Source organism: Pseudomonas sp. TWI628 (assembly GCF_039673865.1).
Lineage (GTDB): Bacteria > Pseudomonadota > Gammaproteobacteria > Pseudomonadales > Pseudomonadaceae > Aquipseudomonas.
In genome coordinates this window covers 113,817-171,487 of the sequence record NZ_JBDJMM010000009.1, presented here as the reverse complement: position 1 = coordinate 171,487, position 57,671 = coordinate 113,817, and the positions used below count along the sequence as shown (strand labels likewise).

The following is a 57,671-nucleotide window of genomic DNA, read 5'->3' as shown; positions in this document are numbered from 1 at the left end:
CACACTGAACATCGGCTGCCAATAGCCCCCCTGACGCACCATCGCAGCACTGTCAGCGGTCACCGCCAGCTGCCGAAGGGCGTCGATCAACGCCTGGTCAACCAACGGCGCATCGCAGGCCAGCAGCACCACCCACTCATGCCTGGCCGCCTGCAGCCCGGCAATTACCCCGGCCAGCGGCCCAGGGAAGTCCGCCTCGGCGTCGCCCACCAGGTGGTCGGCATAAGCCGCATACGCTTGCTGGTTGCGGTTACAGGAAATCACCAGATCATCGCTGAGCGGCCGCACGGTACGCTGGATATGCGCAACCAACGGCTCGCCGCGCCATTCCAGCAGGCCTTTGTCGCGGCCACCCATGCGCTGGCCGCGGCCACCGGCGAGGATCAGGACAGAGCAGGGGGGCAAGGCATCAGGCATGAAAAAGGGTTCCGGGCAGTCAATGCCCGGAACCCTCTCATTCAACGCCCGGCTTGTCCAGTCAGGCTTCGCGGGTCTGCGTCTGCTCTGTCTTGGTACGGCCGCGTCCGCTCAGGCGCATCACCACCACGAAGAACACTGGCACGAACACCACCGCCAACGTGGCGCTGAGCATCCCGCCGATCACTCCGGTGCCGATCGCCTGCTGGCTCGCGGAGCTTGCGCCGGTGGCAATGGCCAATGGCACCACGCCAAGGATGAACGCCAGCGACGTCATGACGATCGGCCGCAGGCGCAGGCGGGCGGCCTGTAAGGCGGCGTCGGCGGCGTCCACGCCCTGGTCGACCAGGTGCTTGGCGAACTCGATGATGAGGATGGCGTTCTTCGCCGACAGGCCGATCAGGGTAATCAGGCCGACCTTGAAGAACACGTCGTTGGGCATGCCGCGCAAGGTCACCGCCAGCACCGCGCCGAGCACGCCGAGCGGCACCACCAGCAGCACCGCAGTGGGGATCGACCAGCTTTCGTACAGCGCCGCCAGGCACAGGAACACCACCAGCAACGACAACGCCATCAGCAGCGGCGCCTGGCTGCCGGACAGGCGTTCCTGCAGCGACAGCCCGGTCCATTCCAGGCCAGCACCGGCTGGCAGCTGGGCGACCAGGCGCTCGACCTCGGCCATGGCTTCACCCGAGCTGTAGCCCGCGGCCGGTTCACCGGAAATCGCCACCGCCGGGTAGCCGTTGTAGCGGGTCAGCTGCACCGGGCCGCTGACCCACTTGGCCTGGACGAACGCACCGAGGGGCACCATCTTGCCGCTGTTGTTGCGCACGTGGATTTTCAGCAAGTCTTCCACCTGGCTGCGCTGGTCGCCTTCGGCCTGCACCACCACCCGCTGCATGCGGCCCTGGTTGGGGAAGTCGTTGACGTAACTGGAGCCGACGGCAACGTCCAGCACCGAGCCGATGTCGGCGAACGACACGCCCAGCGCGTTGGCCTGGCGGCGGTCGATTTCCAGTTGCACCTGCGGGCTTTCGGCCAGCGAAGACTCGCGTACGTTGGCCAGCACCTTGCTCTTGTGCGCGCCGGCCAGCAGTTCGTCACGGGCGGCCATCAGCGCCTCATGGCCCATGCCGCCGCGGTCCTGCAGGCGCAATTCAAAGCCGGTCGACTCGCCCAGGCCGTCGATCGGCGGCGGCAGCACGGAATAGGCCACGGCGTCCTTGAGCTGGGTGAAGGCCAGGGTTGCCCGGTCGGCGATCGACTGCGCGCTGTCGTCGGCACTGCGTGCGGACCAGTCCTTGAGCGTGGTGAAGGCCAGTGCGGCATTCTGGCCGCTGCCCGAGAAACTGAAACCGAGGATCAGCGTGGTGTTGCCGACGCCCGCCTCCTCGGCGTTGTGCGCCTCGATCTGGGCGGCCACCTGCTCGGTGCGCATGCGGCTGGCGCCCGGTGGCAGCTGGATATCGGTGATGGTGTAACCCTGGTCTTCGGTGGGCAGGAACGCGGTGGGCAATTGGCTGAAGCCATAACCCAGCACGGCCAGCAGCACGCCATACAGCAACAGGTAGCGGCCACTGCGCTTCAGCGCTTGCAGCACCCAGCGCTGGTAGCCGTTGCTCATGCTTTCGAAGCGGCGGTTGAACCAGCCGAAGAAGCCTTTGCGCTCGTGGTGTTCGCCCTTGGCCAGTGGTTTGAGCAGGGTGGCGCACAGGGCTGGGGTCAGGCTCAGGGCGAGGAACGCCGAGAACAGGATCGACACTGCCATCGACAGCGAGAACTGCTGGTAGATCACCCCCACCGAGCCTTTCATGAAGGCCATCGGCAGGAACACCGCCACCAGCACCAGGGTGATGCCGATGATGGCGCCGCTGATTTGGCCCATGGCCTTGCGCGTGGCCTCCTTGGGCGGCAGGCCTTCCTCGGCCATGATCCGCTCGACGTTCTCCACCACCACGATGGCGTCGTCGACCAGGATGCCGATGGCCAGCACCATGCCGAACAGGGTCAGCACGTTGACCGAGAAGCCCATGGCCAGCATCACGGCGAAGGTGCCCATCAGCGCCACCGGCACCACCAGGGTCGGGATCAGCGTATAGCGCAGGTTCTGCAGGAACAGGAACATCACCGCAAATACCAGCAGCATGGCTTCGAACAGGGTGTTGATGACCTGCTGGATCGACACCTTGACGAACGGCGAGGTGTCGTAGGGGATGTCGTACCTGACCCCTTCGGGGAAGTAGCGCGACAGCTCTTTCATCTTCGCCCGCACCAGGGTGGCGGTTTCCATGGCATTGGCGCCGGGTGCCAGCTGCACGCTGAAGGCAGTGGCCGGCTTGCCGTTCAGGCGGGTGCCGTACTGGTACTCCTGGGCGCCGATCTCGACCCGGGCGACATCGCCGACGGTGACACTGGAGCCGTCCGGGTTGGCGCGCAGGACGATGGCGGCGAATTCCTCGGGCGTGCCCAACTGGCCGCGGACCACCACGTTGGCGGTGATTTCCTGGGTGCCGCGGGCGGGCAGGTCGCCGATGCTGCCGGGGGCGACCTGGGCGTTCTGTGCGGCAATGGCTTCGGCCACGTCATTGGGGGTGAGGTTGAAACCGATCAGCTTGCGCGGGTCGATCCAGATGCGCATGGCGCGCTCGGAACCATACAGCTGCGCCTTGCCGACGCCCTTGAGCCGGCGGATCTCGTTCATCACGTTGCGCGCGAGGATATCGGACAGCGCGGTTTCATCGAGGCTGCCGTCCTCCGAGGTGAGGGTGCCGAGCAGCAGGAAACCGGTGGACACCTTCTCCACCTGCAGGCCTTGCTGGGTTACCTGGCGCGGCAGGCGTGACTCGACCACCTTGAGGCGGTTCTGCACATCGACCTGGGCCAGGTCGGGGTGGGTGCCAGGCTCGAAGGTGGCGGTGATGGTGGCGCTGCCCAGGCTGCTCTGCGACGAGAAGTACAGCAGGTTGTCGGCACCGTTGAGCTCCTGCTCGATCAGGCTGACCACGCTTTCGTCCAGGGTCGCCGCCGAGGCGCCCGGGTACACGGCGTAGATTTCCACCTGCGGCGGTGCCACGTTGGGGTACTGCGCTACCGGCAGCTGGGGGATGGCCAGGGCACCGGCGAGCAGGATGAACAGCGCGACTACCCAGGCGAAGATCGGGCGGTCGATGAAGAACTGCGGCATGGGTCAGGCCCTCACTGGCCGTTGTGCTGGACGATGGACTGAGCGTCGGCGTCGACCTGGACCTGGTCGCCCGCCTTGACGTGCTGCAGGCCTTCGACCACCACTCGCTCGCCGGGCGCCAGGCCCTCGCTGACCAGCCAGCGATCACCTTGGGCGTTGCCCAGTACCACCTGGCGTTCGCTGATGCGCGACTGCGCGTCGACCACCAGCACCTTCGGCACCCCGGCACTGTCACGCAGGATGGCGCGTTGCGGCACGCTCAGGCCTTTGGGCTGCACGGCCTGTTCCAGGCGCACGCGCACGTAGCTGCCCGGCAGCAGGTCTAGGTCCGGGTTGGGGAATTCGCTGCGCAAGGTGATCTGGTTGGTGCTCGGGTCGACGCTGATGTCGGAGAACAGCAGCTTGCCCGGCAGCGGGTAGGCACTGCCATCGTCCTGGATCAGGGTGGCGCGGGCCTGGCCGTCGCCGGCCTCCTGCAGTTCACCGGCGCGCAGCGCACGGCGCAGGGCGTTGAGTTCGCGGGTCGACTGGGTGACGTCGGCGTGGATCGGGTCGAGCTGCTGGATGGTCGCCAGCGGCGTGGTTTCGTTCTGGCCGACCAAGGCGCCTTCGGTGACCAGGGCGCGGCCGATGCGTCCGGAGATGGGCGCAGTGACCGTGGCATAGCCCAGGTTCAGGCGGGCGCGCTCCAGCGCAGCCTTGGCTTCGGCAACGGCAGCGTCGGCCTGGAGGAAGGCGGCGCGGGCGTTGTCGTACTCCTGGCGGCTGACGGCCTTGTCGTCGACCAGCTGGCGGTAGCGCTGCTCTTGCAGGCGGGCCTGGTACAGCGTGGCTTCGGCCTTGGCCAGGGTTGCGCGGGCGCTGTCGTGGTCGGCCTTGAACGGCGCCGGGTCGATGAGGAACAGCACATCGCCCTGTTTGACGTCGCTGCCTTCGCGATAGACGCGCTTGAGCACCACGCCTGCGACCCGGGCACGCACCTCTGCCGTGCGCGGGGCGAGGATGCGCCCGCTCAGCTCGGTACTGATGGCCAGGGGCTGCATTTGCAGGGTTTCTACCCGCACTTGCGGCGTGGGTTGTTGTTCGTCCTGCTCGGCCGAATCGTCGCAACCGGCCAGGGGCAGTGCGAGAAGCGCCACGAGCGCCACGGGGCGCAGGCGCGGGGGGAGGGTAATAGGCATGCGGATCTTCCGATGATGACCCTGCCTATGCTAAGGCAACCGTTCCTCGGATGGCTGTTAACAGCTGTAGGACCTGTGTGAAAAAGTGTTAAGAACAGTCCTACCGGTTTGTAGGTTTCTATATTCTGCGAGTACCTGTTCCGGCCTCATCGCGGATGAATCCGCTCCTACAAGCAAAACTCTATGCCCAACATTCTTTTGGTCGAAGACGACAGTGCGCTGTCCGAGCTGATCGCCAGTTACCTGCAACGCAACGATTTCCATGTGCGGGTGATTGCCCGTGGCGACCATGTGCTGGACGCTTTCCGGCAGGACAACCCCGATTTGGTGATTCTCGACCTGATGCTCCCCGGTATCGATGGCCTGCAACTGTGCCGCCTGCTGCGCCAGGAATCGCAGAGCCTGCCGATCCTGATGCTGACCGCCCGCGACGATAGCCATGACCAGGTGCTTGGCCTGGAGATGGGCGCCGACGACTACGTGACCAAACCCTGCGAGCCCCGCGTACTGCTGGCCCGCGTGCGCACCCTGCTGCGCCGCAGCAGCGTCAACGAACCGCGCCTGGACAACCACCAGATCCTCATCGGTGGCCTGCGCATCGACCTCGCCGAGCGCCTGGTCAGGTGGCGTGGCGAAGAGGTGGAACTGTCCAGCGGCGAATACAACCTGCTGGTGGTGCTGGCGCGCAACGCCGGTGTGGTGCTCAGCCGTGACCGCATCCTCCAGCAGCTGCGCGGTATCGAGTTCAACGGTACTGACCGCTCGGTGGACGTGGCCATTTCCAAGCTGCGCCGCAAGTTCGACGACAGTGCCGGCGAGGCGCGCAAGATCAAGACTGTGTGGGGCAAGGGTTACCTGTTCAGCCGTGTCGAGTGGGAGTGCTGACGCGCCATGCTGAAGATTCTGGTGCGCCTGTATCTGGTGATCATCGTCGCTTACGCCGGGGCGTTGCTGTTGATTCCGGACGCCATCGTCGGCCTGTTCCACGACCGCTTCATGGCCTACAACCTGGACCAGGCCAAAGGTGTGCAGTCGCTGATCGTCCGCCAGTTCCGCCAGGTGCCAGAAGCGCAATGGCCAGCGGTGGAGCAGGACCTGGCCAGGGCCTTCGCGCCCTTGGAGGTGAAACTGCTGCGCAGCGAAAAGGCCGGCCTGAGCCCGCAGGAACAGGCGCGCCTGGAGCACGGCCTGTACGCCGTGCGCATCGGTGACTGGGGCTATTACCAAACCGTGCTGGCGCCCCTGGACAAGGATTGGCTGGTGAGCCTGCACGCACCGCCCGACCCGCTGGACATCAACGTGTTGTCCTGGGGCGTGACCGTGTTGATCGGCGCGGCCATGCTCGGCTGCCTGCTGCTGTGGGTATGGCCGCACTGGCGCGACCTGGAGCGCCTGAAAGAGACCGCCCGGCGCCTGGGCCAGGGGCGGATGGCCGAGCGTACGCACATCTCGCCGCACTCGAACATCGGCGAACTGGCCGGCGTGTTCGACACCATGGCCAGCGACCTCGAACGCCATGTCAATCAGCAGCGTGAGCTGCTCAACGCGGTCTCCCATGAGCTGCGTACACCACTGACCCGGCTGGATTTTGGCCTGGTGCTGCTGTTCGACGAAGTGCCACCGAGCAGCCGCAAGCGCCTGCTGGAGTTGGTCGGGCATGTGCGCGAACTGGATGAGCTGGTGCTCGAACTGCTGTCGTACAGCCGGCTGTACAACGCCGACCAGGCCCGTGAGCGGGTCGAGGTGTCGTTGCTGGAGCTGGTCGACAGCGTGCTGGGCGGCTTTGCCGAAGAGCTCGATGCTCGGGGTATCCAGTGGGAGGTACAGGCCGAGGACAATCTGCCACGCTTTGTGCTGGACCCGCGCCTGACCGCCCGGGCCGTGCAGAACCTGGTGCGCAATGCCATGCGCTATTGCGATCAAAGCCTGTTGCTGAGGATGCGTCTGGAAGCGGACGGTGCCTGCCTGTTGACCGTGGAAGATGACGGCATCGGGATCCCGGCCGAGGAACGTGAGCGGATCTTCCAGCCGTTCTACCGCCTGGACCGCAGCCGCGACCGCAATACCGGCGGCTTTGGTCTGGGCCTGGCGATCAGCCGCCGGGCGATCGAGGGGCAGGGTGGGACACTGACCGTGGCGCAGTCGGCGCTGGGTGGGGCGCAGTTCCGGATTCGGCTGCCAGCTGGCTAGTCCACAGCACGAAGCGGTCCTTGCCACTGTGCTTGGCTTCGTACAGCGCCTGGTCGGCGTGTATCAGCGCCATGCTCAGTGTGTCACCGCGGTCTACCCTGGCCAGGCCGATGCTGATGGTTACCGGCGGTACGCCAAGATCGTCGCGCACGCGCTTGCACAGTGCCGCCACGCATCGCTCGGCAGCCTGCTGATCCAGCCCGGCGAAGAAGATGGCGAACTCCTCGCCACCCAGCCGGGCAAATTCGTGCCCAGCCCCCCCTGCCTTGATATGCAGCGCTACCCGCTTGAGCACCTCATCGCCCACGTCATGCCCGAAGCGGTCGTTGACCCGCTTGAAGTTGTCGATGTCGATCATCGCCAGGTACTGGCCAGGGGTGGCCAGGCGCAACTGGTGCTCGGCGTTGGTCATGAACGAGCGGCGGTTGGGTATTTCGGTCAGGGCGTCGAAGTAAGCCTGCTCCAGCAATACCTTGGACAGGTAGAAGTTGTGCAGCTTGGCCTGGCGCATCTGCAGATAGCTGTAGATCACCAGCCCGCTGAGGAACAGCGCGTAGCTCAGCAGCATGGCACCTTCGAGCTGATCGACGTCAATGCGGGTGTGGTAGAAGGGGCTGAGCATGGCCCAGGTGATGACCATGGCGCAAAAGAACGACCAGCGCCGCACCGGCAGCACCGACACGGCATACAGCACGGTCGACACGCCGAGCACCAGCCACACCGGGCGCAAGGGTTCGGGAATGCCTTCGATCACCAGGCGCATGCCCAAGGTGATGACGGCGATGAACAGCAGGTTGAGCACATCGAAATGGTGGCTGCGCCGGGTGAAGCGCAGCACCACGGTGAGGCAGCAGAGCAAGGCTATGAACAGGTAGGACAGCCAGGTGAAGCCCTGGCCACCGAGGAAGCTGACGATCAGGTCGAAGACCAGCCAGATGGCGATGCTGATGCAGAACACCAGCATGCAGAACGGGCGCATGGATTCGAATTCGTGCTGGCGGAATTCGGCGCGCAACGCAGCGGGGGCGACCTGCTTGCGCACGTGCGCTTCGATGGTTTTGAACATCGGGGGGCTCCTGGGAGTACTGCATGGCCGGTACAGGCCGTCTCAATTCTGTGGCAGAACACCCCGGGCCCAAGGCCGGTAGCGCAGCGCAAACACTGCTTCGGCATGGCACCCTGCATTCAGCTTCGGCTCCGCAGGCTCAGCCCGGAACGCCTGCCCCGCTGCACTTACCTGGCGAAACGCCTCGCGCACCACACCCACCCGGCACGGCAGCGCCTGTTCGTAGCGCTGACGCACCAGCGCTGGCAACCGCCCGGTCCCGGCACCGTCCTGCCACCACACAGTCAAGCCCAACCCGGCCAGTTGATCCAGCCAGGCGCCATTGACCCGCGGTGCCAGTTTGCCGGCGCTGAACGCGCTGATGTGCAGCGGCTTGTCCAGCCGCCGGTTGAAGGCCTGCAACTGGCTGTACAGCGCCTCGCGGCGACCGGCATCGCGAAAGTGCAGGTCGTCCAGCTCCATGGGCAGGTACCAGCCGGCGACGGGCAGTTGCCAGTCTTTGCGAACCTGCTGGTACTGGCCCAGCGAACGGCCCAGTTGCGACTTCCAGTAATTGCTCAGGCCGTCACCGTCGAGTTCGTCGATGCGCTGGTAGTAGGCCGGGTCCAGGTACAGCCCGAGCACCAGTTCCAGGCCTTGGGCGTGGGCCTCGCGCAGGCTGTTGGCCAGCCAGCCCTGGGCACCGCCGAAATCACTGTCGCCGTAGGCACTCCACTGCACGATCAGGGTCTTGCCCCCTTGCGCCTTGGTGGCGCGCCACAGTTGCTGCCATTGCGCCGGGGTCACGGCGGCATCGCGGTTCAGCGGCTGGTAGAACAGGCGCTGGTCGGCCAGTGCCGGCAAGCACAGGGCGAGCATGAGGATTGCCAGGAGCGTACGCATCAGAAGGTCATCTCCGCGCCAACCAGTACGCCATTGGCGCTTTTGTAGAGGTTGCCACCCAGCGACTGCTGGTATTCGGCACGCACTTTCAGTGAGCCGCGGTAGGCGTTGTAGCGGTCGTCGTCGAACCACCACTGCCAGCGCACACCAACCCCGGCGCGGGCGTCCTGGCGCCAGTCGTTGCTCGGGTCCTGGCTGGAAAACTCGAAGAAGCCGTAAGGCATCAGCGTCTGCGGCGAGTGGCCGGGCAGTTTCCAGGCATGGCCCTGCTGGTAGCGCGACAGCCAGGCGTGGTCGCCAGCGCGGGTCCACCAGGCGGCATCGAGGTAGAGGAAGCGCTCGTTCCAGTCGTCCTGGTCGACTCGCCAGTCGTTGCGCCAGTCGCCCTGGTCGAGGAACGAGGCGGTGGCGCGCAGCAGCAGGTCGTTGCTCGATTCGGCGTGCTGGCGCAGGTCGCCCCAGTTACCGCCGACCTTGGCCGGGCTCAGCAGTTCGCCAAGGCTCAGGCCGCTGTAGTGGTCGTCGTCGATCTGCCGTTGGTGGTACAGCTCGGCATACAGGTTGAGGTTGGCCTGGCCGAGCGGCTTGTAGCGCAGGCCGACGCCGGTGCCCATGCTTTGCGCATAGTCCGTGCGGCTCTGGCCGCCGAACAGCACCCGGCCGTAGACCGACAGGGTACTGCCGTTGCGGCTGGGTTCCTCGCCCAGGGCGTGGTCCCACATGGCCAGCTGCACGTTCTGCGATTGCGCGCGACGTGAGGTGCCGCTGCGCTCGCCGTTGTCGAGGAACTTGTCGTTGGTCGAGGTGCCTGCCGGCGACCAGGTGCTGGCCAGGGTGATGGTGTCGCGCCGTGACAGGCTTTCGTGGGCGCGGCGCTGGCGGTACTTGCGGGCTTCGAGGCTGCCGTACTCGTCATCGGCATCGACCAGATTCTCTTCAACGTCGAGCACCCGGCGCAGCTCGCGGCGGGCAGCGGCGCTGTTCTCGGCTTCGTCGTAGCGCAGTGCGAGGGTCTCGCCCAGGCGATAGTCCTCGGGAAAATCGTGGGTGGCGCGTTGCAGATAAGGGATCGACTGGCGGCGCTGGGCTTTGTCTGACGAGCTGGCCAGGCGCATGCCGTAATCGGCACGATAACGCGGCTGGTCGGGCGCCAGGCGCACGGCTTCGGCCAGCCAGGCGCTGCTCTGTGCGTTATCGCCAGCCAGCTGTGCGGTGCTGGCGGCGGCGTAGTAGTGGTCGGCGCGCGGGTTGTGTGCCAGGGCGTGGCGCTGGAAGCCCAGCGCCGCTTGCAGGTCGCCCTGAGCTTGCGCGATGGCGGCCCCCAGTGCCCAGTCATCGGCGCTGTTGTGTGCGGCGGCGTCCCAGTAGCGGCGGGCGGCGTCGGCATCGCCGGCATTCAAGGCCCCGCGTGCGGCGGTCAGGCGGGCGTTGTCGTTCCAGGCGCTGGCCGGCAGGTTGCGCCAGATCGGCTGGGCCGCGTCGGAATCACCAGCGGCTTCCAGCGCATAGGCCAGGGGCAGGCGGTTGCCACGGTCACCCAGACGTTCGGCGGCCTGGTAATACACCACCGCTTCACCGGGTTGATCGGGCATCGCGCAGCGGCCCAGGGCGCGGTACTGGCCGGCTTCGCTTGGGTTCGCCGGGATGGCCCGGCGCACGGCGTCGCACTGGCCGTTTTCAGCCAGCCGGCCGAGCAACTGGGCGCGGGTATTGGCGTCGACCCTGGGGATCAGCCCGAGCATGCGCTGGCTGTTCAGCGGGCCATCGTTGCGCGCATAGATAGTGCCCAGGCGCTGCAGCAGGGAAGCTGTCAGGCGCCCTTGGCGACGGTCATAGGCCTGTTCCAGCAAGGTGCGGGCGTGTTCGCCCTGGCCTTGTTGCAGCAGGAGGAATGTGGCTTGCTCAAGCGCCGCCAGGTCCCCGCTCTGGCGGTAGCGTCTTTCCCATTCGGCGGCGGTGCGGGGTTGGGGCGGCTGCACCGGGTCGCCATACAGGCGCTGCTTGAGCACCGCATAGGCTCGCGGGTCTGCGTTGGCCGGGCAGTCCTTGAACTGTTCGCGGGCGACGTCCGGGTCACGGCGTGACAACCAGTCGACGGTCTCCAGGCAAGGCCGCTGCAGCGCGTTGCTCAGGCGCCGTACCAGTGGCGCGTCATCACCTTCACGGGCCAGCTCCCACAACTGCTGGCGTTGCTCAGGTTGCTGCAACTGCTCGGTGGGCAGTTTTTCCAACCAGCGCTGCGCCAGCTGGTTGTGACCGACGGCGATGGCCCGATTGGCCATGGCCAGGCGGGTCTGGTTGGCCACTTCAGGGGAGGGCGCGCTTCGCAGCAGCTGTTCCAGGCCTTTCTCGTCGACTTGCTGGACATAGGCATTGGCCAGGCGCTGCCAGTCTTCGGGCGGCAGTTGGCCCTTGTCAGCCAACGGTTGCAGCTGGTCGATGGTTTCCTTCCAGTTGCGCAGCTGCTCGGCGAAGTTGGCGCGAGCCAGGCGCAAAACCTGGCCATCGTCGCGCGGCGGCAGCTGGTTGAGCCATTCCAGGGCCTTGCCGGCGCCGCCAAACTTGGCCAGGCTCAGGCTGTAGGCCTGCCACAGGCGCACGTGCTGGGTGCCATCGGTGCTGGCCAGCCAGCTTTCCACCTGGCTGGCCGCGGGCGGGTCCTGCTCGATCCAGGTCAGGCGCAGCTCCTGCAAGGCGTTGGCATATTCGGGGCCATTGCCAAGCTGCTCGGCGATGGCCTCGGCGTCCTTGTAGCGGCGCTGGTGGGCCAGGGCCTCGACCAACAGCGTACGGGCTTCATCGTTGTTCGGTACCCGGCTCAGTACATGGCGGGTCAGGCGTTCGACTTCGGCCCAGTTGTCCTTCTTCGCTTCGCGGTAGCTGCGTTCCATGAACGGGTAGCTGGTGAAACGCTGGAACTCGGTCATGGGGGCTGCCTGGGTCGCCAGCGCGGTGGAACACAGCAACAGCCCGGAAAGGGTGAGGGAAAGACGCGGCTTCATGCCACCTCCCGGGTCAGGTCAAAGGCAGCCTGCTGTTCGCTGGCCTGTTCGGCGAGGGCGTGTTGCAGCACCTCTTCGGTAATGATGCCGCGGGCGATCAGGTGCTCGCCAAGGCTCTGCTGCTCGGGGTCGAAATCGATCAGTGCCTGGTTGAACAGGGTGACCGGGACCATGCCGCGTACCTGCAGGAGGGCGCCCAGCATGACCTGGTGGTGGCTGACCCGCTCGATCAGATCGGCATCATCCTGGTGGCGCTCCAGCACCGCGAGCATGTCGTGGGTTTCGGGCGTCTGCCAGGGGCTTGGGTAGTGATAGCGCAGGCCCAGAGTGACCCGGCCCTGGGGCGCCAGGCGGCAGCTGACCGGGCGTTTCAGTTGGCGGCTGATCACCCCCAGCGACACCTGGCTGACCGGGCTTTCGCTGGCCAGCACCAGGGTGTTGCCGTCTTCGGCGACCGGCAGCACGCCATAGTGGGTGGCCAGCCGGCGAGGCAACTGGGCAATCAGAGGCGGGTCGAGCTTGAACGGGTTGAGCGGTGCCCAGGGCAGGTCGAGCTGTTCAGCCAACGTTTGCACAAGCTGCTCGCTGGTCAGCCAGCCCCGCAGCAGCAGCTCGCGGCCCAGGCGCCGGCGGACCGGGCTGGTGATCGCCTGCTCCAGCTGTTCTTCGGTGATGTAGCCCTTTTCCACCAGACGATGGCCCAGCGGTGTACGCGCCGGTGAAGCCAGGGCAGGGAATTCGTGGGTGGTCTTGTCCCACGCCACCCGGCGCGAATCGCCCATCTCCATGACCTGGCGCAGGGCACGCAGGTTGGCGAAGAAGTTGACGAAATTGCTCCACATCATCCGCGGCGCCGACAGCAGGCCTTCGAAGATGCCGTAGTAGCGGGTGACGAACCAGCCGCGCTGGAACAGGCGGTTGACCAGCATCAGGCCGTTGAGCCAGAGCAGGGTGGTGAGCAGCCGGCTGTCGCTGAGGATCGACATGAAGCGCCAGGAGTCGGGGGCGATCACGGTCACCAGCCACATGGCCAGCAGCACCAGCAGCAACAGGTTGACCAAAAAGCTCAGCAGGTAGGCGAACAGGCCACGGCGGTCGCGCCAAAGGAAGTAGTTGAGCGCGCCGGTGCGGCTCCAGCCGAGGTTGCTGGTGCCCTGGAAGACGATGCCGACGATCCACCGCGACTTCTGCCGGATGGCGTGCTGCCAGTCGCGCGGAAAGTGCTCGCGCACGCAGATCACCTGGGCGAACTCGCGGCTCATGCCCGGCCGCCACTCGTGCTTGAGGGCCAGCGCCGGGTCGGTGATGGAGTAACGGGCGAAAATGCACTTCATGCCCTTTTGCTTCAGGCGAAAACCGATGTCGTAGTCTTCGGTCAGGCTCTGCACGTCGAAGGCGATGCCATCGCCATCTTCGAGCAGGGCGCTGATGGCGCGGCGGCTGAAGCAAGTGCCAACGCCGGCACTGGGCACCTGGCCGGTCAGTGCTTCGCGCACGATCACGTCCTTGCCGTGGTTCTCGGCGAACTCGTCGACGTAGTGCCCGGCGGTGAAACCCTTCCATTCCGGCGCGTAGGGGTATACCGGGATCTGGATCATGTCCTTGTTCGGCAACAGGTAGTTGAACAGGCGCAGCTCCATGGGCGAGATCACGTCTTCGGCGTCATGCAGGATGAACCCGGCGAACTCGATGCGGGCATCGTCCTGGAAGCGCAGGATGGCGTCGATGATGTTGTTCAGGCAGTCGGCCTTGCTGGTGGGGCCGGGGCGGGCGCAGACCACCTTGTGCACGTTCGGGTAATGCAGGCACACGGCGTCGACGTCGGCCTGGGTCTGCGGGTCGTTGGGGTAGGTGCCAACGAAGATCTGGTAGTTCTCGTAGTCGATGGTCGAGGCCGCCAGGCGCGCCATCTCGCCGACCACGCCCACTTCGTTCCAGGCCGGGACCATGATCGCCAGGGGCTTTTCCGCGACTTCGAACAGGCGTTTCTCGTCGGCCTTTTCGTGTTTGTCGTAGATGCGAAAGCGGCGGATCAGTTTGCGGCTCCAGTAGCACAGGTCGATGAACAGGTCGTCGAGGCCGAGCAGGAACATCAGCGAGGCGAGGATGATCGCCAGGACCTTGAGGCCGTACAGCACATAGGTGAGGTAGTCGATGAAGGCCAGGCTCATGCGTCATCTCGCGGGTTGGCAGTTTCTGCAAACCAGCGCGTCAGGCGCTCGGCGATGCGCTCGCTGGCGTGGCCGTCACCAAACGGGGTATAGACCCGCGCCATGCGTGCGTAGGCCGCAGGGTCGTCGAGCAGCTGGCTGGTTTCCTCGACGATGCGTTCGGTCAGGGTGCCCACCAGCTTGACCGTGCCGCCCTTGAGCACGGCGGGGCGCTCGGTGACCTTGCGCAGCACCAGCACCGGCTTGCCCAGTGCCGGGGCTTCTTCCTGTACGCCACCGGAGTCGGTGAGGATGACCTGGGCGCGGTTCATCAGCCAGACGAAGTGTGGGTAGTCCTGAGGGGCGATCAAGTGGATGTTGCTGCGGTTCGACAGCACGCCATACACGGCCTTCTGCACCTGCGGGTTGAGGTGCACGGGGTAGACGAACTGCACGTCGGGGTAGCGTTCGGCCAACTGCGCGAGGGCCAGGCAGATGCGCTCGAAGCCGGGGCCGAAATTCTCCCGGCGGTGGCCGGTGATCAGCACCATGCGCTGCTCTGGCCGCAGCGTGCTCAGCGGTGAGTCGGCGGCCGGCTGCCATTGCCGTTCGGCCAGGTGGTCGCGCATCCACAGCAGGGCGTCGATGACGGTGTTGCCAGTGACTTCGATATGCTCCGCTGGCACGCCTTCGCGGATCAGGTTGGCGTCCGAGTCACGGGTCGGGGTGAAGTGCAGGTCGGCGAGCACCCCGGTCAGGCGCCGGTTGGCTTCTTCGGGCCAGGGCTGCTGCAGGTTGCCGGTACGCAGGCCGGCTTCGACATGGCCAATGGGAATGTGCCGGTGGAAGGCCGCGAGGCTGGCGATGAAGCTGGTGGTGGTGTCGCCATGGACCAGCACGATGTCGGGCTTGACCTGGTCATAGGCCTGGTCGAGCTTGTCCAGCAGGTCACGGGCCAGGCCATTGAGGGTCTGGTTCTGGGTCATCACCTTGAGGTCCTGGTCGACGCTCAGGCCAAAGGCGGTCAGCACCTGCTCGAGCATCTCACGGTGCTGGCCGGTGGAACAGATGTGCAGGTCCACCTCGGGCCAGGTGCGCAGCACGCGGGCCAGCGGGGCCATCTTGATTGCTTCGGGGCGGGTGCCGAACACCATCATGACGCAATACGCCATCGTCTTGTTCCTCGTTCAATTCCCTGGACGAAGTTGTAGGACATGCCGCTGCTTGCAAGTGATAGATACAAGCAGTCGCATGCGGGGTTGTCCAATAGCTGACAGGTGTTCGTCGTGACAGGTTCATCGTTTGTGAGATCGAGCGCCGCGCGGGCGGCGCTCGATTTGCGCACCACCGCAAAACCCAAGACAGGCACCTGTGCGAACAACCTTTTTCTTCAGGCATTCATCTTGTACTTTGATAGGTCGTTTCTCGAAGGAGCTACACATGCAAGGCAAGGCGCGCAAGATCGTCCAGGCCATTCTCTACGAAGCCATCGCCGTGGCTTGCGTGGCGCCGGCGCTGGAGCTGGCGTTCGGGGCCGGGATGGCGCAGTCGACGGTGCTCTCGGTGCTGATGTCGGGCATCGCCATGAGCTGGAACATGGCTTACAACTGGGCTTTCGAGCGCTGGGAGGCACGCCAGCACAAGCGCGAGCGCACCCTGCTGCGCCGGGGGCTGCACGCGCTGGGCTTCGAGGGCGGGCTGGTGCTGATCCTGCTGCCATTGGTGGCCTATTGGCTGGAGGTCAGCCTGTGGGCGGCGTTGCTCACCAACATGGCCCTGTTCGTGTTCTTCTTCGTCTATGCCTTTGTGTTCCAGTGGGGCTTCGACAAGGTGTTCGACGTGCCGCTGTCGGCGCAACAAGCAAAGTGTTGACTTGGCCAAGCCAGGCGGGATAACGTCCTAACCCATGAAAACCTTCCCGCACGTGAACGCCATTATTATTACCGCCATTATCAGCTTGGCGGGCTAGCGCGTACGTGCACCGAACCCGCCCTGGAGGCGGGTTTTTTCTCTCTGACTCCTGGGCAACGTGAAAAAGCCAAGGAGTTGCAATCGATGACCAGCCTCAACGTCAGCCCTCGTACCCCGTCCACCGCGCAGCAATTGTTGTCGGAACAGGTGCGCCGCATTCTGTCCGCGCCGGTGTACGACCTGGCCATCGAGACGCCCTTGCAAGCTGCCCCCGCGCTGTCTGCCAGCCTCGGCAACCAGGTGCTGCTCAAGCGCGAAGACCTGCAGCCAACCTTCTCGTTCAAGATCCGCGGTGCCTATACCCGGTTGTCGCGCCTGACCACGGCCCAGCGCGAACGCGGCGTGATCACTGCCTCGGCAGGCAACCATGCCCAGGGCGTGGCCCTGGCGGCGGCGCACCTGGGCATGAAGGCGACCATCGTCATGCCCACCACCACGCCATCGCTCAAGGTCGAAGGGGTGCGCTCGCGGGGTGGCCATGTGGTGCTGCACGGCGAAAGCTTCCCTCATGCGCTGGCCCACGCGCTGAAACTGGCCGACAGCGACGGCGCAACCTTCGTACCGCCGTTCGACGACCCGGACGTGATCGCCGGCCAGGGCACCGTGGGCATGGAGATCCTGCGCCAGCAGCCGGGTGCGTTGGACGCGATCTTCGTGCCGGTTGGCGGTGGCGGGCTGATTGCGGGCATTGCCGCCTACGTCAAGTACCTGCGCCCCGAGGTCAAGGTGATTGGTGTCGAACCGGAAGACTCCAACTGCCTGCAGGCTGCCATGGCGGCCGGCGAACGGGTGATCCTGCCGCAGGTCGGCACCTTCGCCGATGGCGTGGCGGTGGCGCAGATCGGCGCCCATTGCTTCGAGCTGTGCCGGCATTTTGTCGATGAAGTGGTGACCGTCAGCAGCGATGAACTGTGCGCGGCGATCAAGGACATCTACGATAATACCCGCTCGATCACTGAACCCTCCGGTGCCCTGGCCGTGGCCGGAATCAAAAAGTACGTGGCCCGCGAGGGCGTGCAGGGGCAGACCCTGGTGGCCATCGATTCCGGGGCCAACGTCAACTTCGACCGCCTGCGCCATGTGGCCGAGCGTGCCGAGTTGGGCGAGCAGCGCGAGGCGATCATCGCCGTGACCATTCCCGAGCAGCCTGGCAGCTTCCGGGCCTTCTGCCAGGCCTTGGGCAAGCGGCAGATCACCGAGTTCAACTACCGCTATTACCCGGGCAAGGAGGCGCGCCTGTTCGTTGGCGTGCAGACCCACCCGGTGCACGACCCGCGCGAGCAACTGCTGGCCAGCCTGCGCGGGCAGGGCTACAGCGTGCTCGACCTGACCGACAACGAGCTGGCCAAGCTGCACGTGCGTCACACCGTGGGTGGGCATGCCGCGCCAGGGGCCAATGAGCGGGTGCTGCGCTTCGAATTCCCCGAGCGGCCAGGGGCGCTGCTGGGCTTTCTGGAGCGGCTGGGCAAGCACTGGAACATCAGCCTGTTCCATTACCGCAACCATGGCGCGGCGCAAGCGCGGGTGTTCGCGGCGCTGGAAGTGCCGGCCGAGGAGCAGGCCAGCCTGCCCCAGGCGCTGGATGAGATGGGCTACCGCTACTGGGACGAAACCGCTAATCCGGCTTACCAGCTGTTCCTTGGCTAACGTTGCTCTGGATCAACATCCGCTGCATTGAACGAGCGGATCCTCGCTGGCAGACAGACCCACCAGGAGGATCCGGTCATGAGCAGCACCTTCTTCATCCCGCCCGTCAACATCATGGGCATCGACTGCCTTGACGAGGCCATGACCGCAATTGCCGGTTATGGCCTGCGCAAGGCGCTGATCGTTACCGACCAGGGCCTGGCCAAGGCCGGTGTCGCCGCTCGCATCGGGCGCATGCTGGCCTTGCAGGATATCGACTCGGTGGTGTTCGACGGCGCCAAGCCCAACCCCAGCATCGCCAACGTCGAGGCGGGCCTTGCCGTGTTGCTGCGTGAGCGCTGCGACTGCGTGGTGTCGCTGGGCGGTGGTTCGCCCCATGACTGTGCCAAGGGCATTGCCCTGTGCGCCACCAACGGTGGGCATATCCGCGACTACGAGGGCGTCGACCGCTCGCGCAAGCCGCAGCTGCCGCTGATCGCCATCAACACCACGGCGGGCACGGCCAGTGAAATGACCCGCTTCTGCATCATCACCGACGAGAGCCGCCATGTGAAAATGGCCATTGTCGACCGTAACGTCACGCCGATTCTCTCGGTCAACGACCCGGCGCTGATGGTTGCCATGCCCAAGGGGCTGACGGCGGCCACCGGCATGGATGCCTTGACCCACGCCATCGAGGCCTATGTGTCGACGGCGGCTACGCCGATCACCGACGCCTGCGCGCTCAAGGCCATCAGCCTGATCAGCGAGAACCTGCGCCAGGCGGTGAACGACGGCAACGACCTGCAGGCGCGGGAGAACATGGCCTACGCGCAGTTCCTGGCCGGCATGGCGTTCAACAATGCCTCGCTGGGCTACGTGCATGCCATGGCGCACCAGCTGGGCGGTTACTACGACTTGCCGCATGGCGTGTGCAATGCCGTGCTGCTGCCGCATGTGCAGCGTTTCAACGCCAAGGTCTGCGCTGCGCGCCTGCGCGATGTGGCCAAGGCCATGGGTATCAAGGTGTGTGGCCTGGATGCGGAGCAGGGCGCGGGGGCGGCGATTTCGGCCATCGAGCACTTGGCTGCGGCCGTGGGTATTCCGGCGGGGTTGGCGGAGCTGGGGGCCAAGCTTGAGGATGTTGGCATCCTGGCAGAGAACGCCTTGAAGGATGCCTGTGGGCTGACCAACCCGCGGCCGGCCAGCCAGGAAGAGATCGAGGGGATTTTCCGGGCGGCATTCTGATAGACGAGGCTTTGTGGCTGTAACGGCCTGCTTCGCGGCTGAGTACCGCGAAGCAGGCGTCGCGGTACTCAGCGCTCACGCATGAAAAACCCGGCCACATACTTGCGGAAGGTCTCCAGGCTCTTGAAGTCCGCATAGCGCTTGAAGTTCTCGGCATCGGGCTCCGGCCCGATCGGCTGCTCCAGCAACGACACTGACAGCACCCGGTCCTGATCCGAGGTCAGCACCAGCTCATCCATCACCTGCCCACCGATCACCGGCCGGCGCATCAGCACCTTGACCCCTTTGCTGGCCATCCAGTCGATCAGCGACACCAGCGCCTTGAGTGGCTCGCGCTCTTCGTCGCGGTACACCGGGAACAGGTGCGCGCGCGACAGCACCGGCACGCTGGCCACGTGGATCAGTTCATAGAAGTGGCTGCCCGCCGTGGTCGGTGAGTACAGGGCCAGCGCCAGCAGCGGGCCTGACGCCCGGCTGCCGCCCCAGTACAGATGGTGCCCCTGGAAATCGAAGCCGTCCTCACTGCGGTTGTTGAACAGCTTGCGCCCCTTGATCTGGTCGACGCAGTCCAGCAGCAGGCCATGGCGACGGTGGTTGCCGAACACCGTGGCTTCGCGCAAGCGGGACTTGAGCATCATCATGTGCTTCATGTCCAGGCGGGTTTCCAGGTAGTTGCTGGCCGGCACCCGTTCCAGCAACGGGTAGCGGCTGGCGACACTGCGCAGCTCGGCGAACTGGCCGGTGAGCTCTTTCTTCAGGTGGGTGGCATAGAGGTTCAGGCCGCTGGTCTCGATCCAGGTCAGCAGCAGCGACAACAGGCGCTGCTGCTCGCGGCGTTCACTGCCGTCGCCCGCGCCAATACCGCTTTCGCTGGTGCTGCGGTAATCACCGATCAGGCGCAGCGGGGTGTCCGGAGCCAGCCAGGCGGCGGGCACAGCTGGCTCGTCTTCTCGCTCGCTGGCTTCGCGCTCGTCCTTGGTGAACGGGCAGCCGGGCGCATGTTCGGCCGTGCCCGGGTTGTTCTTCAGAAACAGCGTGCCGGTGCTGCCATTGAGGGTGACATTGAGCACCGGCAAGGCATCCTTGCGGCAATCGCAGGCCAGCCACTGGTTGGCGCTGCGCACCTTCATCAGCAGCTGGTTGGCCTGCAGCAGGCGTGGCCCGGCGAGGCTGCCAGTGGCGAAACCGACCAGCAGTTCCTCTTCGGCCGGGGTCAGGCTGCGCACCTGCGCGGCGGTTTTGTCGATGATTCGCATGAGGCAGCTCCAAGCTACGAGCCTCAAGCTTCAAGCAAACGCGCCGCGCTTTCAACTTGTCGCTCAGCTGCCGCCGAACATCTTGGCAGCACGGGCGCGGATTTCGTCGGGGCTGAGGTCTTCCTTGTGGGTAGAGACGAACCACATATTGCCGAACGGGTCTTTCAGCGAGCCGCTGCGGTCGCCGTAGAACTGGTCCTTGACCTCGTGCAACTGCGTGGCACCCGCCGCAATGGCCTGGGCGTAGACCTTGTCGCAGTCCTCGACATACAGGTGCAGGCCCACCGCAGCGCCTGCGAGTTTCTGGCTGGCGGTCAGGCCGCCTTCCATGTCGCACGGGTCGGCGAGCATCAGCGAGGAATCGCCGATACGCAGTTCGGCGTGGCCGACCCGGCCATCGGGGCCTTCAAGGCGGAACATTTCCGTGGCGCCAAAGGCCTGCTTGTAGAACTCGATGGCCTTGGCGGCGTCGTTGATGGCCAGATACGGGGTGATGCTGTGCTGGCCTTCGGGGATGGGTTTGACAGCCATGTGCGAGTCTCCTTTGCAAGGGGCGCCGAGGGGCGCCCTGATGCTTAGAGTCGTCTGCGCAGAGGGAAAATCGACAGCAAGGCTAGATCGATTCTCTATAAGCGCGGCTGTCAGAAGATGTAGTCGGTGGTCAGGAAGCTCGATTGACGGTTACGGATGATTTCGCTGATCAACTCCTTGTTGGCTTCCTGGAAGCGGGTCGCGACCAGGGTGCGGATGGAGAACACGCGCAAGGCATCGTGCACCGACAGGGTACCTTCGGCGCTGTTCTTGCGGCCGTTGAACGGGTAGGTGTCCGGGCCGCGCTGGCACTGGGCATTGAGGTTGATGCGCCCGACCTGGTTGGCAAAGATGTCGACCAGGCTGCCGATGGTGGCCGGGTCGTTGCCGAACAGGCTCAGCTGCTGGCCGTAGTCCGAATCGAGCACGTAGTCGATCACGCTCTGCAGGTCGCGATAAGGCACCACCGGCACCAGCGGGCCGAACTGTTCCTCGTGGTACACGCGCATGTCGCGGTTCACCGGGTAGAGCAGGGCGGGGTAGAAGAACGAACCGCGGCTGAGCCCACCACCTTCATTGAGCACCCGTGCACCCTTCGCCTTGGCGTCGGCCACCAGCTGGTCGAGGTAGTCGACCTTGCCCGGCTCCGGCAGTGGGGTCAGCGCAACGCCAGGCTCCCAGGGCATGCCTGGCTTGAGCGCGGCGAGCTTGCGCTGGAACTTGTCGAGGAAGGCGTCGACCACGTCTTCATGCACGAACAGGATCTTCAACGCCGTGCAGCGCTGGCCATTGAACGACAATGCGCCGGTGACGGCCTCTTCCACGGCATTGTCCAGGTCCACCTGTGGCAGGACGATGCCCGGATTTTTTGCATCCAGGCCCAAGGCTGCCCTCAGCCGGTGCGGGCGCGGGTGCAGTTTTTTCAGGTCGCTGGCCGCCTTGTGGGTACCGATGAAGGCGAACACATCGACCTTGCCGCTGGCCATCAGTGCGCTGACCGTCTCGCGGCCACGGCCATAGATGACGTTGATCACGCCCGGCGGGAAACTGTCGCGGAACGCTTCGAGCAGTGGGCGGATCAGCAGCACGCCGAACTTGGCCGGCTTGAACACCACGGTGTTGCCCATGATCAGCGCCGGGATCAGCGTGGTGAAGGTTTCATTGAGCGGATAGTTGTAGGGGCCCATGCACAGCGCCACACCCAGCGGTGCACGGCGGATCTGGCCAAGGGTGCCCTGTTCCAGCTCGAAACGGCTGGAGCGACGGTCGAGGTCCTTGAGGGCATTGATGGTGTCGACGATGTAGTCGCAGGTGCGGTCGAACTCCTTTTCCGAATCCTTGAGGTTCTTGCCGATTTCCCACATCAGCAGCTTGACCACGGCGCTACGCTGTTCACGCATGCGCGCCAGAAACGCTTCGACATGCTCGATGCGCTCGGCTACCCGCATCGTTGGCCAGGCGCCTTGACCTTTGTCGTAGGCGTTTACCGCCGCGTCCAGCGCGGTGAGGGCGGTGTCGGCGTCGAGCAAGGGGGCACTGCCGAGCACGACCTGGCGCTCGCCGTCCGCTTCCTTCAGCCAGACCGGGCTGCGCACCGTGGCCAGTGGCCCGTCCCAGCGCCTGAGTTCACCGTTCACCAGGTAGTCGCGTTGTTCCAGCGGCGCCCCCAGGCGCCAGGTTTCAGGAATGTTCTCGGCGGTTGGAAACAGCGAATCGAGCAGATGTTCCATGGGTACTGCACCTCACATGTCTGGACGGGTGAAACGCTTCAGCAGCGAGCATGCACCCTGGGCAAGAAAAACACCAGTCTGGCTCAATATTGCGCGCACCGCGCCGATACAGGGGCAATCGCCGACACCTGCAGGCTTATGACCTCGACCAATTCCCCGATGACCCACGAACCGACACCGACCACCGGCACGCTGCGTCGCGCCCTTCGCCGCTTGTTGCCGGTCGGCGTTTCCCTGGCCGGTATCGGCGTGTCCATGGCGCTTGGCCATGTGGACATCCAGCGCCAGCAAAGCCAGCAGGACGCAAGCCTGTTCCATTCGCCGCTGTTCTGGTTTGCCCTGACTTGCAGCGGCCTGCTCAGCCTGTTCATTGCCCAGATCAACCGCAAGCAGCGCCAGTTGCAGCAGCGTAACCGCGAACTGCAGCGTTCGCAGGCGCAGCTGGAACGCCTGGCGCATTACGACACCATCACCGGCTTGCCCAACCGGGTGCTGTTCCAGCAGCAGTTGGCCGAGGCCACTGCCGAAGGCCATGGCCTGGCCGTGCTGCTGCTGGATATCGACGGTTTCAAGCAGGTCAACGACAGCCTGGGCCACGCCATGGGTGACCTGCTGCTGCAGCAGGCGACCGCGCGCTTCCTGCAGGAACTCGACACCAGCGACCGGGTATGCCGGCTGGGCGGCGATGAATTCGTGTTCATGCTGCAGGGCACCCAGGGCCAGGTCAGCCACCAGTTGCGCGAACTGCTGCGCTGCCTGCAGCGGCCGTTCGACCTCAATGGCAATGCCGCACTGGTGAGCGGCAGCATCGGCCTGGCCTGGTGCCCGCAACATGGCGCAGACGTCGGCAGCCTGTTGCGCCATGCCGACACCGCCATGTATGCGGCCAAGGAGGGTGGCCGCAACGCCTGGCGCCCCTATCACCCGGACATGACGGCACGGCTGCACCAGCGCCTGGAGCTGGAGCGCAACTTGCGCCGGGCGTTGCAGGATAACGAGTTCGAGTTGTGGTACCAGCCGAAGGTCGACCTGTTCAGCGGTCAACTGGAAGGTGTCGAGGCTTTGCTGCGCTGGCGCGATCCGGAACATGGCCTGATTCCGCCTGGCGAGTTCATCCCGCTGGCCGAACGTACCGGCCTGATCATTCCCTTGGGCGAGCGCGTTCTTGATCTTGCCTGTGCACAGATGGCCGCCTGGCGCGCCGCCGATTGCCTGCCAGGCCCGCTCGCGGTCAACGTGGCGGCGCTGCAGATCGAGCGCAGCGACTATGTCTCGAGCCTGGCGATGGCGCTGGAACGGTACGGCCTGACACCTAACCTGCTGGAAGTGGAAATCACCGAGAGCCTGCTGATGGAAAGCCAGCAACAGGCCTGTGCGGCCCTGGCCCAGCTGCAAGCCATGGGTGTGGCCACGGCGGTGGACGACTTCGGCACCGGTTATTCGTCGCTGGCGTACCTGCGTGCCTTGCCCATCGACCACCTGAAGATCGACCGGGCGTTCATCAAGGACCTGCCGGATGACGACGATGCGGTAGCCATCGCCCGGGCGATCATCGACCTGGGGCATGCGCTGGGCTATCGCATCACTGCCGAAGGCATCGAGACCCAGCAGCAGTATGACTTCCTGCGCAATGCCGGCTGTGATCAGGGCCAGGGTTACCTGCTGGGGCGGCCGATGCCGGCCGCCGAGTTGCAGAAGTGGGTGGCGCGCAACCCGCTCAGGGCGCAAATGCCGCGTTAGTGGCCGGGCACTTTACAGTGCGAGATCGAACAGTTCATGAGCCGGGCGCTCTAGTGCCTGCTGGCGTAGCGGCAGGTTCTGGTCGATCACGGCCAGGCGGCGCCAGAATTCTGCGTGGGCGCGTCTAGGGTGTGATGTGAAAGGTTCAAGGTCGAGCAGCGGCCTGAGGTCTCGTCGATACTGCAGCGGCAGACGTTGCCAGAGCGCCTGTTCAGCGGGGCCAGTGTTGTGGAAAAAATCATCATAGTCGCTGTTGTCTACCAACAGATCGACATCATGCGCTGCGTTGTAGGCCTCGACTTCGTCGAGCATGCGTGGGCTGAGCCATTGGCTTTCAAGGCGCATCGCCCGGGCGACCGGCTGTGGCACCTGAAAGTCGGCAGGTAGCTGTTGCAGCTGGTTGCCGGCCAGGTCGATGGTCACAGGCGTGCTGGTGATGCTGCCCAGCCCGTGCGGCAATTCGGTCAGAGCGCAGTTGTCGAGGAACACTGTGAACAGGCGAGGCATCAGGCTCAGGTCGGGCGCGCGTAGCAAAGGGTTGCCCCCCAGGTCCAGCACGCCCAGGTGGGTGAACTGGTCGAGCATCTGCTGGGCACTGTCATCCCAGGTGATGCGATTGTGGTCGAGGTCCAGCCATGCCAGCGCTTGGGGATTGGCCAGGCGAGGCAAGTGATTGAAGCGGCAATGGCTCAGCAGCAAGCGCTTGAGCCTGGGGAAGCGTTCGTAGAACTCGGCGGGTAATTGGCTCAGGTTGCGATTGCCTTTGAGCGACACGTGTTCGATGTGGGTGAAATCGTCAGGCAGGGCCAGGCTGGCCAGGTCGCGGTCTTCCAGGTCCAGGCGTGAAAGGTCCAGGCTGTAGACCACGACGTTCTGGCCCAGTGGCAGGCGGGACAGGCGTCGCCAGGCATTGATGATGGGGGCGATGGCCTCCTGACGACGATGCGGGTATTGCGGGTCGGGGCGCGACCATTCGCCGAGGTCACGGCGCAGGGTCTCCAGGCGTTGCTCGAGGTTACGCATCTCCAGCGTGGGGGAGCGCCCTTGGCGTTGCCAGTCGTCCATGGCACGGACGAAGTCCTGATCGGTCGCCATGGGGTAGAGTCGGCGATAACGGGTTGCCAGCGGGGCTTGCAGATAGGGGCCACTGGGGACTGCTTCGCGACCACCTTGCAGCCCTGTGCGGCCAATCCGACGCCGTGCGCCCGTGCCCCAGAGGCGCTGAAGCAGTTCGCTGCGACGGGGCTCGGTCCAGTCCAGCACACGCTGACGCAGGGTGTTGCCATCAGTGGTCGAGAAACCCAGCGTGTTGCGCCAGGCAGTTGGCAGAGCCTGTTCGATGGCCCGGCACAGGTCCTGATCCTGGGGCGCCGGGGCGGGGCGCTCGCCCAGGTCGGCCTCATAACCCTCGGTGGACTTGATGACGCGGCAGATCAGGCTGGCCAGGTGCTTACCGCTGCTGTCGAGCAGCGGGCCTTGTGGGCTGCCAGCGCGCAGTTCAAGGCGCAGATCGGCAGGCCATTCGGGGAGGTCATCGAGGTAGCTGAACAACAGCCGTTCACTGTCGGTTGTACCCTGCAAGGGTGCTATCAGCTGTTCCAGCGCGCGTACCAGTGGCCATTCGCGGTGCTGTTGCACAAGCGCTTCGCCCTGAAGCGGCTCGCCCCGCGTACCTGTCGCAATGCGTTTCAAGGTGTCGAGCATCAGCGCAGGCGCGGGCTGGCCTTCAAGGTGCACCTGGCGCAAGCGGGCCGCGTCGACACCGCAGATGCGCCCAGCCAGCTCCAGTTGCTCCGGGGTATAGGCCGCGTAAGCTTCGCCCAGCCGTTTTGCCAGCACCGCGAATGGCCACGCCTGTGGCTGCTCATGGGTAGCGCGCCATGCGCCCTGACCGTTATGCTCCAGTGGCGGTTGGTAAGCGTCGGCTGCATCGGGATGGACGATCCGCCATTGCTGGATGTCGGCATCAAAACGGTGTTGGTAAAGTTGCCCGTCCATGCGCAGGTAATGACTGCCTTCATGCAGGTATTGGCCTTGCGCATTGGGTTGCAGCCCTTCTGGCAGTGTCTGTGGGCTGCGGTAGGCTTCAAGGTCCGGCTGCCACAGGCGATAGCGGCTATCGCTGCAGCGAACTTCCTCCAGGCGCGCCAGCAAGGGACTTTTGAGCAGCTTCGGCACGAGCTGACTGGCCGTTGCCAAACCGCCAATCAAGGCCAGGTTCAGGCCGACGGTTTCCAGGTGCTGCAAGGCCAGGTGGCGGTCGCCTTCGAGCCAGTCTTCATAGCCCTCGTAGACTTCACCCAGTAACTGGCAGGCGGTGACAGCCAGCATCAGGGTACCCACTGCCGGGATGAAGAAACCTGCGACGTTGAGCACGTCCAGGCCAAGGTTTTCCCACTGTTCGAGGCGCTTGGCGCGGGCCTGGGCGTCGGCAACGGCAGTGGGCACTGCAAGCTGTTCGGCTGCGCTTTTCAGGCGGGCCAGGTACAGGTCCTGATAGACGCCGAAGGGTTCGCCGGTGATGGCCTGGAGGGTAGGGTGCAGGTCGGCCGGGCTGGCGTTGTCCAGGTTCTGTTGCAGCAAGTCGAGGAAGCGTGGCTGGTCGGCCTGGCTCAGGTAGGCCCGGAAGCGCTGACGGTTTTCTGGCTGCCGCAGCAGGGTCGCCAGCACCTGATTGACCCCGTCCAGGCCGGTGCAGGCGTGCAGGGCAGGGGTGTCGCCGGGCAAGTGCAGCAACCAGTTGCTGTTGCCGGCATCGATCAGCATCACTTCGTGCAGCACGATGCCGAACAGGGCCAGTTGCCAACACGGCACAGTGCCGTTCTGCAGGAGTCGGCCGACCTGATCGCGTGCCGTGCCGTTCAGTTCGTGGCGTAAATAGGCCAGGTCCGCTGCCAGGCGCAAGCGGTCCTGTTGCACGGCAATGGCCTGTGCGCGCACCTGAGGCGCAGCGAAGCATTGCTGCAGATGAGCCTGGTAGGCCGCACCCAGGTCGAGTTCGCGGCAGCATTGCGCAAATGCCTCAGGCGTGAGTGCGAGGCGCTCGACCTGATACTGCTCCGACGCCAGTGCAATCTGCGCGGTCGGCGTCTGCGGGCCAGTCACTACCCTGCCGTGCACCGTGATGGGCGTCACCTGGATTGCGCCACTGAGGGCGATGGCGCTTTCGGCGGTGAACGACTCGTCATCGGCAAAGTTCTGCAAGGCGGCCTGCAGCAGATTGTCACGACGATGACGGTACAGGAAGCGGGCTACGCTCCAGCTCCAGTTGCGTTCGACACGCAGCAGCTCGCTGCCGCGCAGCGGTGCCGTGAAGCCGAGTTCGGCCAGGCGTGCCTGCAGTTTCGGTTCGGCAAACTGGGTGATCTGCTTCAGCCCCGTGAGCGAACGTGCCAGCCTGGCTTGTGAGCGCAGCAGGCGAGTGTGGCTGGCCTGTACGGCTTCCCGCAGGTCGGGCGCGGCGTTGTTGTACCAATCCTGGTCGAATGCATCGAGGCGCTGGCTTTGATGCAAGGCTTGCCAGTGCAAGGGAGAGGCATGATGGGTCCATGCGGGCAGTTGCGCTGTGATCAGGTCTTCCTGGGGCAAGGCGCTGGCGTGGTTGGCCATATCGAGGCTCCTTTGTTGAAAGGGGCCATCAGGCGGTATTTGCAAGCGCATGCGGTGGTAGTGGGGTAGCGCAACTTTGAATGCGTTGAAACACGGTTGATATATAGCGAAAGCAATACTCGAAGCGCCCCCGCGCGAGGAAATTTGGCGCCATTAATTACGCTATAATGCTGTCAAAATGCCGCTTGCCAAGCAGCGCTCCTGCATCTTAAATTGTTACTGAATATGAAGGCGGCATCCGAAGTTGATAGTTTATAAATCAACACGTTATGCAGGCTTTCAAGCTCCGCTTTATTGTTTTCCTTTCAGCCCCGTTGACAATATCAAAGGACGTCGAAGAAGACATGAAAGAGAACTTGGCGGCTGTGGCGCGAAAAGTGATCTCGCCTTCCATGCGCTACGAGATACGAACCGTTTCAAGCAAGTTACGCGAGCTGCTGGCCCGTACCTGCTTCTGGCGCTGGGAAATCTCGCGTTTCCGGCTGCAGCAGGCCAGCCCTTACGAAATCCTCTACATCGGCAGGAAGCATCAGCGCGAAATGGCCAAGTTGCTGATTGGCGGCAAGGGCCAGCAACAAGCGGCCGAAGCTGGCGAGGAGGCGGCTCCCGCGACGAACCGTCATGTGGTGGTGGTGAGCGAGATGCCGACATCCGGCGCGTTGACGGTACCCCATTACCTGAGCGCCGTGGTGCCGCTGGGGCGTTCGCTGGACGACATCACGGCTCGCTACGACAGTGAACTGCGCCGCAGCATTCGCAAGAATCGCCCGCTCTACCAGATGCGCCAGACAATCGCCGATGACGAGATCGCCATGGCCGATCAACAGTTGCTACGGCCCTATGCCAGTGCCAGGCAGGGCATCCATGCGGCGCAGTTTCCAACCGACGAAGTGTTTCGTCTGGCCAAGGGGGTGGGGCGCCTTGATCTGATTACTTGCGGCGACGAGGTGATCGGCTGCCATCTGGGCTGCGAGATCACGCGCGACGGCAAACGCTATTGGAGCACCCTGCGTTTCGGTTATTGCGAAGCCGTGTTCTCAGACCCGAAAAGGCTGCGCGAGGTCAACTCGATCACCACCTTCATGGCGCTCGAGTGGGCCTTGGCCAACGGTTATGACTATTACGATATCGGCCTTTGCCTGGCGCGGCCGGATGACGGCCTGCTGAAGTGGAAGCGCCGGCGCGGTGGTGATATCGATGCCTTGGGCAACCATGCCTACCTGTTTGTCCGCCTACCTCGCACGGGGACCGCGCAGTTCCTCTGGGATACGCCGTTGTTCGCCGTCGAGGGCAACAAACTGACGCTTCACCTGGGGCTGCCGGAAGGGCCCAGCGATGAGGAAGTCGCCAGCCGTTATCACGAAATGGTCTTTGGTGGCCTGCACAAGATCTACCTCTATGGCGCCAGGAGCAGTAACGAGTCATTCCTGCAAACCCTGCGCAGCCGTTACGCCACGCTACAGTCCCCGCCCATGATGGAAAGGGTTGTCGTTTCCAGCTGAACCGACTTCAAGGCATGCCTGGAGTGCGTGCCTTGCCTCAGACCAGAGACTGGTCACATCGGGAGGGCGTTTCATGGGCAGTGGTATTTCGAACTTCAGTGGCTCTTCGGTTGCCAGCCAGAACACCTGGACCCTGGCGGCCTATCAGCACATCGCGCGCAAGCGCCTGGCACGCAAGGCTGATATCGATATCAAGCGCGTCGCCGAGAAAGTCTGGGATATCGCACCCGGTGAAACAACCGTCTCGCCCCCGGCGTTCTATTTGCCTGACCAGCTGGAGCGGGTAACGGGCTGGGAGGCGAAGCGTTTCTATCCGTATGTGCATCCTGCGCGCACCATGGAAGGCGGAATCACCGTCGAACAGGGGCCGACACGTGGCTACCTGCTCAAGGATGTCTGGCTGATCGACGGGGCGTTGTACAAAGGCAATGCCAGCCATTGGCTGTCGTTGAAACCGAGCCGATTTCCCGGCATCACGGTGGATCACGAAATCGACCGTGGGGCCATCTACTGCACCCAGAACGGCAATACCTGGTTCGGTACCTGGTTGATGGAAGACTGCCCGACCTACGCCCTGGCCTGCGAAGAAGGTGTGCCGGTCACCACGGCGCCGTCGGCGCGCTACCCGCTGTTCACTCAAGGGCCGGCGTACGAGCGCTGGCTGGGCATGCAGCCGCTGCGCACGCGTGGCGCGTTCTTCCGCGAACTGGTGTTGTTCGACGACCTCAGCAACAACCGCAGCAGGTATTCACGTTACCGCGCCATGGGTGACAAGTTGTTGTCGCATGTCGACCCGTCGCCGCACCCGGGGGTGTTCATCCTGCGTGGCAGCGATGGCGACTTGCGCCTGATGCGCAATGAGCTTGAAGTCGCCTCGCACCTGCAGAAACACCGCGGTTTTCGCGTCATCGACCCGATGAAAACCGATGTGCCAGGTATCGTCGCCGCCTGTGCGGGGGCGAGGACGGTGATTGGCGTTGAGGGCAGCCAGCTGGTACATGGGGTCAATGTCCTGCAGCCCGGTGGTTCGATACTGGCGCTGCAGCCGCCGAACCGGTTTGTGAGCTACTACAAATACCTGACGGATCGCGACCATCAGCACTTCGGTTTCGTGGTCGGGACGCCGCAAGGTGAAGGCTTCACCATTGATATCGATGAAGTGGAGCGAACCCTGGATTTGTTCCCTCATTGAACCTCGTATCGTCGGCAACCCACTGCCAGGTATTGCGCCACAACGCAGTCCTGGCAGGTCGCCGAACCCAGCAAATTCAGGCTGGCGGCATTTTGACGAGGCCAGCCACGTCCCATTGAGATTTATTATGGTGTCGGATCATTGACGTAATGTCATTGTGCCCATAAGCTCAAATCAACAGCGATCCAGTCTTCCGCCAAATTAATAACAACGTTCCTCTTTGAAGGTGGCGAATATGCGCTCGACTTTGCTCATCAAGTCTTTCTTCTTATTGATTTTATTGACTGGAGCAGCGCGAGCGGCGGATTCTTACTTATCCGAAAATACCATTGTCCCGCTGTCCACGGCGGGCTGGTTGTTCGCATCCGCGGTGATCGGTTTCATCGCGGTGGCCAACAGAAAGAAGATCTAAGTTGTTTCATTTTTATCGCGATGCCAATGCGTTGACGCTAAAGTGTGGACGTTTACGTTTTTTGGGGTGGGCAATGCTTGTCTATTTTACAGCTGTTGCTATATTCCAGTAGCCAGCGCCCTCGGCGCAAACGGCGGCAAAAAAGGTAGGCAGGGCGGCATCGCGGTAAAGGGCCTCAGGATGGGTGAGGCCGTCGCAGCAAACAGGCTGCGAAGCGGAGCGAGAGGTTCGTCGTTGTACTCATTCAGTGCTCTTAACCTGGGCCGACTGGCCGGAGGGATCCCTCATGGTACGTTTGCTGATGTCCGTTCTCTGCGCCCTGGTGGCATGGTCTGGCACCGCCGCCGCCGACACTACCTCTTCTACCTACCTGTTAAGCCCCGGTGACAAGGTCATGATCTCGGTCTGGCAGGAAGACACCCTGCGTCAGGAAACCGTGGTCCTTCCCGATGGCAGTATCACCTTCCCGTTGGCGGGTCGCGTGGATGTCGCCGGCCTTGAAGCCACCGCCGTGGCGAAAAAAATCGAGACCGCACTGAAACCTTACCTGGCCCAGCCGAATGTCAGCGTGGTCGTCACCAGTACCGCTGGTAATCTGGTATATGTTCAAGGCAAAGTGATCAAGCCCGGCCCGGTGCCGATGGCAGGCCCTACGGCGGTGCTTCAGGCCCTGAGCATGTCGGGTGGAATGGACAAATTCGCCGACGAAAGTGCCATCAAGGTCATCCGCGGCCAAAAGGTCATGCCGGTGCGTTACAAGGATCTGGTTTCTGGGCGTGACATGTCCACCAACTTCCAACTTCAGGCTGGCGATACGCTGGTCGTACCCTGACTCTCCTAATAATTAAGAACGACTTGTGCCTATCAATAAAACGACGAGTGTTGTAACGGCAATCATGATGATGCCGTTCTCCGGGGTGGTTGATGCCGCCAGCTGGCAGTCTTCAGTCGAGGTTCCCACGACTGTCGAGTACGACAGCAACCCATTGCTCCTGACCTCCAAGGAGAAAGGTGTGACGCGTACGATCATTGCGCCTGATTACACCCTGGTGGGTCAGTTCGATCGTGACCAGTTGCGCATGGGCGTGGGTATGCAGGTGCTGCGCTCGTCCGACCGCTCGGTGATGGATGACCGTGAAGACCCGAACCTCAGCCTGGGCTGGCAGCGCGAAACCGAAAGCGGCGGCTTTGGCCTGCTGGCGCAGTACGATGAAAGCTCGACGCTTTCCGGCGCGGTGCAGGACACCGGTGTGGTGACCACCACGGACGGCACCCAGAAGATGTCCAGGCTCACGGGCAACTGGAGCAGCGCGGTCACCGAGCGCAGTACCCTGGCCAACGAACTGCGCTACTCCCATGCCACTTACGACATCAGTACGCTGACCGGTTACGACGAGTACGCCAACGATTTCACCTGGACGTACGCCTTTAGCGAACGCACCGACATCATCACCGGTTTCGAGGCGCGGCGTTACGAACCGGACAGCAGCACCACGGCCATCGCCACCAACAGCTACGTCCCCAGCATTGGCCTGAAGTACCAGTTCTCCGACAGCCTGGTCGGCGCCATGCATGTTGGCGTCAACCAGACTGACGGTGCCGGTACCCAGCGCCGTGGTGAAGGCGGCGCATCGCTGACCTACCGTGGCTCGCGTCACGAGGCCAGCTTCAGTGCCGACCGCTCCACCATGTCCAACGCCGAGGGCGGTGCAGCCGAGATGGACATGGTGCGTGGCAGCTGGAGCTACCTGCTCACTGAAACCACCCGGGTCGGCGCAGACGCCTGGTGGCAGGACAGCAAAGGGCAGAACCCCAACACCATGCAGACCTACAGCGTGTGGGCCAGCCGGGCGTTTTCGCCGGCCTGGGACCTGCGCTTTTCGTTGCTGTACAAGGAGCGTCAACAAAGCGGCCTGCCCAATGCCGACGCTACTATCGCGGGTTTGACGCTGACGTATAGATACCCCGACATCTGAACTCCGGATTGGTGGCCACTATGAAATCTGAGTACGAGCTTTCTATCAAAGATTACATCGCCATCATCAAGGACCGAGCCTTGTTGCTGGCGATCGTCATAGTGGTCGTGGTGGCCGCCACCATCGGGGTGGCGATCAGTGTGCCGCCGATCTATCAATCGACCGGGACCATTCTGGTGGAATCGCAGCAGATCTCCCCGGACCTGGTCTCGGCCGGCAACAACACCTTTGCCGATGAGCGTATCGAGGTCATCCGCCAGCGGGTGATGACCCGCGAGAACCTGGCGCGGATCATCGAGAAGTACAACCTGTTCGCTGACCGCGGCAGCCGCTTCAGCGAAACCGACAAGATCGAGCAGATGCGCAGTGCGATCGTGGTCGCCACGCTCAGCACGTACGTCAAGGGGCGCGGCGAGGCCACCGTGGCCTTTACCGTATCCTACGAGGACAAACGCGCGGACGTAGCCAAGGAAGTGGCAGACGAACTGGTGTCGCTGTTCCTCAACGAGAACATGAAGCAGCGTACCGAACGCGCCACCGAAACCACCGAGTTCCTCTCCCAGGAAGCTGACAAGCTCGGCGCCGAGCTGGCCGACCTGGAAAACAAGCTGGCGGACTTCAAGCAGGCGCATTCCAATGCCTTGCCTGAAAACCAGCAGTTGCGCATGAGCATGTTGTCGCGCGCGGAACTGGAGTTCCGTGAGGTGGACCGTGACTACAAGGCTGCGCAGGAAGAACTGCGTTATCTGGAACTGGAACTGGCGGCGGCCAACTCCGGCGTGCCGACCCAGGCGGCCAATGGCAGGGCCGTTGCCCCAGACCCTCAGGATCTGCCAGGGCTGAAGGCCGAATACGCCCGACTGCTGACCAAATACACCGAAGCGCACCCGGACGTGGTGGCGATCAAACGCAAGATCGACGCGCTCAAGGCAGCGGGTAACCAGGGTATTGCCGTAGCGGCTGGCGGCAACCTCGACGCCGCACGCGTACGGACCAAGATGGCTGCTGCGCAGTCGCGCATCGCCTCGCTGGCCGATCAGAAGCGCCAGCTGACCACCAAGATCGAAGGCTATGAGGCCGATATCCTCGAGGCGCCGCAAGTCGAGCGCGGCCTGGTGACGCTACTGCGTGACCATGACAACGCACGCAAGAAATACGAAGAAATCCGCAACAAGCAGATGGGCGCGAAGATCACCGAAAGCCTCGAGCAGGAAAACAAGGCCGAGCGCTTCGTGCTGTTGGAGCCGCCGCTGATGCCGGAAAAACCGGTCAAACCCAACCGCAAGAAAATCGTCGCCCTTGGCCTGGTGCTGGCCCCGGCCGCTGGCGGTGGCCTGGTGATGCTGCTGGAAATGCTCAATCAGCGCGTGCGCGGTGTCGGTGCCCTGGAAAGCGTGCTGGGCCGGCGCGTGCTGGTGGCGGTGCCGTTTATCTCGACCAAGGCGGACAAGGCCAGGCGCAAAAGGCTGTTGTCGATGATGATCGGTACCGGTTTGCTGCTGGTTGCTATCCTGTTGGTGGGCGTCCACATGTTTTACATGCCTTTGGACCTCCTGCTTTTCAAAGCTATGGCTCGGTTTGAATAGGGAGCGCAGCGATGGACAGAAGTACGCCGGCTATTGGTAAGAACATTCACCAGGTTTCGGCTGCCACGTCAGAGACGGCGCAGGTGCCTTCGGTCATGCCGAAGTCTGGTGAACTCGGGCAGTTCGATTACGTTCAGACCAAGGTGGTGCCGCTGAATGCGGAACACCTGGAGCGTAACCGGATTGTTTCGTTCAACAAGAACTCGAACATGAGCGGGGCGATCGACTTGCTGCGCACCCAGGTGCTGCAGGCCATGGAGGACAATGGCTGGCGCACGCTGGCGATCACCTCGCCAACGCCCGAGGCGGGCAAGACGGTACTGGCCGTCAACCTGGCCATGAGCATCGCCCATCACACCAACAAGACCGCCTTGCTGGTGGACTTCGACCTGCGCCGCCCACGGGTTGGCAGCAGCCTCGGCTTGCCGATGGAGAAGGCGCTGAACGACGTGCTCAACGGCAAGGCCTGGCTCGAAGAGGCGCTGGTCAACCCGACACTGCCACGCTTTGTCGTGCTGCCGACCCGCGAGCCGGTACCGATGTCCACCGAGGTGCTGTCATCGGCCAAGGTGAACACCTTGATCGGCGAGCTGCGCGACCGCTATGACTCGCGGATCTGCATCTTCGACTTGCCGCCACTGCTGAGTTCGGACGACGCGATCACCGTGCTGCCGAAGTTCGACTGCGTGCTGCTGGTGGTGGCCAATGGCATGAACAGCAAGAAGGATATCGAGGATTGCCTGTATCACCTGGCTTCATCGAACCTGGTGGGGGCGGTGTTGAACAAGGCGGATGAGCAGCCGCGGACTTACTACTGAGGGTTGGCCCCTTCGCGCCGAGCGGGTGCGAAGGGGCTGGCTGTCATTTCCAGGGATACTTCAGCTCCCACTCCCACGCATGGTTCACGATCACCTCCAGTGAACTGAACGCAGGCTGCCAGCCCAGCATTGACCTGGCTTTTTCAGCATCTGCCACCAGCCGGGGCGGGTCGCCAGCGCGGCGTGGCGCTTCGATGACATTGATCTGCCGCCCGGTCACCGCGCGTGCAGTATCGATCACTTCCTGCACCGAAAACCCCAGCCCGTTACCCAGGTTGAACGCCGTGGTCGCGCCGTCGGCCAGCAGGTGCTCCACGGCCAGCGCGTGTGCCGACGCCAGGTCGGCAACGTGGACATAGTCACGGATGCAAGTACCATCGGGGGTGTCGTAGTCATGGCCGAACACGGTCACGGCCTCGCGACGCCCAGAGGCGGCCTGCAGGATCAGTGGAATCAGGTGGGTTTCCGGCTCATGGCATTCGCCCAGCTCGCCGTCCGGGTCAGCACCTGCCGCATTGAAATAACGCAAGCTCACCGAACGCAACCCATACGCCCGGTCGAAGTCTTCGAGCATCTGTTCCACCATCCATTTGGTGCGCCCGTAGGGGTTGATCGGCACCTTGGGGTGTTGCTCGTCGATGGGCACATATTGAGGGTCGCCGTATACGGCGGCACTGGAGGAGAAGATCAGCCGCTTGATGCCCGCCCGGACCATGGCCTCCAACAGGCTCAGGGTCGCGCAGACGTTGTTCAGGTAATACTTGTCGGGGTCGGCCACCGATTCGCCGACCTGGATGAACGAGGCGAAGTGGAACACCGCATCGAAGTGATAGTCGCTGAACAGGGCGTCCAGCGCGTGGCCGTCGGCGATGTCCAGGCATACCCATTCGATGCCGGGCGCCGGCGCCTCAAGGTCTGCCACCACCACCTCATGGCCGGCACGCAGCAGGTGCTTGACCATGTGTGAGCCGATATAACCTGCACCACCGACAACCAAGTACTTCATCCAATCCTCCTGGAGCAGACGCAGCGTCGAATGCCTGGAATACAGGGCTTCAATGACTGTAGATGGCGATATGCCCTATTTCAAGAACAGCCAGTTGGCCATGTGCTGGCCATCGAAGGTGATCAGGTAGCGCCCATCCTTGTAGCTCGCGGGCAGGGCATTTTCCTGGCCATCGCTGCTGCGGCTGTAGAGTTTCAGGCCCGCTGGCGCCTTGATGCTCAGGCTGCCTTCGAGCGGTTCGACACGGAAGGGGGTGACGTCCTCGGGCCTGGGGATGGCGCGGCTGCCCAGTGAAACGAGCAGGCTGCGCGACTGGGCGAGCGGCTTGCTGTCCAGGCTCTGCACCACGACGCTGGCATAGCCGGTTTTCAGCTGGACCTGGATATCGCCCACGCTGAGCGATTGGCCCCCCAGCCAGCCAGTCGCCGCTTGCGTCATGGGCGTATTGATGGTGTAGAGACCTTGCTGCCAGTTGTGGCGCAGCTCGCCGCTGTCGCTGACGGCTTCGCTGGCGCCGGCATCGATCAGGGACTGCCCTGGGTCTTTCAGCACCTGCGCGTCGGCGGGCAGCGCGGCGGCCTGCAGCCACGGCAACTCCGGGGTTTGCGGCATGGCGATCTGCAGGCGGCCTTTCTCCATGGCGGTGCGCAACATCACCGAGTTGGCCGGTGAGATGTCCTGGTTGAACAGGGTCGCTGCCGTGGGTGCGAACACGTAGCGGGTCTTGGCCTGGTGCACGTCCTGGCGCCGATAGAGCAGGGCGGCGGCGGGGAGGGTGGCGATCAGCCCCGGGTCGTTGTAGGCATTCCAGTTGTCGGCCCGGCGCCACTGTTCGAAGAACGCCTGCTGGCTGTAGGCGTATTGCATGATCGCGTCCCAGCTCTGGTGGCTGCCGGTGCCGGCCACGTAAAGTGGCAAGGTGTGGCGGTCGGGCAGGGGGAAGGGTTCGGCGTTCCACTCGGTAACGGTCATCGGCTTGCCCAGTACCTGGGCCGCGCCCAGCCAGTTGATCATGCCGTCGCTGCTCAGCGGGTTCTTCTCCAGCTGGCCGAGGCCGCCGTAGCTGTGCGCGTCGATCACGTCACCCGCAGTCAGCGCAGGCAGCGAGGACAGGCCATTGAGGCCCCAGGTGCTGGTGGTGGCGATCGGTACCTTGACCCCCAGCGTGCGCAGGTAGCCGATCATGTCGGCATAGAAGCGCTGCTCCAGGTCGTTGAGGAACAGCTTCGACGGGCCGTGCTCCCAGGCGCGCCAGGTCTTGTCCGCCGGCAAGTCGTGGCGCTGGGCGAAGGCCTTGGCCTGGTCCATGTACAGCCGGCTGTGCTTGGGCACGTCCTTGTCGGGCAGCAGCGCATTGCCGAAGTGGTGGGTGACGTCGTTCTCGTTGGTGATCAGCACCGCGGCAATCGCCGGGTCGTCCTTGTAGGCGAGCCCGGTGTAGCTGTTCACGTGGGTCAGGTATTGCTCGGCAAAGCGCTTCAAGGCCTGCTGCATGGTCACGTTGACGAACAGGTAGCCCTTGAGGCCGGCGACCGTATGGTCCTTGGGCAGCTCGTCGAAGCCATAGATGTTGTCGGCGGCAGTGAGCGGCCGCGACACATGCAGGTCGAGCCAGACATAGATGCCTTCGTCCTTGAGGCTCTTGATCCACAGGTCGATCTTTTTCAGCGACTCGGCGCTGAGCTGCTGGGTGTCCTTGATCTTCAGCAAGTCACCGAAGATGTTGGGGGTCACCCAAGGGGAGTCGTGGTGGTGCAGGCGCACGAGGTTGAAGCCCAGGGCTGACAAGCGCTTGGCCTGCAGCTTGATTTCCTCGTCAGGCGTACGGAACAGCGCATAGGCCGACAGGTTGGTGCCCCAGAAGCGTACCGGGGTGCCGTCGGCGAACACCAGCTGTTCACCATCGGCCTTGACGAAGCCGCGCTTGCCAGCCGGTTTCTCCGCTGCATTGAGGAACGACAGGTCGACCGGTGAAGTGCGCCAGTCGAGCTGGTCATCCGGCCATGCCGTGGGGTCGGTCATGCCAAAGCGTTCGGTGGCGGTCTGGCCGATGGTGATATCCCCGGTCACGCTCAGCTGTGCCTTGATCTGCTGTTGCCCAGGCTTGATCGGGTCGGTGTAGAAGAAAGTGCGCACCTGGTCGGTGTTGCCGCGTTCGAAATAGACCTTGGCCAGCGGTGGATCGAAGCGCATTTCCACGTGTGGCCCTTGTGGGTTCTTGCCCCACGCCCAGCCGCGGTTATCGGGCAACAGCACCGGGTCGCCCATTTCTCCGGCAATCAGCGTGGGGTCGAAGCGCCAGACGATACCGCCGCCCATCACATCGCTCTGCCTGCTGTGCGCCTGCAGGTCGAAGTCCCAGGTGAGGGTTTGCGCCTGGGGCTTGTGGATGTTTGCCTTGAGGTCGAAGTCCAGGTCCTTGTTGGTGCCGGTCAGCGTGTAACGGTAGGGCCCATCGACCTTGAGCGTCGGATAGAACCCGGTCCAGCCCCAGTTCGCGCCCCAGAAGTCGAAGCTGGGCACGAAGGCCAGGCCACCCCCATGGGTCAGCGTGGGCAGGCCGTTCTGTTCGTCGACACGCACGACCCAGTCGGATGCCCAGGCGCCCATTGGCAATGCCAGCAGGCCGACCAGTAGCGATGTGCGGGTCCATGTACACAGGGCAAGACTGGGCATTGAGCTACCTCGGTTGAAGGCTGATGGTGGTCACCTGACGGGTTTCTTCAGTGGCTTGTCGGCGCATCATCTGCAGGTAGGCGACGCTGAGCCCGGCAATTGACCAGTACACGATCGGGATGACGGTGATGCTGCTGACGGTGAAAATGGTGACCAGGATCCCCAGCAAGGTCGCCAGCAACACCCGCCCCAGCAGGCGATACGGGTCGGCGTTGTCGCTGATCGCGCGCATCGTCCTGTGGATGCCCAGCAAAATGCAGGCGAAAAAGCCCAGGAACAGCCCCAGCCCCACCAGGCCGATGCGCAGGGCCAGGCCGACGTAGGTGTTGACGATGTCGATGATGCCTTCGCCCTGGATCATCGATTGCATTTCCGGGGTGCTGCGGTAATCGAAGGAGCCGAACAGCGGGTTGCGCTGGATGACGATCCACGAATTGTCGAGCAGGCGTTGGCGGTAGGTGATGTTTTCCGTGTCCACCTTGCCGATGAAGGGCAGCAGGTCGAGTATCTTGTCGCCACCGGGCAAGACACTCAGCAACGGTATGCTCAACACGCCGGCCAGGGCCAGCAACGCCAGGCGCGACACGGCGTGCCTGCCCAGCGCGATGAACACCACCACGATCACGCCTGCGCCTATCCACGGGCCGCGCGAGAGCGGGGCAAACAGCCCGGCGGCCAGCAGCAGGGCACCCATGTAGCGGTGCGCAGGCCGTTGCACGAAGTGCTGCACGAACAGGAACAGACCGATGGCCACGGCCATCACGTAGCCGAGCACGATGGCCTGCCCGGTGGTGACGCTGGCACGCAACGAGCCACCACGGCTCAGGTAGGCTTTCATGTCCCATTGCAGGCCCAGGGCATCGATCAGGGCGTTGTACAGCAGCCAGTGACGGACATACTCGGCAACCCCGAGCAGCGCCAGGAGGAAGCCAACCAGGACGAACGCGAGCATGGCGTCCTTGAAGTCACTGAGTTCACGCAAGCCTCGGCTGGCCACGTAATAGGGCAGGAACACATCGATGTACAGGCTCAGCACCTGGCGCAGCGTGTCGGTAACGGTGGTTTCGCGCAGCGCCAGCGCGCTGGTCAGTACCAGGCTGGCCAGCAGCAGTTTGTCGGGCAGCAGGCGGCCGAAGCGAATGCTGTCGCTTTGCTTGCGCAGCACCAGCGCTGCTGGCAGCAGCACGCACAAGGTCAGGACGCGTTGGTGGTTGATGTCGAACAGGTAGTTGATCACGCCAAAACCGGGTATTTCGGTCATCGCTGGCGGGATCAGGAACAGCAACAGGAAAAACAGCGCCAGCGGGTTGTGCTCGCGGCGCCTGGCGACCAGCAGGATGACCGTGGCGGCGCCGGCATACAGCCAGAAGCTGTGGGCAAAAAATGCCGCCAGGGTCAGGACAAACCACACGTTGCGGCGTCGCTTGAAGTCCGCCAGGGGGATCAGGTCCGTTGCCGGACGCCGGGCCATGAAGAAAACCACACTGGCCACAAGCAAAATGACGACCAGGGCTCTTAAATGTTCAGGCATGGGTTGTAGGCACCTATCCCTCGGTGGACTGGATGGAGGCTAGCATCGTGGCTAAATGAAACTATAGTGACTTCTAGCCATTCGGTCAGAGATTGAAGTCATGCAGTCGATTGAAATTGTGGCGAAGCGAAGCTTTCAGCACAGGCGCGTGGCACTGGTTGTGCCTATGATTGCGACAGGGGCACGCTGTGCCGCGCTGTCGACGTGCTTTTTCGATTGACCCTGATGGTCGCCCGACAAGGCCCGCAGCAGAGCGCGGGGCATAATAAAATCAATGGTATGGGGCTGTGATCATGGGGAAGCTGCAGTTTTGTACTCCCTTGCTTGGGCGCAGGGGCTTTATTCGCAGTTGTGTCTTGTTGAGTGCCGGGGCGGCCGTGTTCGGTGTCTGCGCCAATGCCAACGCATCGCGTAAACCTGAACCAAAAGGCGGCTTCGTCATCATCAATGGCTGGGTATTGCCGGTTGGCTACTTCCAGGACGGACGCTCATGATCAAGGACTACGAGGCCGACAAGTCCCTACGTGACATTTACGACTTCTGCATCATCGGTGCAGGCCCGGCGGGGATCACGCTGGCCTTGCGCCTGGCCGATGCCGGGTGGAGCGTGGCGTTGCTCGAAGGCGGCGGGCGTGAGTACACACCGCGCTCCCAGGCGCTGTACAAGTGCACCTCCACTGGCCTGGAGCTGTACCCTGGGGAAGCCCGCCTGCGTTACCTGGGCGGCACCTCCAATCACTGGATGGGGCGCTGCCGGCCCTTCACGGCTTCCGATTTTGCCGTGCCCCCGCCGGTCGACATGCCCGGTTGGCCGATCCCCTACGCTGAAATCGAGCGCTATCTGCCGGGTGCCATGGAGATCGTCGACCTGCCCCAGGGCGCGGAGTTTCGCGCGGTGAATCCGGGCCTGAAAGGTGGCGATTTCGATGCCGACCGTTTCCTGCTCAGCCCGCCAACACGTTTTGCGCAGAAATACGCCGCGGCGCTCGACGAAACGCCTGGGCTGGATGTGTTCATCAACTGCAACTGCGTCGACCTCCTGTTCGATCAGGCCCACGGTCAACTGAAAGCTGTTCAGGTGTCCGATTACGACGGCAAGCGTCAGCCGGTCACCGCGCGCAACTTCATCTTGGCCATGGGCGCCATTGAAAACGCCAGGCAGCTGCTCAACAGCCAGTCGTTGGCGCAGGCGGGCATCGTGCGCAAGGAGGGCCTGGTCGGTCGGTGCTTCATGGAGCACCTGAATATCGACATGGGCAAGTTCATCCTGCGCAGCGGGGAGGACGCCGAACCGCGCCAATACTTCACCACCGATGCCTTCGTCGCTGAATACCACGCTGGCAAAGGCAATGTTCTGGCGTCTGTGCTGGAGGATGTGCGGACCTACGGCCGCACGGCCGAAGTGAAGCACTTCCTGGAAACACTGGCCTGTGAAATGGGCGTGGCCAGCAAGATCGAATTCGTGGCCAAGTTCAGCTGCCCGGGCGATGGCGTGATCACCACGCTGATCGAGCAGTTCCCCAACGTTCAGAGTCGTATCTCGTTGCTCGACGAAAAGGACGAACTGGGCGTGGCCAAGGTCAATGTCAACTGGGTATTGAGCGCCGAGGACCGGCACACCATCAAGTGCATCGGCAACGAACTGGCCAAGCAGTTCGCCGAAATGGGCCTGGGTTTCATCAAGCTCAGCGATTACGTCTACGACACCAGCCTGCCGCTGGTGTTGTCGCCGCATGCGCATCACATGGGCACCACGCGGATGGCGGCCGCCGCCAAGGACGGCGTGGTCGATATCAACTGCAAGGTGTTTGGCACCGAAAACCTCTATGTCGCCGGCAGCAGCGTGTTCGCCACCGGCGGGGCTTCGAACCCGACAATGCCACTGCTGCAATTCGCCTTGAGGCTGGCCGACCACCTCAACGAGAAGATGCGCGCGGCAAAGGGGGCGGCAGCCTGAGCTCGTTGAACTGAAGTCGCGGTGTGTAAGGGTTGAGTGCAACAGGGTCAGCACCCACAAGAACGAGACCGTGTTCGCCTCAGGGACAGTCCAGGATCGCTTGAATTGCGAGGCTTGCCATATGTTTGGATGGATACGCAGTGCAGTGGCGCATTATGCCAACACCACCGGGCGGGGCGTTACGGCCTACCTGAAACTGTGCAAACCCACACCGAGGCAGTGGGGCGAATTTCAGTGCCGATGGGGCAAGTTCTATTCGGTGGGCAGCAATTTTCACATGAATGTCGGTTGCAACGTGACCGACCCGGCCCTGGTACGCATCGGCAATAACGTCGGCTTGTCCGATTGCACACTGATCGGCCATGACGGCGTGGTGGCGCTGATCGAAATCTGCTACGGCGGGAAGCTGGACTCGGTCGGTTTCATCGACGTCAAGGACAACAGTTTTGTCGGCCATGGCGCGATCGTCATGCCACGGGTGACCATCGGGCCTGATTCGGTGGTGGCTGCCGGCGCTGTGGTGACCAAGGACGTAGCGCCAGGGACGGTGGTCGGCGGCAACCCGGCCAAGTTCCTCTGTACCACTGAAGACCTGATCAAGCGGGTCGAGGAGCGCTGCAACACCTACCCCTGGATAGACCTGATCAAGCAGCGCAAAGGCTCCTACGACCCGTCGCTGGAGTCCACCTTGGCGATGCACCGGCGTCGCTATTTCTTCGGGGACGGCAGCAATGGATAAGAAGCCTGTCGATGTGATGGTGGTCAACTTCAACACCGCCGCGTTGCTGCAGCCGATGTTCGATGCACTGCGCGCCGCAGGCGGTGAGGCGTTGGCCAGCTACCTGGTGGTGGACAACGCCTCGGTCGACGACTCTGTGGAGCGCCTGGGCAAGGTCTGCCCGCAAGCCTTGTTGCTGAGCAACACGCGCAATGTCGGGTTCGGCCGCGCTAACAATCAGTTGCTGGCGCACCTGCAGGGCAAGTACGCGCTGCTGCTCAACACCGACGCCTTCGTGGCCGCCGACAGCCTGCAGAAAACCGTCGATTACATGGAAGCACACCCGGAGTGCGGCATTCTCGGGGTGCGCCTGGTGGGCCGGGACGGTGATCTGCAACCCAGTTGCCGCTATTTCCCGACACCCTTGAACGTGTTCGTCGGGCGCACCGGGCTCGGGCGTTTCTTCCCGGGCCTGAAAATGGTCGATGAAATGGACTGGGACCACGCCTCGGTGCGTGAGTGTGACTGGCTGCCGGGTTGCTTTTACCTGGTGCGCCGGGAAGTGCTCGACCAGGTGGGCCTGTTCGACCCGCGTTACTTCCTCTATTACGAGGAGGTGGACCATTGCAAGCGGGTGAAGGCAGCCGGCTGGAAAGTGGTGTACTTCCCCGACACCACCGTGGTGCACATTGGCGGTGAAAGCTCCAAGTCGGTGGCCGAACTGGAAGCGGCGAGCCGGCAGATATCCGGTTACCAGATCGAGAGCGAACTGCTGTATTTCCGCAAGCATCACGGTGTAACGGGGCTGGCCTTGCACATGCTGCTGGTGAGCCTGGGCGACCTGGTGCTGGCGCTCAAGGCATTGCTCAAAGGCCGCGGCCTGGCTGCGATCAAGGCGTGCTGGCGGCACACCCGCGCCACCTGGTCGCTGTTGTTCAAGACCCAGTTTGCCAGCCAACCCACACGGTAGGTGAAAGCATGTTCGATAACATCCGTGCAGACTTGCGCGCTCATGGTGGTGATTGGGGCGCCCAGGGGTTCTGGGTGCTGGTGGTCTATCGTTTTGGCCGCTGGCGCTATGGCGTGCGCCCAGCCTTGCTGCGCAAAGTGTGCTCCTTCGTCTACAAGGTGCTGTTCAAGTTCGTGCAGATCATCACCGGGGTCGAGTTGCCCTGCGAGGTGGTGATTGGCCGCAACTTCGTCATCGACCACTTCGGCGGCATCGTCATCAGTGGCTATGCCCGTTTTGGCGATGACTGCCGGATCCGCAACGGCGTGGTGGTGGGCCTGAAGAATGTCGACGAACCGATCGCCCCGGTGTTCGGCAACAACGTGGACATCGGCGCCGGGGCCAAGGTGCTGGGCAATATACGCATCGGTAACAACGTGGCGATAGGCTCGAACGCGGTGGTGCTGACCGATGTGCCGGACAACTCCCTGGCAGTGGGGGTGCCCGCGACCATCAAGACACGCAAGCACAGCGACGCGATGCAGTACACCTGACCTAGCCCGAAGCTGACGAGTGAGGCCCATGGAGACAGGCATTGGAGTGGTGGTGATCGGCCGCAATGAAGGCCAGCGCCTGGAGCGCTGCCTGGTGTCCCTGATGGGGCGTGCGGACCAACTGGTGTATGTGGATTCCGGCTCCTCCGACGGCTCGGTACAGCTGGCGAATCGTCTGGGCGTTGAAGTGGTGGCGCTGGACATGACCCAACCCTTTACCGCGGCACGTGCGCGTAACGAGGGCTTTGCCTGCCTGCAAGGCATTGTGCCCGGCATCCGCCATGTGCAGTTCGTTGACGGCGACTGTGAAGTGGATGCCGGCTGGCTGGGCAAGGCCCAGGCGTTTCTCGACCAGCACCCGGACGTGGCGGTGGTGTGCGGGCGCCGCCGCGAACGCTTCCCGCAGCGCTCGGTGTACAACCTGCTCTGCGACCTGGAATGGGACACGCCAGTGGGGGAGGCCAAGGCCTGCGGGGGCGATGCGCTGATGCGTGTCGACGCCTTCATGGCGGTGTCCGGTTTTCGCCCTGACCTGATTGCCGGCGAGGAGCCGGAGCTGTGCGTGCGCTTGCGTGCAGGTGGCTGGAAGGTCTGGCGCCTGCCCGATGAAATGACCCTGCACGATGCCGCCATGACCCGCTTCGGGCAATGGTGGCGGCGTAGTCTGCGTGCCGGTTATGCCTATGCCGAAGGCGCTTACCTGCATGGGCAGACGCCGGAACGCCATTGGCTGCGTGAATCGCGGCGCGCCTGGTTGTGGGGCCTGCAGCTGCCACTGGCGATCCTGGCGGTGAGCCTGTTGTCGGGCGGTTGGGGGCTGTGGTTGTTGCTGGTCTATCCGTTGCAGACCGTGCGCCTGGCACGCCGGGGCGGGCGCTCGACGCGGGAGAACTGGTGGCAGGCGGTGTTCCTGGTGCTGGGCAAGTTCCCGGAAATGCTCGGCCAGGTGAAGTTCCTGCTGAACAGGTATGCGGCCGGCAAGGCGCTGCTGATCGAGTACAAATGACATGACGATGACGTTCAGATCGCTGGCCAAGAGCGTGCTCACCCTGCAGCCCGGCTATTCGCTGCGCGCGCTCAACAACAAGTTCAAGTTGATGGTATCGATGGCGCGGGAGTGGTCCGGCTTGCAGGCCTTCGCCCAGCGCATGTCGCGGGCGCTGGGCCAGGACCGCTTCGAGCGGCTGGGCGTCGACTGCATTGGCGTCGTTCAGTGGCCCTACATCAGCAAGTGCTGGAGTGCCCCGCAGCGGCTCGAAGCGGTGGCGTCGCACTATGAAGTGGTCGCTGCGCACTGTGCCCCGTTGCTGCTGTTGCGGCGTGACGAGCAGCGGCAGCTGTGCGACCTGTCGATGTACTCCAGCGTTTGCCGCCTGGTGCTCGACCGGCCGATCTGGTTTCAGCGCGAAGGGGAACTGGTGATCAACCTGTTCCAGGGCGATCTGCGTGTGGCCTCGCTCGCCTTTACCCTGTGCCGTGACGCTGCCGGCCTGTGCTTGTACATCGGCGCCGTGCAGGGCATCCACAAGGGCGTGGACAGCGAGACCTCGCTGACCATCTACCGCGACCTGACCAAGGATTTCGAAGGCCTGCGCCCCAGAAGCCTGTTGATCGAGGCGATAAAGTGCGTGGCAAGAACGGTGGGTGCCGTGCGGATCTATGCGGTGGGGGATGAGTACCGCCACCATCGCCATCCCTATTTTGGCGCCGACAAGCACCAGGACCTGGCGGCCAACTACGATGTGATCTGGCAGGAAAATGGCGCTGGGCCATCGGACCGCGAGGACTTTTTCACCATCCCCCTGGCGCCCGCGCAACGCGCGGCAGAGGAAGTCGCGGCGAAGAAACGGGCCATGTACCGCAGGCGCCATGCGTTGCTGGATGACGTGTTTGGCCAGATACAGGCCACCTTGGCCGGCAGCCCTGTGCAGCAGGGCACGGCAGACCTGGCCCTTCAGTAAACGAACATAGATTCGGGGCACTATGCGTATTGCTTATTTCATCAATCAGTATCCCAAGGTCAGTCACAGTTTCATTCGCCGCGAAATACTGGCGCTGGAGCGCCAGGGCATCGAGGTTCAACGCATCGCCTTGCGTGGCTGGGATGCCGACCTGCACGACGCCGAAGACCTGGCTGAACGGGACAAGACCCGTTACGTGCTGCAGGAGGGGTTGAGGGGCTTGCTCAAGCCGTTGTGCGAGGTTGCGCGGGCACAACCGAAGCGGTTTCTTGGCGCACTGCGCCTGGCGCTTCGCCTGGGCTGGCGCGCTGATCGCCCATGGCCTTACCACCTGGTCTACCTGGCCGAAGCGTGCCGGGTGGTGCAATGGTTGCAGGCATCTGCAGCGGAACATGTGCACGCGCACTTTGGCACCAACTCGACCGAGGTGGTGATGCTGGCCAATGCCCTCGGCGGGCCGGCCTACAGCTTCACCGTGCATGGGCCGGAAGAGTTCGACAAGGCGCAGCTCCTGCACCTGGGCGAGAAGGTGCGCCGGGCTGCGTTCGTGGCTGCCGTCAGCTCCTTCGGTCGCAGCCAGTTGTATCGCTGGGTGGCGCATGAGCACTGGGGTAAGGTCAAGGTCGTGCATTGTGGCCTGGAGCGCAGTTTCCACGAGGGAGCTTTGCTTGCGCCGCCCGCTGCGCCCCGGCTGGTTTGCGTGGGGCGCTTGTGCGAGCAGAAAGGCCAGTTGCTGCTGATCGAGGCGGCACGCGCGTTGGCGAGCCGGGGCGTGGACTTCGAGCTGGTACTGGCCGGCGATGGCGAGTTGCGTGGCCCGATCGAGGCACTGATCGCCCGGCACGGCTTGCAGGCGCAGGTGCGCATCACCGGCTGGATCAGCAGTGCGCAGGTGCGGGAGGAAATCCTCGCCGCGCGTGCCTTGGTGCTGCCCAGCTTTGCCGAGGGTTTGCCGGTGGTCATCATGGAGGCCATGGCGCTGCGTCGGCCGGTGCTTACCACCTACGTGGCAGGCATTCCCGAACTGGTCCGCCAGGGGGAGAACGGCTGGTTGTTCCCGGCTGGCTGCGTCGAGGCGTTGACCGAGGCCATGCTCGACTGCCTGCAGCAACCGGTGGAGGTTCTGCAACGCATGGGCGAGGCTGCTTACCAGCGCGTGCTCACGCGCCATGACATCGATACTGAAGCCGCCAGGCTGGTCAGCCATTTCAAGGTGGCGACATGCTGACCCTGTTGAGCGGGGTGCTGGGCCTGGCGGTGCTGCTGGTCCTGTTGCCGACCCTGGTGCTGTTCACCCAGGTGGTGCTCGCCTGCCTGCCTGCGCCTGTGCGGGTCGCCCGGCAAGGTGCTCGTGCGCGGGTGGCGGTGCTGGTGCCCGCGCACAACGAGGCATCGCTGATCGCCTCCACACTTGCCAGCATCAGGCCGCAATTGCGTGAGGGCGACCAGTTGCTGGTGGTCGCCGACAACTGTACCGACCAGACCGCGAGCCTGGCCCGTGCGGCGGGTGCACAAGTGGTCGAGCGCCAGGATCACCAGCGTCGGGGCAAGGGCTACGCACTGGACTTCGGCGTGCAGCACCTGCGCCAGTCGCCCCCCGAGGTGCTGATCATCATCGACGCAGACTGCCAGGTCGGCGCGGGTGCGATTGAGCACTTGGCGCGCTGTTGTGTCGACTACGCCCGGCCCGCGCAAGCGCTGTATCTGATGCATGCACCTGCCGGTGCAGGGCTGAAGGTGCAGGTAGCGGCGTTTGCCTGGCGGGTGAAGAACCTGGTTCGCCCGCGTGGTTGGGCACGGGCGGGCTTGCCCTGCCAGTTGATGGGGGCGGGCATGGCCTTTGCCTGGCAAGACGTGTCGGCCGTCAACCTGGCAACCGGGCACCTGGTCGAAGACCTGAAGCTGGGCCTGGAGTGCGCCGCGCTGGGCAAACCGCCGCTGTTCTGCCCGGACGCTGTGGTCAACAGTCACTTCCCCACCAGCCAGGAAGGCCTGAGCATTCAGCGCAAGCGCTGGGAACATGGCCACCTGGGGGTGGTGCTGGCCGAGGGGCCCGCGCTGCTTGGGCGCGCGTTGTTGCGGCGTAACTGGCCGCTGCTGGGCATGGCCATGGACCTGCTGGTGCCGCCGCTGGCCTTGCTGTCCTTGCTGCTGATGGTGCTTTTTGTGGTCAGCTGGCTGGCGTTCGGGGTATTCGGCGTGCTGATGCCAGCGCTGCTTGCCACGCTGGCCCTGGGCCTGCTGGGCGCCGCCGTCGTGCTGGCGTGGGCGCGCTTTGCACGGGAGCTGATCCCGTTTTCGGTACTGATGTACGCGCCGTTCTATGCCGCGAGGAAAATCCCGCTGTACCTGGGGTTCCTGCTCAAGCGCCAGGTGGACTGGGTGCGTTCGAAACGGGATGACAGCTGATGCGAGAGTGGGCCTGGTTGCAACGCTGGAAGACGGTCATGGGCAAGCTGCGCCTGGTCCAGGACGCAACGGACGAGCAACGCCTGCTCGCCTCGCTGTGTTCACCGCAGCGGGCTACCGTGCTGGGTTTCGTCAACGCCCATGCCTTGAACCTGGTCGCCGCCAAGGCTGATTACGGCCAGGCACTGGCGGCCGCTGACGTGCTGCTGCGCGACGGTGCCGGCATGGCGATATTGCTGCGGCGCCTGGGGCTGGCCCCCGGGCTCAACATGAATGGCACGGACTTCATCCCCAAGCTGCTGGCGGCCTTCGAGGGCAGGCGCGTGGCATTCTGGGGGACGCGCGAGCCGTTCCTGGCCGAGGCCGCGCAACGTTGCCAAGCGCAGTATGGCGTGCACGTGGTGTCACGGCACGACGGTTTTGCCGAGGTCGACACGTACCTTGGCCTGGCCCAGGCACAACAGCCCGCGCTGATCGTGCTGGGCATGGGGATGCCCAAGCAGGAACAGGTGGCCGTTCGGCTGGCGGCGCTCGACAGCCCCTGCCTGATCGTGTGTGGCGGCGCCATTGTCGACTTTCTGGGGGGCAAGGTAACGCGGGCACCCCACTGGGTGCGGCGGCTGAACGGTGAGTGGGTTTTCCGCTTGCTCAAAGAGCCCAAGCGCCTGTTTACACGCTATGTGGTTGGCAATCCGTTGTTCCTGTTGCGTGCGCTGCTGTATGCCAGAGCGCCTGTGCATCGGGGGTAGTCGTGAAGCTTGATGCTGCCTGTCGGGGCGCTTGATCTGCCCCGCAGCAAACGCCGGGTGCTGCTACAGTGATATCAATCGACGCGACGCGCCGAGCTGCAAATTTTCAAAGGTTTTTCAGGTACCTGAGGTGAGTTTCCATCGCTACGTTGTGATGGTCAGGCAATTGCCACGCACAGATCAGTGAGGCCTTACGATGGTTTTCGAACCCAGAAGCAGTCGGTCGTTGCTCCAGCGAAGAAGTAGCGTCAGCAACGCTGTTCAAGCGGGCCTTGATGGGATTGCCGTCACCAGTGTGGCGTGGTACCTGATCTACGACCAGTTCGGCTACATCACCTCAGACTACGTGATCATGCTGCTGCTGCTGATCGGTGCGCTGGCGGTCATTTATGACCACTACGCCATCTACCGCAGCAATGTGGGGCTCTCGGTAAAGGCCTTCAGGCTGTTCAAGGCCTGGTCGGCGACGTTCTGTTTTCTGGTGGTGATCGCGTTCCTGACCAAACAGAGCGAAACCTATTCACGGCTGCTGGTCGTGCAACTGTTTGTCATTGGCTATATCGTCCAGTTGTTCCTGCACGTGGCCATGCGCGAATTGCAGAAGCGTTTCACCGCCCATGCGCGGCTGGATAACGCGCTGATCATCGGCAATGGCGACCTGGCCAACTTCCTGTATCAGAAGATCAGCAACAACCCGTGGTTCGGTGAGCGGGTGATGGGCTGCATCTGGGTCGACCAGGAAGAAGATCAGGCCCGTGAGACGCAAGATGCAAAGTCGCGCCTGCCGGTGTTGGGCAGCATTGCCGACCTCGACGAGATCATCGCCCAGCATGGCATCCGCACGGTCTACCTGGTTACGCCCCTTGGGGGGTCTGCAGTCATTCAGGATGTCTACCTCAAGTTGCTCGACAAGTGCATCGCGGTCAATTGGGTACCGGACATCTTCTCGCTGCGGCTGATCAATCACAGCGTGCGCGAGATTGCCGGGATTCCGGTGCTGACCCTGTCGGAAACGCCACTGACCGGGACCAGCCTGTTCCTGAAAAACCTTGAAGACCGCGTGCTGGCCGCGCTCATCCTGTTGTGCGCCTCGCCGGTGTTGCTGGCGGTCGCGGTGATCATCAAGTTGGACAGCCCAGGGCCGGTGTTCTTCCGTCAGGACCGCACGGGCTGGACCGGGGAATCGTTCCGTATCTGGAAGTTCCGCAGCATGCATGTGCATCAGCCGGAAAACGGTGTGGTCGAACAGGCGCAGCGCAATGACCCACGGCTGACCCGGGTTGGGGCATTCATCCGGCGCACCAGCCTCGATGAGCTGCCGCAACTGTTCAACGTGCTGACCGGCGACATGTCGCTGGTCGGCCCGCGGCCCCATGCCTTGCAGCACGACAACTTGTATTCACCGGACATCGTCGATTACTTCGCCCGCCACAACATCAAGCCTGGCATGACCGGCCTGGCGCAGGTGCGCGGGTATCGGGGTGAAACCAAGGACATCGAGCAGATGATCCAGCGGGTCAATTCGGACATCGAGTACATCAACAACTGGTCGTTGTGGCTCGACTTCGTGATCCTGGTGCGAACGGTCAATGCCTTCACCGGCAAGCAGGCTTATTGATGCCTGCATGAAAGGCGGCGTAAAGGGGAGGGGGCATGAGCAACTTGCCAGCGAGAAGGGCGGGTGCCGTCGGGCTGTTGAAAGCCGAGTGGCCCTCGCTATTACTTTGGGCATTTTTGTTGTCGCCGCTGTTCGCCAGGCTGTTGGCAGATTGCCAATGCGCGAAAGTCGACTTGCTGGTTTTGTACACCTTTGCCATTTCATTCTTGTGGCTGCTGGCAATCCGCTTCGTATCCGCCAATCAGTTCAAGGTGCATCTGCTGCTGTTGCCCTTCTATCTGCTGGCGAGCATCGACCTGTTCGTCGTGCTGAACTTCGGTTCGCGGCTGACGGCGGCGTATCTGTTCATTGCCTTGACCAACTACAAGGAAGCGACCGACTTTCTGGCCACCTACTGGCGTTCTATCGCCGGCACACTGGCCCTGTTCGCACTCTGCTACGGGGTGGGGCTGGCCGGGCTGCATGGGCGTCGCCTGTACCGCAACAAGGCCATCCTTGTGCTGGCGCTGGGGGGATTGCTGCTGGGCTATGGCGCTTATTTTTACAAGACCGTCAAGGCCAACTCACTGAGTAAAGGCGCAGTGCTCGACCTAGTGGCGAAAGACCAGAGCACGCCGGTAGGCTACCTGTCGCAGATCGGCCTGACGGCGACCTTGTATGTGGAGTCCAAGGGGTACATCAAGCAGCGCCTGGAGTCGGAGGTGAAGATCACCAGCATCTCTGACCAGGCCGACATCGAGACATTGGTGTTCGTCATTGGTGAATCTTCGCGCCCGCACAACTGGTCGTTGTACGGCTACCACAACAGGACCACGCCCCACCTCGATCAGCAGCCGGGGCTGTTCAAGTTCAACCGCATGTGCACCACCGCGCCCTACACCTCGGTTGCCGTGCCTTCGCTGCTGAGCCTGGAACCCATCCGCGACTGGGATCTGATCGCTTCGAACAAGTCGTTGGTAGGGATCTTCCGTGCGGCCGGTTACGACACGTACTGGCTGTCCTCGCAGGAGGTTGACAGCTTTGGCGGGATCATTCCGCAGATCGCCGCAGAAGCTCAATACCGCCAGTACCTGGAGCGCAGCTATGACGGTGCGCTGATACCGGCGTTGCAGAACGTGCTGGGCAAGGCCAATGGGCAGCGGCAGGCGATATTCATCCATATCAAGGGCAGCCACTTCGAATACGCCCGGCGTTTCCCAAGTGACTTTGCCCAGTTCAAGCCTGCCAGCGACAGCCAGAAAGACCGGATCACGGCCGATTACGACAACTCGGTGCTGTATACCGACTGGCTGCTGTCCTCGATCATGCAGCAACTGACGGCCAGCCAGAAGAAAGCGCTGCTGGTCTACTCGTCAGACCATGGCGAGAACCTGCTGGATGACAGCCGGGCACTGCTGGGCCATGGCATGGGTAATGAATACGACCTGTCGACCTCGGCGTTTGTCTGGTCCAGCGGCAACCTCTCGCCGGAGCAGTCGGGCAAATTGGAGAAGCTCAAGGCCAGGGAGGACCAGCAGGTCAGCATCGCCTCGCTGCCGCACACGCTGCTGAACATGGCTGGGATATCGATGCCAGGCTATGACAGCACCCAGGACTTGCTCAGCGATGACTACAGGAGCTCGGAGTGCCCGCATCTGCTCGGTACCGGCTATGTGCCGTCGTTCAACTTCGACATCAAGCACATTGCCGCCGAGTGATCAGGCCGGCAGCGCCAGCGGGTGCAAGGTGCGGAAACCTTGCGCTTCCTCCACCAGCCAGTCATGCACCGCACGGGCGCCGGGCTGGTTCAACCCGCCCGGCGGGTAGTGCACCATGTAGCGCTTGTGGTTGGCGATGGGGTGGCCGAACGGCACGATCAAGGCGCCGCGCTCAAGCTCGTCATTGAGCAGCGTACGCCGCGCAATGGCCACGCCGATGCCGGCGATCGCCGCTTCGATGGTCAGGTGGTTGCGGTTGAAGGTATGCCCTCGGCGCACGTCCAGCCCGCTGGCGCCGATGCCCTCCAGGTAGAACTCCCACTCCGCGTATTCCGAGCTGCCGCGCCAGGCGGTGATGTCGTGCAGCAGCGGGTAATGCGCCAGGTCTGCCGGGCCATGCAGCGGTGGGCGGCCACGCAGCAGCGCGGGTGAACAGACCGGGAAGATCTGCTCGTCCAGCAAGGGGGTCGACAGCATGCCGGGGTAACTGCCGTCGTTGAGGTCGATGGCCAGGTCGAAGTCGCCCGGGTGCAGGGCCTGGGCGCTGTCTTCGGCGACCAGGCGCAGCTCGATGTCCGGGTAGCGCTGCTGGAAGCGCGGCAGTCGAGGGGTGAGCCACTTGGCCAGAAACGACGGGATCGACCGCAGGCGCAGGGTGCCGCGGATTTCCCCGGCATCCAGGCGCAACAATTCAGCCTCGATGCTGCCATAGGCCTCGGTCACCGTCTGCGCCAGGCGCTGGCCTTCGGCACTCAGCTCCACGCCGCGCGCCCGGCGCAGGAACAGTTTGTAGCCCAGGCGTTCTTCGAGCTGGCGCATCTGCTGGCTGACCGCACCAGGGGTGATGTGCAGTTCTTCGGCGCAACGGGTGAACGACAGGTGCCGCGCCGCGCAGGAGAAGACATGCAGCCAGACGAACATCTGGCCATTGAGTTGTCGTCGCATTGTTTAGTACCACTAAAGCCTTGCTTAGGAAGTTTCGTTGGTCATCTGGCAGTGAGCGCGGCAGTATCGCGCAAATTGGCAATACCGCTCAATTTTCTCAGATAACCGTGCGGCGGCGTTCAGCACCGACACGGTCAGGCATTAGCATGGCTATCAGTGTTTTCGACCTTTTCAAGATTGGCATCGGCCCATCCAGCTCCCACACCGTAGGCCCGATGCGGGCGGCGGCGAGCTTTGCCCAGGCGTTGCGCGAGCGAGGCCTGCTGGCGCAGGTGCAGCGCATCGAAGTGCGGCTGTATGGCTCGCTTTCAGCCACCGGGGTAGGCCATGCCACTGATCGCGCCTGCCTGCTCGGCCTGATGGGGCAGTGGCCGGATCGCATCGACCCGGCCACCATCGAGCCGCGCATCAACCAACTGCTGCAGGAGCAGTGCCTGATGCTCGACGGCAGCCACCCGCTGGTGTTCCAGTACGCCCGCGACATGCTGCTATTGGACGAGAGCCTGCCGTATCACCCCAATGCCATGGCCCTGGAAGCCATGGGCGGGCAGGGCAGCCTGTTCCAGCAGACCTACTATTCCATCGGTGGTGGCTTCATCGTCGAGCAGAGCGAGCTTGACGCACCGCAAGCCGAAGCCAATGCCGTTCACCTGCCGTACGAATTTTCCAGCGGCGCCGAACTGCTGGCCCTGTGCAAGGCCAACCAGCTGAGCGTGGCTCAACTGATGATGGCCAACGAGTGCGCCTGGCGCCCGGAAGCCGAGGTGCGTGAAGGCCTGTTGCGGATCTGGGCGGCGATGCGCGATTGCGTCGACAACGGCCTGCGCAACGAAGGCATCCTGCCGGGTGGGCTCAACGTCAGGCGACGTGCCGCGCGGCTGCACCGCAGCCTGCAGGAGGCCGGGCAGCCCAACGTGATCGGTTCGACCTTGAGCGCCATGGAGTGGGTCAACCTGTTTGCCTTGGCGGTCAACGAAGAGAATGCCGCCGGCGGGCGGATGGTCACCGCGCCTACCAACGGCGCCGCCGGCATTATCCCGGCTGTGTTGCACTACTACATGAAGTTCAACCCGAGCGCCTGTGACGACGATGTGGTGGCGTTTCTGCTGGCTGCTGCTGCGGTCGGCATCCTGTGCAAGAAGAATGCATCGATCTCCGGGGCTGAAGTCGGCTGCCAGGGCGAGGTCGGCTCGGCCTGCTCGATGGCCGCTGCCGGCCTGGCCGAAGTGCTGGGCGCCACACCACCGCAACTTGAAAACGCCGCCGAGATCGCCCTGGAGCATAACCTCGGGTTGACCTGCGACCCGGTTGGCGGGCTGGTCCAGGTGCCGTGCATCGAGCGCAATGCGATTGCTGCGGTGAAGGCGATCAATGCCGTGCAGATGGCCCTGCGGGGTGACGGCGAGCATTTCATCTCGCTCGACCGGGTGATCCGCACCATGCGCGACACCGGCGCCGACATGCATGCCAACTACAAGGAAACCTCGCGGGGTGGCCTGGCGGTAGCGTTCGTCGAGTGTTGACCGGCGTTTCGCCGGCAAGTGGCCTTGCCGGCGAACGCTGCTTGCGGGTTACACGCTTTCCAGTTGGCTGACGGCCGCCTTCAGCCGCTGGGCCAATTGCGGACGGCCCTGATGGGTCACATCCGGCGCCTTGCGCACTCGCCCATGCTGATCAACCCAGTGGCCGTTACTGAAGTAACGGTAGCTGGCCGAGCCGTTGCTCCAGCCGCTATCCAGCAGGCCGTGCAGGTGGAAGGTCTGCGCGATCTGGCTGAGCGGCCCGCTGGGGCTGCCGTCCAGGCTCAAAACAATCGACGGCGCGCCGGCTGGCGCGAACTGCAGCTCGCTGTAGTCACCCCACACGTTGGCCTGGAATGGCTGCGACGGGTAGGTGGCCTGGCTGGCCCGGGCCTTGCCGGAGACCTTCTTGGTCACGGTGTTGACCAACAGGTCGAGGGTCAAGGTCGGAGCGCCGAGCAAACCGTTGCTGACGTTCAGGCGAACATGGAACAGTCCGATTGCCATGGTGTTTCTCCTTGCCTGCTCAGGCTTTCTTGGCGGCCTTGGTGGCCGGGGACTTGGTCGCTGCGAGGGCCTGGTCGAGGCCGCCGGTGGCCAACTGCTTGAGGTGCGCGAGATCGCCGTTGGCGATGGCGGCCTCAAGGGTGGCGTTGTGCAGCTCGCTGTGCAGGTCGACATTGGCCAGTTGCTGGATGCGCTGGCCTTCCAGTGTGACCGGGACGTTGTCCACGCTGACCCAGCGCTGGCCATTGAAGTACTCGTAATCGGCCACGCCGCGCTGCCAGCTCGGGTCGAGCAGCGCCCTGAACTTGAACTGCACCGGTGAGTTGGCATGCGGGCCACCCTGGTTGCCCTGGGCGGTGATCAGGATCCTGCCTTCGCTGGGCGGCTGGACGGTGAGGTAGGTGTAGCTGCCCCAGACGTCCAGGTGCAGGTCCAGTGGTGGGTTGATGGCCTGTGTGATCTGGGCTGCGCCGTTAAGGCTGCGGTCCGGGGTGTAGACCAGCAGGTCCAGTTGCAGGCGCGGGGCGCCAGCGGCGTTGTTGCCGATCTGGTAGGACACCGGGAACAGGCCTGCCGAAGGTACGAGCAGTGAATCAGACATGATTGCCTCCATTGCATTCGATGAATGAAATACCGGTACACGGCTGCAAAGGCGGGCGGAAAAGGCGGGGAGAAGAGGGAGCCGGGCGATGTTGCTTGCCCGGAGCGAGTGGCTGTTGTCAGCCAGCTTGTGCAACCAGTCCCTGGTCTGCGGTGCCGCCTGCCTGGCAGCCCGCTTGAGTAAAGCAGGGCTGCCAGGCAGTGATGGCGTTTTTGAACTGTCTCCGACGAGCGGAGCGGCTAAGGGTTACTTGCTCTTGTTCTTGAGGCTGATGAAGCTGGCGCGCATGTCCTTGGCCCAGCCGTCGAGCACGGGCTTGACGTCGTTCAGGGTCAGCTTGGTCTTGTCGTTTTCCAGTTCTTTGCCGGTGCCCTTGCGCACCACCTGGGCCAGTACCTTCTGGCTGCCGCCATCGAGGAAGGCTGCTTCGACACCGACATCCACTTCCTGGTCGCGGCCGCCCATGGCGGTGTTGACGCCCGCCGAAATCAGCGCGATCGGGATGAATTCGTAAGGCTTGAGGCTTTCATTGCTGGTAGAAACCGCAGTGATTGCCGGGCGGACCACGATGGTGCCCGGGCCGGGCGCCTTGGCCAGGGTCAGTACGCTGCCCATTTCACGGCGAAGGGCCTCGTTGAAGTAGCGAGTGATTTCACTCAGTGTCTGCTGGGAAATGACCGCCGTCGCTTGCGGCTTGGGGTAGAACTGGCTCGGCTCGATGAACACCTGCGTGTACTGGTTGACATTGACCTTGGGGTCGATCCAGCGCATCACCGGTGCACCGGATGGGCTTTTCACTTCCTGCAGGCGGCTGTAGTCCTTGAGGAAGCCGGAATAGTCCTTGGGGTCCACGCGGTTGCTGGAGCAGGCGGCCACAGCGAGCAAAGCGGCGCACAACAGGGTAACGCGAGGCAATGATTTCATAATGGTCTTGCATCCATGAAAGGTCGGCCAGAACAACGCTAGCAGGTGCTTGGCAGTTGGCCAGTGGGCCGGCGAAAAGT

General features: G+C 63.5%; 45 protein-coding genes (1 of these 45 only partly in view). 26 read left to right on the top strand and 19 right to left on the bottom strand.

Annotated elements, in window-relative coordinates; translation table 11 throughout:
• The 3 genes from mobA to ABE528_RS09430 all read right to left on the bottom strand — a co-directional run.
• Positions 1 to 417, bottom strand: partial view of a molybdenum cofactor guanylyltransferase MobA gene (mobA, locus tag ABE528_RS09440; RefSeq protein WP_152955213.1) — the 5' portion only. Its footprint begins 159 nt before the window's first position; only the first 417 of its 576 coding nucleotides appear in the window; the start codon lies at positions 415 to 417; its stop codon lies off the left edge, out of view.
• A 61-nt stretch (positions 418 to 478) separates the two neighbouring features.
• Entirely contained in the window at positions 479 to 3,601 is a 3,123-nt protein-coding gene (locus tag ABE528_RS09435) for an efflux RND transporter permease subunit (protein WP_346652768.1), read from the bottom strand.
• An 11-nt stretch (positions 3,602 to 3,612) separates the two neighbouring features.
• Positions 3,613 to 4,782 carry an efflux RND transporter periplasmic adaptor subunit gene (locus ABE528_RS09430; RefSeq protein ID WP_346652767.1) on the bottom strand — a complete coding sequence of 390 codons (1,170 nt, stop codon included), beginning with the start codon at positions 4,780 to 4,782 and terminating at the stop codon, positions 3,613 to 3,615.
• 183 nt (positions 4,783 to 4,965) lie between these two features.
• Here ABE528_RS09430 and ABE528_RS09425 point away from each other — a divergent pair, with 183 nt between their 5' ends.
• Both ABE528_RS09425 and ABE528_RS09420 read left to right on the top strand, forming a co-directional pair.
• Complete coding sequence (locus tag ABE528_RS09425; RefSeq protein ID WP_346652766.1) at positions 4,966 to 5,667, top strand: response regulator transcription factor; 702 nt, start codon at positions 4,966 to 4,968, stop codon at positions 5,665 to 5,667.
• A gap of 6 nt (positions 5,668 to 5,673) precedes the next feature.
• The gene (locus ABE528_RS09420) at positions 5,674 to 6,972 is read left to right on the top strand and encodes an ATP-binding protein (protein ID WP_152955205.1); all 1,299 of its coding nucleotides are present in this window, start codon (positions 5,674 to 5,676) and stop codon (positions 6,970 to 6,972) included.
• Here the strand turns inward: ABE528_RS09420 and ABE528_RS09415 are convergent.
• The 5 genes from ABE528_RS09415 to wecB are packed head-to-tail and all read right to left on the bottom strand — an operon-like array spanning position 6,875 to position 15,244.
• Positions 6,875 to 8,038, bottom strand: coding sequence for a GGDEF domain-containing protein (locus tag ABE528_RS09415; protein WP_152955203.1), 1,164 nt, complete (start codon positions 8,036 to 8,038; stop codon positions 6,875 to 6,877). The genes ABE528_RS09420 and ABE528_RS09415 overlap by 98 nt on opposite strands.
• A 42-nt stretch (positions 8,039 to 8,080) precedes the next feature.
• Positions 8,081 to 8,920, bottom strand: a complete 840-nt coding sequence (locus tag ABE528_RS09410) for a DUF4434 family protein (RefSeq protein WP_346652765.1) — start codon at positions 8,918 to 8,920, stop codon at positions 8,081 to 8,083.
• Positions 8,920 to 11,922, bottom strand: coding sequence for a phage receptor (locus ABE528_RS09405; RefSeq protein ID WP_346652764.1), 3,003 nt, complete (start codon positions 11,920 to 11,922; stop codon positions 8,920 to 8,922). The genes ABE528_RS09410 and ABE528_RS09405 overlap by 1 nt, the downstream gene beginning before the upstream one ends.
• Positions 11,919 to 14,093: a cyclic di-3',5'-guanylate-activated glycosyltransferase NrfB gene (nrfB, locus tag ABE528_RS09400; protein WP_346652763.1), complete on the bottom strand. Its 2,175-nt coding sequence runs from the start codon at positions 14,091 to 14,093 to the stop codon at positions 11,919 to 11,921. Before nrfB ends, ABE528_RS09405 begins: the two co-directional genes overlap by 4 nt.
• Entirely contained in the window at positions 14,090 to 15,244 is a 1,155-nt protein-coding gene (gene wecB / locus ABE528_RS09395) for a UDP-N-acetylglucosamine 2-epimerase (non-hydrolyzing) (protein WP_346652762.1), read from the bottom strand. The genes nrfB and wecB overlap by 4 nt, the downstream gene beginning before the upstream one ends.
• Before the next feature lie 268 nt (positions 15,245 to 15,512).
• Between wecB and ABE528_RS09390 the strand changes: the two genes are divergently transcribed.
• From ABE528_RS09390 to yiaY, 3 genes are all read left to right on the top strand, one after another.
• Positions 15,513 to 15,944, top strand: coding sequence for a PACE efflux transporter (locus ABE528_RS09390; protein ID WP_152955194.1), 432 nt, complete (start codon positions 15,513 to 15,515; stop codon positions 15,942 to 15,944).
• A 183-nt stretch (positions 15,945 to 16,127) separates the two neighbouring features.
• A complete protein-coding gene (ilvA, locus tag ABE528_RS09385) occupies positions 16,128 to 17,690 on the top strand; it encodes a threonine ammonia-lyase, biosynthetic (protein ID WP_346652761.1) in 1,563 nt (520 codons plus the stop codon).
• Positions 17,691 to 17,768: 78 nt separating this feature from the next.
• Positions 17,769 to 18,917, top strand: a complete 1,149-nt coding sequence (gene yiaY, locus ABE528_RS09380) for an L-threonine dehydrogenase (RefSeq protein WP_152955190.1) — start codon at positions 17,769 to 17,771, stop codon at positions 18,915 to 18,917.
• Positions 18,918 to 18,985: 68 nt separating this feature from the next.
• Here yiaY and ABE528_RS09375 read toward each other — a convergent pair whose 3' ends face one another.
• From ABE528_RS09375 to ABE528_RS09365, 3 genes are all read right to left on the bottom strand, one after another.
• Positions 18,986 to 20,173 (bottom strand): hypothetical protein, encoded by a 1,188-nt coding sequence (locus ABE528_RS09375; RefSeq protein WP_346652760.1) that lies wholly within the window; start codon positions 20,171 to 20,173, stop codon positions 18,986 to 18,988.
• A gap of 63 nt (positions 20,174 to 20,236) precedes the next feature.
• Positions 20,237 to 20,704 carry a VOC family protein gene (locus ABE528_RS09370; RefSeq protein ID WP_152955186.1) on the bottom strand — a complete coding sequence of 156 codons (468 nt, stop codon included), beginning with the start codon at positions 20,702 to 20,704 and terminating at the stop codon, positions 20,237 to 20,239.
• 110 nt (positions 20,705 to 20,814) lie between these two features.
• On the bottom strand, positions 20,815 to 22,434 hold the full coding sequence (locus tag ABE528_RS09365; RefSeq protein WP_346652759.1) for an NADP-dependent glyceraldehyde-3-phosphate dehydrogenase: 1,620 nt from the start codon (positions 22,432 to 22,434) through the stop codon (positions 20,815 to 20,817).
• 138 nt (positions 22,435 to 22,572) lie between these two features.
• Between ABE528_RS09365 and ABE528_RS09360 the strand changes: the two genes are divergently transcribed.
• Positions 22,573 to 24,174: an EAL domain-containing protein gene (locus ABE528_RS09360; protein ID WP_346652758.1), complete on the top strand. Its 1,602-nt coding sequence runs from the start codon at positions 22,573 to 22,575 to the stop codon at positions 24,172 to 24,174.
• Positions 24,175 to 24,186: 12 nt separating this feature from the next.
• Here the strand turns inward: ABE528_RS09360 and ABE528_RS09355 are convergent, their stop codons facing one another.
• Positions 24,187 to 27,783, bottom strand: coding sequence for a leucine-rich repeat domain-containing protein (locus ABE528_RS09355; RefSeq protein WP_346652757.1), 3,597 nt, complete (start codon positions 27,781 to 27,783; stop codon positions 24,187 to 24,189).
• Positions 27,784 to 28,127: 344 nt separating this feature from the next.
• Here ABE528_RS09355 and ABE528_RS09350 point away from each other — a divergent pair, with 344 nt between their 5' ends.
• From ABE528_RS09350 to ABE528_RS09320, 7 genes are all read left to right on the top strand, one after another.
• On the top strand, positions 28,128 to 29,285 hold the full coding sequence (locus ABE528_RS09350) for a hypothetical protein (RefSeq protein ID WP_346652756.1): 1,158 nt from the start codon (positions 28,128 to 28,130) through the stop codon (positions 29,283 to 29,285).
• 73 nt (positions 29,286 to 29,358) lie between these two features.
• Positions 29,359 to 30,477: a glycosyltransferase family 61 protein gene (locus ABE528_RS09345; protein WP_152955178.1), complete on the top strand. Its 1,119-nt coding sequence runs from the start codon at positions 29,359 to 29,361 to the stop codon at positions 30,475 to 30,477.
• Between the two features lie 235 nt (positions 30,478 to 30,712).
• On the top strand, positions 30,713 to 30,889 hold the full coding sequence (locus ABE528_RS09340; protein WP_178120038.1) for a hypothetical protein: 177 nt from the start codon (positions 30,713 to 30,715) through the stop codon (positions 30,887 to 30,889).
• A gap of 286 nt (positions 30,890 to 31,175) precedes the next feature.
• Positions 31,176 to 31,721, top strand: a complete 546-nt coding sequence (locus ABE528_RS09335; protein ID WP_152955175.1) for a polysaccharide biosynthesis/export family protein — start codon at positions 31,176 to 31,178, stop codon at positions 31,719 to 31,721.
• Between the two features lie 25 nt (positions 31,722 to 31,746).
• Entirely contained in the window at positions 31,747 to 32,865 is a 1,119-nt protein-coding gene (locus ABE528_RS09330) for a hypothetical protein (protein ID WP_346652755.1), read from the top strand.
• A gap of 20 nt (positions 32,866 to 32,885) precedes the next feature.
• A complete protein-coding gene (locus ABE528_RS09325; RefSeq protein WP_346652754.1) occupies positions 32,886 to 34,451 on the top strand; it encodes a Wzz/FepE/Etk N-terminal domain-containing protein in 1,566 nt (521 codons plus the stop codon).
• An 11-nt stretch (positions 34,452 to 34,462) separates the two neighbouring features.
• A complete protein-coding gene (locus ABE528_RS09320; protein ID WP_346652753.1) occupies positions 34,463 to 35,269 on the top strand; it encodes a CpsD/CapB family tyrosine-protein kinase in 807 nt (268 codons plus the stop codon).
• A gap of 43 nt (positions 35,270 to 35,312) precedes the next feature.
• On the opposite strand, the gene galE is transcribed toward ABE528_RS09320, so the two are convergent.
• The 3 genes from galE to ABE528_RS09305 all read right to left on the bottom strand — a co-directional run bounded on the left by galE (position 35,313) and on the right by ABE528_RS09305 (position 40,482).
• Entirely contained in the window at positions 35,313 to 36,275 is a 963-nt protein-coding gene (gene galE, locus ABE528_RS09315) for a UDP-glucose 4-epimerase GalE (protein WP_346652752.1), read from the bottom strand.
• 75 nt (positions 36,276 to 36,350) lie between these two features.
• The gene (locus ABE528_RS09310) at positions 36,351 to 38,951 is read right to left on the bottom strand and encodes a glycosyl hydrolase family 5 (RefSeq protein WP_346652751.1); all 2,601 of its coding nucleotides are present in this window, start codon (positions 38,949 to 38,951) and stop codon (positions 36,351 to 36,353) included.
• A gap of 4 nt (positions 38,952 to 38,955) precedes the next feature.
• On the bottom strand, positions 38,956 to 40,482 hold the full coding sequence (locus tag ABE528_RS09305) for an O-antigen ligase family protein (RefSeq protein ID WP_346652750.1): 1,527 nt from the start codon (positions 40,480 to 40,482) through the stop codon (positions 38,956 to 38,958).
• Between the two features lie 293 nt (positions 40,483 to 40,775).
• Here ABE528_RS09305 and ABE528_RS09300 point away from each other — a divergent pair, with 293 nt between their 5' ends.
• From ABE528_RS09300 to ABE528_RS09245, 12 genes are all read left to right on the top strand, one after another.
• The gene (locus ABE528_RS09300; RefSeq protein WP_346652749.1) at positions 40,776 to 40,976 is read left to right on the top strand and encodes a hypothetical protein; all 201 of its coding nucleotides are present in this window, start codon (positions 40,776 to 40,778) and stop codon (positions 40,974 to 40,976) included.
• The gene (locus ABE528_RS09295; protein ID WP_346652748.1) at positions 40,973 to 42,439 is read left to right on the top strand and encodes a GMC family oxidoreductase; all 1,467 of its coding nucleotides are present in this window, start codon (positions 40,973 to 40,975) and stop codon (positions 42,437 to 42,439) included. Before ABE528_RS09300 ends, ABE528_RS09295 begins: the two co-directional genes overlap by 4 nt.
• A 121-nt stretch (positions 42,440 to 42,560) precedes the next feature.
• Positions 42,561 to 43,178: an acyltransferase gene (locus ABE528_RS09290; protein WP_152955159.1), complete on the top strand. Its 618-nt coding sequence runs from the start codon at positions 42,561 to 42,563 to the stop codon at positions 43,176 to 43,178.
• Positions 43,171 to 44,127: a glycosyltransferase family 2 protein gene (locus tag ABE528_RS09285; protein ID WP_346652747.1), complete on the top strand. Its 957-nt coding sequence runs from the start codon at positions 43,171 to 43,173 to the stop codon at positions 44,125 to 44,127. The genes ABE528_RS09290 and ABE528_RS09285 overlap by 8 nt, the downstream gene beginning before the upstream one ends.
• A gap of 8 nt (positions 44,128 to 44,135) precedes the next feature.
• Positions 44,136 to 44,660: a serine acetyltransferase gene (locus tag ABE528_RS09280; protein ID WP_152955155.1), complete on the top strand. Its 525-nt coding sequence runs from the start codon at positions 44,136 to 44,138 to the stop codon at positions 44,658 to 44,660.
• Between the two features lie 28 nt (positions 44,661 to 44,688).
• Entirely contained in the window at positions 44,689 to 45,666 is a 978-nt protein-coding gene (locus ABE528_RS09275; RefSeq protein ID WP_152955152.1) for a glycosyltransferase, read from the top strand.
• Positions 45,667 to 45,673: 7 nt separating this feature from the next.
• Positions 45,674 to 46,621, top strand: a complete 948-nt coding sequence (locus ABE528_RS09270; RefSeq protein ID WP_346652746.1) for a DUF535 family protein — start codon at positions 45,674 to 45,676, stop codon at positions 46,619 to 46,621.
• Between the two features lie 22 nt (positions 46,622 to 46,643).
• Complete coding sequence (locus ABE528_RS09265) at positions 46,644 to 47,849, top strand: glycosyltransferase (protein WP_346652745.1); 1,206 nt, start codon at positions 46,644 to 46,646, stop codon at positions 47,847 to 47,849.
• Positions 47,843 to 49,030 (top strand): glycosyltransferase family 2 protein, encoded by a 1,188-nt coding sequence (locus ABE528_RS09260; RefSeq protein ID WP_346652744.1) that lies wholly within the window; start codon positions 47,843 to 47,845, stop codon positions 49,028 to 49,030. The genes ABE528_RS09265 and ABE528_RS09260 overlap by 7 nt, the downstream gene beginning before the upstream one ends.
• Entirely contained in the window at positions 49,030 to 49,779 is a 750-nt protein-coding gene (locus tag ABE528_RS09255; protein ID WP_152955145.1) for a WecB/TagA/CpsF family glycosyltransferase, read from the top strand. Before ABE528_RS09260 ends, ABE528_RS09255 begins: the two co-directional genes overlap by 1 nt.
• Positions 49,780 to 49,975: 196 nt before the next feature.
• On the top strand, positions 49,976 to 51,397 hold the full coding sequence (locus ABE528_RS09250) for an undecaprenyl-phosphate glucose phosphotransferase (protein ID WP_152955142.1): 1,422 nt from the start codon (positions 49,976 to 49,978) through the stop codon (positions 51,395 to 51,397).
• 173 nt (positions 51,398 to 51,570) lie between these two features.
• Positions 51,571 to 53,094 carry a phosphoethanolamine transferase gene (locus ABE528_RS09245; RefSeq protein WP_346652743.1) on the top strand — a complete coding sequence of 508 codons (1,524 nt, stop codon included), beginning with the start codon at positions 51,571 to 51,573 and terminating at the stop codon, positions 53,092 to 53,094.
• Here ABE528_RS09245 and ABE528_RS09240 read toward each other — a convergent pair whose 3' ends face one another.
• Positions 53,095 to 54,039, bottom strand: coding sequence for a LysR substrate-binding domain-containing protein (locus tag ABE528_RS09240; protein WP_346652742.1), 945 nt, complete (start codon positions 54,037 to 54,039; stop codon positions 53,095 to 53,097).
• A gap of 146 nt (positions 54,040 to 54,185) precedes the next feature.
• Here ABE528_RS09240 and ABE528_RS09235 point away from each other — a divergent pair, with 146 nt between their 5' ends.
• Complete coding sequence (locus tag ABE528_RS09235) at positions 54,186 to 55,562, top strand: L-serine ammonia-lyase (protein WP_152955136.1); 1,377 nt, start codon at positions 54,186 to 54,188, stop codon at positions 55,560 to 55,562.
• 48 nt (positions 55,563 to 55,610) lie between these two features.
• Here ABE528_RS09235 and ABE528_RS09230 read toward each other — a convergent pair whose 3' ends face one another.
• From ABE528_RS09230 to ABE528_RS09220, 3 genes are all read right to left on the bottom strand, one after another.
• A complete protein-coding gene (locus ABE528_RS09230) occupies positions 55,611 to 56,066 on the bottom strand; it encodes a DUF1842 domain-containing protein (protein ID WP_346652741.1) in 456 nt (151 codons plus the stop codon).
• A gap of 19 nt (positions 56,067 to 56,085) precedes the next feature.
• Positions 56,086 to 56,667, bottom strand: a complete 582-nt coding sequence (locus ABE528_RS09225; protein ID WP_346652740.1) for a DUF1842 domain-containing protein — start codon at positions 56,665 to 56,667, stop codon at positions 56,086 to 56,088.
• Between the two features lie 246 nt (positions 56,668 to 56,913).
• Complete coding sequence (locus ABE528_RS09220; RefSeq protein WP_346652739.1) at positions 56,914 to 57,591, bottom strand: DUF3313 domain-containing protein; 678 nt, start codon at positions 57,589 to 57,591, stop codon at positions 56,914 to 56,916.
• Between the last annotated feature and the right edge of the window lie 80 nt (positions 57,592 to 57,671).

Excerpts from the sequence above, each read along its gene's own strand:
- ABE528_RS09435 (WP_346652768.1), bottom strand. The coding sequence starts at position 3,601 with ATGCCGCAGTTCTTCATCGACCGCCCGATCTTCGCCTGGGTAGTCGCG.
- ABE528_RS09430 (WP_346652767.1), bottom strand. The coding sequence starts at position 4,782 with ATGCCTATTACCCTCCCCCCGCGCCTGCGCCCCGTGGCGCTCGTGGCG.
- ABE528_RS09425 (WP_346652766.1), top strand. The coding sequence starts at position 4,966 with ATGCCCAACATTCTTTTGGTCGAAGACGACAGTGCGCTGTCCGAGCTG.
- ABE528_RS09420 (WP_152955205.1), top strand. The coding sequence starts at position 5,674 with ATGCTGAAGATTCTGGTGCGCCTGTATCTGGTGATCATCGTCGCTTAC.
- ABE528_RS09415 (WP_152955203.1), bottom strand. The coding sequence starts at position 8,038 with ATGTTCAAAACCATCGAAGCGCACGTGCGCAAGCAGGTCGCCCCCGCT.
- ABE528_RS09410 (WP_346652765.1), bottom strand. The coding sequence starts at position 8,920 with ATGCGTACGCTCCTGGCAATCCTCATGCTCGCCCTGTGCTTGCCGGCA.
- ABE528_RS09405 (WP_346652764.1), bottom strand. The coding sequence starts at position 11,922 with ATGAAGCCGCGTCTTTCCCTCACCCTTTCCGGGCTGTTGCTGTGTTCC.
- nrfB (WP_346652763.1), bottom strand. The coding sequence starts at position 14,093 with ATGAGCCTGGCCTTCATCGACTACCTCACCTATGTGCTGTACGGCCTC.
- wecB (WP_346652762.1), bottom strand. The coding sequence starts at position 15,244 with ATGGCGTATTGCGTCATGATGGTGTTCGGCACCCGCCCCGAAGCAATC.
- ABE528_RS09390 (WP_152955194.1), top strand. The coding sequence starts at position 15,513 with ATGCAAGGCAAGGCGCGCAAGATCGTCCAGGCCATTCTCTACGAAGCC.
- ilvA (WP_346652761.1), top strand. The coding sequence starts at position 16,128 with ATGACCAGCCTCAACGTCAGCCCTCGTACCCCGTCCACCGCGCAGCAA.
- yiaY (WP_152955190.1), top strand. The coding sequence starts at position 17,769 with ATGAGCAGCACCTTCTTCATCCCGCCCGTCAACATCATGGGCATCGAC.
- ABE528_RS09375 (WP_346652760.1), bottom strand. The coding sequence starts at position 20,173 with ATGCGAATCATCGACAAAACCGCCGCGCAGGTGCGCAGCCTGACCCCG.
- ABE528_RS09370 (WP_152955186.1), bottom strand. The coding sequence starts at position 20,704 with ATGGCTGTCAAACCCATCCCCGAAGGCCAGCACAGCATCACCCCGTAT.
- ABE528_RS09365 (WP_346652759.1), bottom strand. The coding sequence starts at position 22,434 with ATGGAACATCTGCTCGATTCGCTGTTTCCAACCGCCGAGAACATTCCT.
- ABE528_RS09360 (WP_346652758.1), top strand. The coding sequence starts at position 22,573 with ATGACCTCGACCAATTCCCCGATGACCCACGAACCGACACCGACCACC.
- ABE528_RS09355 (WP_346652757.1), bottom strand. The coding sequence starts at position 27,783 with ATGGCCAACCACGCCAGCGCCTTGCCCCAGGAAGACCTGATCACAGCG.
- ABE528_RS09350 (WP_346652756.1), top strand. The coding sequence starts at position 28,128 with ATGAAAGAGAACTTGGCGGCTGTGGCGCGAAAAGTGATCTCGCCTTCC.
- ABE528_RS09345 (WP_152955178.1), top strand. The coding sequence starts at position 29,359 with ATGGGCAGTGGTATTTCGAACTTCAGTGGCTCTTCGGTTGCCAGCCAG.
- ABE528_RS09340 (WP_178120038.1), top strand. The coding sequence starts at position 30,713 with ATGCGCTCGACTTTGCTCATCAAGTCTTTCTTCTTATTGATTTTATTG.
- ABE528_RS09335 (WP_152955175.1), top strand. The coding sequence starts at position 31,176 with ATGGTACGTTTGCTGATGTCCGTTCTCTGCGCCCTGGTGGCATGGTCT.
- ABE528_RS09325 (WP_346652754.1), top strand. The coding sequence starts at position 32,886 with ATGAAATCTGAGTACGAGCTTTCTATCAAAGATTACATCGCCATCATC.
- ABE528_RS09320 (WP_346652753.1), top strand. The coding sequence starts at position 34,463 with ATGGACAGAAGTACGCCGGCTATTGGTAAGAACATTCACCAGGTTTCG.
- galE (WP_346652752.1), bottom strand. The coding sequence starts at position 36,275 with ATGAAGTACTTGGTTGTCGGTGGTGCAGGTTATATCGGCTCACACATG.
- ABE528_RS09310 (WP_346652751.1), bottom strand. The coding sequence starts at position 38,951 with ATGCCCAGTCTTGCCCTGTGTACATGGACCCGCACATCGCTACTGGTC.
- ABE528_RS09305 (WP_346652750.1), bottom strand. The coding sequence starts at position 40,482 with ATGCCTGAACATTTAAGAGCCCTGGTCGTCATTTTGCTTGTGGCCAGT.
- ABE528_RS09300 (WP_346652749.1), top strand. The coding sequence starts at position 40,776 with ATGGGGAAGCTGCAGTTTTGTACTCCCTTGCTTGGGCGCAGGGGCTTT.
- ABE528_RS09295 (WP_346652748.1), top strand. The coding sequence starts at position 40,973 with ATGATCAAGGACTACGAGGCCGACAAGTCCCTACGTGACATTTACGAC.
- ABE528_RS09290 (WP_152955159.1), top strand. The coding sequence starts at position 42,561 with ATGTTTGGATGGATACGCAGTGCAGTGGCGCATTATGCCAACACCACC.
- ABE528_RS09285 (WP_346652747.1), top strand. The coding sequence starts at position 43,171 with ATGGATAAGAAGCCTGTCGATGTGATGGTGGTCAACTTCAACACCGCC.
- ABE528_RS09280 (WP_152955155.1), top strand. The coding sequence starts at position 44,136 with ATGTTCGATAACATCCGTGCAGACTTGCGCGCTCATGGTGGTGATTGG.
- ABE528_RS09275 (WP_152955152.1), top strand. The coding sequence starts at position 44,689 with ATGGAGACAGGCATTGGAGTGGTGGTGATCGGCCGCAATGAAGGCCAG.
- ABE528_RS09270 (WP_346652746.1), top strand. The coding sequence starts at position 45,674 with ATGACGTTCAGATCGCTGGCCAAGAGCGTGCTCACCCTGCAGCCCGGC.
- ABE528_RS09265 (WP_346652745.1), top strand. The coding sequence starts at position 46,644 with ATGCGTATTGCTTATTTCATCAATCAGTATCCCAAGGTCAGTCACAGT.
- ABE528_RS09260 (WP_346652744.1), top strand. The coding sequence starts at position 47,843 with ATGCTGACCCTGTTGAGCGGGGTGCTGGGCCTGGCGGTGCTGCTGGTC.
- ABE528_RS09255 (WP_152955145.1), top strand. The coding sequence starts at position 49,030 with ATGCGAGAGTGGGCCTGGTTGCAACGCTGGAAGACGGTCATGGGCAAG.
- ABE528_RS09250 (WP_152955142.1), top strand. The coding sequence starts at position 49,976 with ATGGTTTTCGAACCCAGAAGCAGTCGGTCGTTGCTCCAGCGAAGAAGT.
- ABE528_RS09240 (WP_346652742.1), bottom strand. The coding sequence starts at position 54,039 with ATGCGACGACAACTCAATGGCCAGATGTTCGTCTGGCTGCATGTCTTC.
- ABE528_RS09235 (WP_152955136.1), top strand. The coding sequence starts at position 54,186 with ATGGCTATCAGTGTTTTCGACCTTTTCAAGATTGGCATCGGCCCATCC.
- ABE528_RS09230 (WP_346652741.1), bottom strand. The coding sequence starts at position 56,066 with ATGGCAATCGGACTGTTCCATGTTCGCCTGAACGTCAGCAACGGTTTG.
- ABE528_RS09225 (WP_346652740.1), bottom strand. The coding sequence starts at position 56,667 with ATGTCTGATTCACTGCTCGTACCTTCGGCAGGCCTGTTCCCGGTGTCC.
- ABE528_RS09220 (WP_346652739.1), bottom strand. The coding sequence starts at position 57,591 with ATGAAATCATTGCCTCGCGTTACCCTGTTGTGCGCCGCTTTGCTCGCT.